This window comes from Bradyrhizobium sp. SZCCHNS1050, from assembly GCF_032484785.1.
In the GTDB taxonomy this organism is placed as follows: Bacteria; Pseudomonadota; Alphaproteobacteria; order Rhizobiales; family Xanthobacteraceae; genus Bradyrhizobium.
Genome location: NZ_JAUETR010000004.1, coordinates 56,209 through 112,436 on the forward strand (window position 1 = coordinate 56,209; position 56,228 = coordinate 112,436).

The 56,228-nt window shown below is 65.5% G+C and carries 53 protein-coding genes, 1 tRNA gene and 1 pseudogene (1 of these 55 running past the window's edge); 18 read left to right on the plus strand and 37 right to left on the minus strand.

The genetic code is table 11. The features are described from left to right. Window positions 1–1,578, minus strand: partial view of an acetolactate synthase large subunit gene (locus tag QX094_RS33800; protein WP_316175181.1) — the 5' portion only. The gene continues 84 nt to the left of window position 1, outside the view; only the first 1,578 of its 1,662 coding nucleotides appear in the window; its start codon is at window positions 1,576–1,578; its stop codon lies off the left edge, out of view. Window positions 1,579–1,733: 155 nt separating this feature from the next. On the opposite strand from QX094_RS33800, the gene QX094_RS33805 reads away from it, so the two are divergent. Beyond that, window positions 1,734–2,792: a LysR family transcriptional regulator gene (locus tag QX094_RS33805; RefSeq protein ID WP_315711411.1), complete on the plus strand. Its 1,059-nt coding sequence runs from the start codon at window positions 1,734–1,736 to the stop codon at window positions 2,790–2,792. Window positions 2,793–2,813: 21 nt separating this feature from the next. Here the strand turns inward: QX094_RS33805 and QX094_RS33810 are convergent, their stop codons facing one another. From QX094_RS33810 to rpoZ, 13 genes are all read right to left on the minus strand, one after another. Then, window positions 2,814–3,224, minus strand: coding sequence for an ACT domain-containing protein (locus tag QX094_RS33810; protein WP_316188495.1), 411 nt, complete (start codon window positions 3,222–3,224; stop codon window positions 2,814–2,816). A 9-nt stretch (window positions 3,225–3,233) separates the two neighbouring features. Further along, window positions 3,234–4,220, minus strand: coding sequence for a glutathione S-transferase family protein (locus tag QX094_RS33815; RefSeq protein WP_316188496.1), 987 nt, complete (start codon window positions 4,218–4,220; stop codon window positions 3,234–3,236). Between the two features lie 148 nt (window positions 4,221–4,368). Continuing rightward, the gene (locus QX094_RS33820; RefSeq protein WP_315711407.1) at window positions 4,369–5,415 is read right to left on the minus strand and encodes a DUF2278 family protein; all 1,047 of its coding nucleotides are present in this window, start codon (window positions 5,413–5,415) and stop codon (window positions 4,369–4,371) included. A 30-nt stretch (window positions 5,416–5,445) separates the two neighbouring features. Continuing rightward, window positions 5,446–7,194, minus strand: coding sequence for a phospholipase D-like domain-containing protein (locus QX094_RS33825; protein WP_316188497.1), 1,749 nt, complete (start codon window positions 7,192–7,194; stop codon window positions 5,446–5,448). Between the two features lie 293 nt (window positions 7,195–7,487). After that, entirely contained in the window at window positions 7,488–8,228 is a 741-nt protein-coding gene (recO, locus tag QX094_RS33830) for a DNA repair protein RecO (protein ID WP_316188498.1), read from the minus strand. 243 nt (window positions 8,229–8,471) lie between these two features. Beyond that, window positions 8,472–8,852 (minus strand): hypothetical protein, encoded by a 381-nt coding sequence (locus QX094_RS33835; RefSeq protein WP_315752942.1) that lies wholly within the window; start codon window positions 8,850–8,852, stop codon window positions 8,472–8,474. Window positions 8,853–8,854: 2 nt separating this feature from the next. Continuing rightward, window positions 8,855–9,781 (minus strand): GTPase Era, encoded by a 927-nt coding sequence (gene era / locus QX094_RS33840; protein WP_315711401.1) that lies wholly within the window; start codon window positions 9,779–9,781, stop codon window positions 8,855–8,857. Beyond that, complete coding sequence (gene rnc, locus QX094_RS33845; RefSeq protein ID WP_316188499.1) at window positions 9,771–10,856, minus strand: ribonuclease III; 1,086 nt, start codon at window positions 10,854–10,856, stop codon at window positions 9,771–9,773. The genes era and rnc overlap by 11 nt, the downstream gene beginning before the upstream one ends. Beyond that, window positions 10,853–11,614 (minus strand): signal peptidase I, encoded by a 762-nt coding sequence (gene lepB / locus QX094_RS33850; RefSeq protein ID WP_315711399.1) that lies wholly within the window; start codon window positions 11,612–11,614, stop codon window positions 10,853–10,855. The genes rnc and lepB overlap by 4 nt, the downstream gene beginning before the upstream one ends. 286 nt (window positions 11,615–11,900) lie before the next feature. Continuing rightward, window positions 11,901–12,320 carry a holo-ACP synthase gene (gene acpS / locus QX094_RS33855; RefSeq protein ID WP_315711397.1) on the minus strand — a complete coding sequence of 140 codons (420 nt, stop codon included), beginning with the start codon at window positions 12,318–12,320 and terminating at the stop codon, window positions 11,901–11,903. Continuing rightward, window positions 12,317–13,099: a pyridoxine 5'-phosphate synthase gene (locus QX094_RS33860; protein ID WP_315752944.1), complete on the minus strand. Its 783-nt coding sequence runs from the start codon at window positions 13,097–13,099 to the stop codon at window positions 12,317–12,319. Before QX094_RS33860 ends, acpS begins: the two co-directional genes overlap by 4 nt. An 81-nt stretch (window positions 13,100–13,180) precedes the next feature. Next, complete coding sequence (locus QX094_RS33865; protein WP_315711393.1) at window positions 13,181–15,481, minus strand: bifunctional (p)ppGpp synthetase/guanosine-3',5'-bis(diphosphate) 3'-pyrophosphohydrolase; 2,301 nt, start codon at window positions 15,479–15,481, stop codon at window positions 13,181–13,183. Window positions 15,482–15,650: 169 nt separating this feature from the next. After that, window positions 15,651–16,043 (minus strand): DNA-directed RNA polymerase subunit omega, encoded by a 393-nt coding sequence (rpoZ, locus tag QX094_RS33870; protein WP_006612728.1) that lies wholly within the window; start codon window positions 16,041–16,043, stop codon window positions 15,651–15,653. A 347-nt stretch (window positions 16,044–16,390) separates the two neighbouring features. On the opposite strand from rpoZ, the gene QX094_RS33875 reads away from it, so the two are divergent. Together QX094_RS33875 and QX094_RS33880 are read left to right on the plus strand one after the other, a co-directional pair. After that, window positions 16,391–17,044 carry an NYN domain-containing protein gene (locus QX094_RS33875; protein ID WP_315711390.1) on the plus strand — a complete coding sequence of 218 codons (654 nt, stop codon included), beginning with the start codon at window positions 16,391–16,393 and terminating at the stop codon, window positions 17,042–17,044. Then, the gene (locus QX094_RS33880; RefSeq protein WP_315711389.1) at window positions 17,025–17,708 is read left to right on the plus strand and encodes a uracil-DNA glycosylase; all 684 of its coding nucleotides are present in this window, start codon (window positions 17,025–17,027) and stop codon (window positions 17,706–17,708) included. The genes QX094_RS33875 and QX094_RS33880 overlap by 20 nt, the downstream gene beginning before the upstream one ends. A 17-nt stretch (window positions 17,709–17,725) precedes the next feature. Here QX094_RS33880 and QX094_RS33885 read toward each other — a convergent pair whose 3' ends face one another. Genes QX094_RS33885 through dapA form a run of 4 tightly spaced genes read right to left on the minus strand, consistent with a single transcriptional unit; the run spans window position 17,726 to window position 20,175 of the window. Next, window positions 17,726–18,310 carry a peroxiredoxin gene (locus tag QX094_RS33885; RefSeq protein ID WP_315711388.1) on the minus strand — a complete coding sequence of 195 codons (585 nt, stop codon included), beginning with the start codon at window positions 18,308–18,310 and terminating at the stop codon, window positions 17,726–17,728. A gap of 56 nt (window positions 18,311–18,366) precedes the next feature. Continuing rightward, a complete protein-coding gene (gene smpB, locus QX094_RS33890) occupies window positions 18,367–18,840 on the minus strand; it encodes an SsrA-binding protein SmpB (RefSeq protein ID WP_315711387.1) in 474 nt (157 codons plus the stop codon). Beyond that, window positions 18,840–19,256 (minus strand): large conductance mechanosensitive channel protein MscL, encoded by a 417-nt coding sequence (gene mscL / locus QX094_RS33895; protein ID WP_315711385.1) that lies wholly within the window; start codon window positions 19,254–19,256, stop codon window positions 18,840–18,842. The genes smpB and mscL overlap by 1 nt, the downstream gene beginning before the upstream one ends. 28 nt (window positions 19,257–19,284) lie before the next feature. After that, window positions 19,285–20,175: a 4-hydroxy-tetrahydrodipicolinate synthase gene (dapA, locus tag QX094_RS33900; protein ID WP_315752947.1), complete on the minus strand. Its 891-nt coding sequence runs from the start codon at window positions 20,173–20,175 to the stop codon at window positions 19,285–19,287. A gap of 353 nt (window positions 20,176–20,528) precedes the next feature. Here dapA and QX094_RS33905 point away from each other — a divergent pair, with 353 nt between their 5' ends. Beyond that, on the plus strand, window positions 20,529–22,880 hold the full coding sequence (locus tag QX094_RS33905) for a lytic transglycosylase domain-containing protein (protein ID WP_316185737.1): 2,352 nt from the start codon (window positions 20,529–20,531) through the stop codon (window positions 22,878–22,880). Between the two features lie 122 nt (window positions 22,881–23,002). On the opposite strand, the gene QX094_RS33910 is transcribed toward QX094_RS33905, so the two are convergent. Together QX094_RS33910 and QX094_RS33915 are read right to left on the minus strand one after the other, a co-directional pair. Continuing rightward, on the minus strand, window positions 23,003–24,532 hold the full coding sequence (locus QX094_RS33910) for a porin (protein ID WP_315711381.1): 1,530 nt from the start codon (window positions 24,530–24,532) through the stop codon (window positions 23,003–23,005). A 674-nt stretch (window positions 24,533–25,206) separates the two neighbouring features. Further along, a complete protein-coding gene (locus QX094_RS33915) occupies window positions 25,207–26,736 on the minus strand; it encodes a porin (RefSeq protein ID WP_316188500.1) in 1,530 nt (509 codons plus the stop codon). A 382-nt stretch (window positions 26,737–27,118) separates the two neighbouring features. Between QX094_RS33915 and QX094_RS33920 the strand changes: the two genes are divergently transcribed. Next, window positions 27,119–27,658: a MarR family transcriptional regulator gene (locus tag QX094_RS33920; protein ID WP_315729363.1), complete on the plus strand. Its 540-nt coding sequence runs from the start codon at window positions 27,119–27,121 to the stop codon at window positions 27,656–27,658. Between the two features lie 65 nt (window positions 27,659–27,723). On the opposite strand, the gene QX094_RS33925 is transcribed toward QX094_RS33920, so the two are convergent. Together QX094_RS33925 and QX094_RS33930 are read right to left on the minus strand one after the other, a co-directional pair. After that, window positions 27,724–28,818, minus strand: a complete 1,095-nt coding sequence (locus tag QX094_RS33925) for a hypothetical protein (RefSeq protein WP_316188501.1) — start codon at window positions 28,816–28,818, stop codon at window positions 27,724–27,726. 569 nt (window positions 28,819–29,387) lie between these two features. Continuing rightward, window positions 29,388–30,917: a porin gene (locus QX094_RS33930; RefSeq protein WP_315711375.1), complete on the minus strand. Its 1,530-nt coding sequence runs from the start codon at window positions 30,915–30,917 to the stop codon at window positions 29,388–29,390. Between the two features lie 742 nt (window positions 30,918–31,659). Between QX094_RS33930 and QX094_RS33935 the strand changes: the two genes are divergently transcribed. After that, window positions 31,660–31,753, plus strand: a tRNA-Ser gene (locus tag QX094_RS33935). Window positions 31,754–31,881: 128 nt separating this feature from the next. Here QX094_RS33935 and QX094_RS33940 read toward each other — a convergent pair. The 9 genes and pseudogenes from QX094_RS33940 to QX094_RS33980 form a co-directional block, all read right to left on the minus strand. Continuing rightward, the gene (locus tag QX094_RS33940) at window positions 31,882–32,235 is read right to left on the minus strand and encodes a hypothetical protein (protein ID WP_316171404.1); all 354 of its coding nucleotides are present in this window, start codon (window positions 32,233–32,235) and stop codon (window positions 31,882–31,884) included. Window positions 32,236–32,433: 198 nt separating this feature from the next. After that, entirely contained in the window at window positions 32,434–32,700 is a 267-nt protein-coding gene (locus tag QX094_RS33945) for a hypothetical protein (RefSeq protein ID WP_315711373.1), read from the minus strand. A gap of 1,398 nt (window positions 32,701–34,098) precedes the next feature. Continuing rightward, window positions 34,099–35,577 carry an Asp-tRNA(Asn)/Glu-tRNA(Gln) amidotransferase subunit GatB gene (gatB, locus tag QX094_RS33950; RefSeq protein WP_315752953.1) on the minus strand — a complete coding sequence of 493 codons (1,479 nt, stop codon included), beginning with the start codon at window positions 35,575–35,577 and terminating at the stop codon, window positions 34,099–34,101. Between the two features lie 5 nt (window positions 35,578–35,582). After that, window positions 35,583–35,879, minus strand: a complete 297-nt coding sequence (locus QX094_RS33955; protein ID WP_315752954.1) for a hypothetical protein — start codon at window positions 35,877–35,879, stop codon at window positions 35,583–35,585. Further along, window positions 35,870–37,345 (minus strand): Asp-tRNA(Asn)/Glu-tRNA(Gln) amidotransferase subunit GatA, encoded by a 1,476-nt coding sequence (gatA, locus tag QX094_RS33960; protein WP_315752955.1) that lies wholly within the window; start codon window positions 37,343–37,345, stop codon window positions 35,870–35,872. Before gatA ends, QX094_RS33955 begins: the two co-directional genes overlap by 10 nt. Beyond that, complete coding sequence (locus QX094_RS33965) at window positions 37,342–37,578, minus strand: hypothetical protein (protein WP_315752956.1); 237 nt, start codon at window positions 37,576–37,578, stop codon at window positions 37,342–37,344. The genes gatA and QX094_RS33965 overlap by 4 nt, the downstream gene beginning before the upstream one ends. A gap of 64 nt (window positions 37,579–37,642) precedes the next feature. Continuing rightward, window positions 37,643–37,930 carry an Asp-tRNA(Asn)/Glu-tRNA(Gln) amidotransferase subunit GatC gene (gene gatC / locus QX094_RS33970; RefSeq protein WP_315711367.1) on the minus strand — a complete coding sequence of 96 codons (288 nt, stop codon included), beginning with the start codon at window positions 37,928–37,930 and terminating at the stop codon, window positions 37,643–37,645. A 107-nt stretch (window positions 37,931–38,037) separates the two neighbouring features. Then, a complete protein-coding gene (locus QX094_RS33975) occupies window positions 38,038–39,114 on the minus strand; it encodes a nitronate monooxygenase family protein (protein WP_316171407.1) in 1,077 nt (358 codons plus the stop codon). A 9-nt stretch (window positions 39,115–39,123) separates the two neighbouring features. Beyond that, window positions 39,124–40,119: pseudogene (locus QX094_RS33980) on the minus strand (NAD(P)H-dependent flavin oxidoreductase); the annotation flags it as partial. A 94-nt stretch (window positions 40,120–40,213) separates the two neighbouring features. Here QX094_RS33980 and QX094_RS33985 point away from each other — a divergent pair. Both QX094_RS33985 and QX094_RS33990 read left to right on the plus strand, forming a co-directional pair. Continuing rightward, a complete protein-coding gene (locus QX094_RS33985; RefSeq protein ID WP_315827239.1) occupies window positions 40,214–41,104 on the plus strand; it encodes a LysR family transcriptional regulator in 891 nt (296 codons plus the stop codon). Between the two features lie 228 nt (window positions 41,105–41,332). Further along, complete coding sequence (locus tag QX094_RS33990) at window positions 41,333–42,280, plus strand: cyclase family protein (protein WP_315711362.1); 948 nt, start codon at window positions 41,333–41,335, stop codon at window positions 42,278–42,280. A 178-nt stretch (window positions 42,281–42,458) separates the two neighbouring features. On the opposite strand, the gene QX094_RS33995 is transcribed toward QX094_RS33990, so the two are convergent. Then, entirely contained in the window at window positions 42,459–43,058 is a 600-nt protein-coding gene (locus QX094_RS33995) for a TetR/AcrR family transcriptional regulator (protein WP_315752961.1), read from the minus strand. A 49-nt stretch (window positions 43,059–43,107) separates the two neighbouring features. Between QX094_RS33995 and QX094_RS34000 the strand changes: the two genes are divergently transcribed. The 3 genes from QX094_RS34000 (at window position 43,108) to QX094_RS34010 (ending at window position 45,510) form a co-directional block, all read left to right on the plus strand. Further along, window positions 43,108–43,950: an oxidoreductase gene (locus QX094_RS34000; protein ID WP_315711360.1), complete on the plus strand. Its 843-nt coding sequence runs from the start codon at window positions 43,108–43,110 to the stop codon at window positions 43,948–43,950. 147 nt (window positions 43,951–44,097) lie between these two features. Continuing rightward, window positions 44,098–44,583 (plus strand): Holliday junction resolvase RuvX, encoded by a 486-nt coding sequence (ruvX, locus tag QX094_RS34005; RefSeq protein ID WP_316165136.1) that lies wholly within the window; start codon window positions 44,098–44,100, stop codon window positions 44,581–44,583. 3 nt (window positions 44,584–44,586) lie between these two features. Beyond that, complete coding sequence (locus tag QX094_RS34010) at window positions 44,587–45,510, plus strand: AEC family transporter (protein WP_316188502.1); 924 nt, start codon at window positions 44,587–44,589, stop codon at window positions 45,508–45,510. A 10-nt stretch (window positions 45,511–45,520) separates the two neighbouring features. Here QX094_RS34010 and QX094_RS34015 read toward each other — a convergent pair whose 3' ends face one another. The 3 genes from QX094_RS34015 to QX094_RS34025 are packed head-to-tail and all read right to left on the minus strand — an operon-like array spanning window position 45,521 to window position 48,730. Beyond that, on the minus strand, window positions 45,521–46,345 hold the full coding sequence (locus QX094_RS34015; RefSeq protein ID WP_316188503.1) for a CPBP family intramembrane glutamic endopeptidase: 825 nt from the start codon (window positions 46,343–46,345) through the stop codon (window positions 45,521–45,523). Further along, window positions 46,342–47,985: an acyl-CoA dehydrogenase family protein gene (locus QX094_RS34020; protein ID WP_316175152.1), complete on the minus strand. Its 1,644-nt coding sequence runs from the start codon at window positions 47,983–47,985 to the stop codon at window positions 46,342–46,344. The genes QX094_RS34015 and QX094_RS34020 overlap by 4 nt, the downstream gene beginning before the upstream one ends. Window positions 47,986–48,007: 22 nt before the next feature. After that, window positions 48,008–48,730 (minus strand): M15 family metallopeptidase, encoded by a 723-nt coding sequence (locus QX094_RS34025; RefSeq protein WP_316175283.1) that lies wholly within the window; start codon window positions 48,728–48,730, stop codon window positions 48,008–48,010. Window positions 48,731–48,884: 154 nt separating this feature from the next. On the opposite strand from QX094_RS34025, the gene QX094_RS34030 reads away from it, so the two are divergent. From QX094_RS34030 to dprA, 5 genes are all read left to right on the plus strand, one after another. Next, window positions 48,885–49,838: an aspartate carbamoyltransferase catalytic subunit gene (locus QX094_RS34030; RefSeq protein WP_315740287.1), complete on the plus strand. Its 954-nt coding sequence runs from the start codon at window positions 48,885–48,887 to the stop codon at window positions 49,836–49,838. Window positions 49,839–49,861: 23 nt separating this feature from the next. Next, entirely contained in the window at window positions 49,862–51,163 is a 1,302-nt protein-coding gene (locus tag QX094_RS34035) for a dihydroorotase (protein WP_316188504.1), read from the plus strand. Between the two features lie 30 nt (window positions 51,164–51,193). Further along, complete coding sequence (plsY, locus tag QX094_RS34040) at window positions 51,194–51,790, plus strand: glycerol-3-phosphate 1-O-acyltransferase PlsY (RefSeq protein ID WP_315711352.1); 597 nt, start codon at window positions 51,194–51,196, stop codon at window positions 51,788–51,790. 147 nt (window positions 51,791–51,937) lie between these two features. Beyond that, on the plus strand, window positions 51,938–53,332 hold the full coding sequence (locus QX094_RS34045) for a patatin-like phospholipase family protein (RefSeq protein ID WP_315711351.1): 1,395 nt from the start codon (window positions 51,938–51,940) through the stop codon (window positions 53,330–53,332). Between the two features lie 62 nt (window positions 53,333–53,394). Then, window positions 53,395–54,513, plus strand: coding sequence for a DNA-processing protein DprA (gene dprA / locus QX094_RS34050; RefSeq protein WP_315711350.1), 1,119 nt, complete (start codon window positions 53,395–53,397; stop codon window positions 54,511–54,513). A gap of 3 nt (window positions 54,514–54,516) precedes the next feature. Here dprA and QX094_RS34055 read toward each other — a convergent pair whose 3' ends face one another. Then, window positions 54,517–54,915 carry a helix-turn-helix domain-containing protein gene (locus QX094_RS34055; RefSeq protein ID WP_315711348.1) on the minus strand — a complete coding sequence of 133 codons (399 nt, stop codon included), beginning with the start codon at window positions 54,913–54,915 and terminating at the stop codon, window positions 54,517–54,519. Window positions 54,916–55,012: 97 nt separating this feature from the next. Between QX094_RS34055 and QX094_RS34060 the strand changes: the two genes are divergently transcribed. Both QX094_RS34060 and QX094_RS34065 read left to right on the plus strand, forming a co-directional pair. Further along, the gene (locus tag QX094_RS34060) at window positions 55,013–55,624 is read left to right on the plus strand and encodes an FMN-dependent NADH-azoreductase (protein WP_315711347.1); all 612 of its coding nucleotides are present in this window, start codon (window positions 55,013–55,015) and stop codon (window positions 55,622–55,624) included. 114 nt (window positions 55,625–55,738) lie between these two features. Beyond that, complete coding sequence (locus QX094_RS34065) at window positions 55,739–55,888, plus strand: hypothetical protein (RefSeq protein WP_410052280.1); 150 nt, start codon at window positions 55,739–55,741, stop codon at window positions 55,886–55,888. A gap of 71 nt (window positions 55,889–55,959) precedes the next feature. Here the strand turns inward: QX094_RS34065 and QX094_RS34070 are convergent, their stop codons facing one another. Next, the gene (locus QX094_RS34070) at window positions 55,960–56,169 is read right to left on the minus strand and encodes a hypothetical protein (RefSeq protein WP_315712655.1); all 210 of its coding nucleotides are present in this window, start codon (window positions 56,167–56,169) and stop codon (window positions 55,960–55,962) included. Between the last annotated feature and the right edge of the window lie 59 nt (window positions 56,170–56,228).

Below are 56,228 nucleotides of genomic sequence, written 5' to 3' on the forward strand. Positions count from 1 at the left end.
CAGCTTGAGGCCGGTCAGCGCTGGCGGCACCATCGCCTCGATCAGATGGGGCCCCGGCCGCGCCAGCGCCCCCTGCAAGGCGCTGGTGAGTTCGTCCGGCGTGGTGACGCGGGTCGATCGCACGCCCATGCCGTCGGCGATCTGCGCGAGCTTGAGGACCGGCCCGTGCAGGTCGAGCTGCGCCCGCGCCTTCGGTCCGATCTCCTCGGCGCCGACCCGTTCCAGCTCGACGTTGAGCACCGAGTAGGAGGCGTTGTTGAAGATGATGGCGGTGACGTTGAGCCGCTCGCGCGCGATCGTCCACAGCGACTGGATCGTGTACATCGAGCTGCCGTCGCCGATCAGCGCGATCACCGGCCGGTCGGGACAGGCGATCGCCGCCCCGATCGCATTCGGCAGCCCCTGCCCGATGGCGCCGCCGGTCAAAGTGATCAGATCGTGGCGTGGCGCGCCCGCGGTGAATTTCGACAGCATCAGGCCGGAGCTGATCGCCTCGTCGATGATGATGGCGTTCTCGGGCAGGAGATGACCGACGGCCTTGCAGACCTTTTCCGCGGTCAGCTTCTTGCCGCGCGGACGCCCGGGCCGCGAGGCCGGCGACAATACCGGCGTGGCGCGCCCGGCCTCCAGGGCGGCGGCAAGCCTGGTCAGGCTGCACGCGGCGTGCTGCGCCGGCGTCGACAAGGTCAGCACCTTGCAGCCGTCATGTGGCAGATAGCTCTTCTTGCCGGGATAGGCGAAGAACGACACCGGCGCCTTGGCGTCGACCAGGATCAGGGTGTCGATCTCCTTGAGCTGGATCTGCGCCATCTCGGCGAGATAGGCGATCCGCTCGACGGCCGGCAGGCCCGCTCCACGCTGCATGCGTGTCGGAAACGTTTCGGCGTAGACTTTCACACCGCAGGTCGCGGCGATGCGCGCGGCCGCCAGCAGCGACTCCTCGTGCAGCGCCGTGCCTCCGAGTAGAAAAGCGCTGCGGCCGCCCGCCCTGATCGCCTCGGCGACGGCCTGCACGGTCGCATCGTCCGCAGGCGCCGGCGGCTCGATCACCGGCGCCGGCTCGGCGACGCCGCCCTCACCCCAGGACACGTCGGCCGGCAGGATCAGCGTCGCGACCTGTCCGGGCCAGGAGCACGCCGCCTTCACGGCCGCCACCGCGTCGCGGCACAGCTCCGACGTCACCTGCGAGGTCCAGACGAATTCCGGCGAGACGTTGCGCGCGACGGTCTCGATATCGGACTGGAGCTGCGCGTCATAAGGGACATGATAGGTGGCGTGGTCGCCGACGATGTTGACGACGGGCACCTTGCCCTTGCGCGCATTGTGCAGATTGGCGAGGCCGTTGCCGAGGCCGCAACCGAGATGCAGCAGCGTTGCCGCGGGCGTGCCGGTCATCCGGGCGTAGCCGTCCGCCGCACCGGTCGCCACCCCTTCGAACAGGCACAGTACGGCGCGCATCTCCGGCGCGGAGTCCAGCGCCGCGACGAAATGCATCTCGGAGGTGCCAGGATTGGTGAAGCAGACCCGAATGCCGGAATTGACCAGGGTCCGTATCAGAGCTTGTGCGCCGTTGGGCATGAGAAAAGCCTGTTGCGGGGAAACTGCCGCAGCTCGGGGCGACTTGGCCGGCCCCGCCATGGCATTTCCCCTGTTTGTATTTGTGCCATTTTGGAATTGACGGTCTCAGAAATCCAATGAATTGTTATGCTTTGATCAATGAGCTGGGGTCATCGATGCACACACCAACGTTGCGTCAGTTGCAGCAGCTGGTCTACCTCGCGGAAGAGCGGCATTTCGCCCGGGCCGCCAAGCGCGCCCATGTCACCCAGTCGGCGCTGAGCCGCAGCCTGCAGACCCTGGAGGACGAAGCGGGGATGCGGCTGTTCGACCGCAGCTCGCGCTCGGTGGAGATCACGGCGGTCGGCGAACGGCTGGTGGCGCGGGCGCGCTCGCTGTTGTCGGGCGCCGACGATCTCGGCCGCGAGATGCGGCTGTTGCGCTCGGGCGATGCCGGCCAGGTGACGGTGGGCGTCGGCGCGTTCACGGGCCTAGTGCTGCTGCCGGATGCGATGGCGCAGCTGTATGCCGAGCATCCATCCGTGCGCATCAAGCTGGTGCAGGACAATTGGCGCGCCCTGATGGACGTGCTGCAACAAGGCAAGCTCGATTTCTTCCTGGCGCACATCACCGACATCAGGACCGACGACAGCCTGGACCTCGAACCGCTCGGAAGCCTTCCCGGCTACTTCTACTGCCGGCCGACCCATCCGTTGGCGGGGCGACGGGAGCTGTCGGCGCGCGATCTGGCCGGCCAGCACTTCGCCTCCGTCGCGCTGCCGCCGGACTTCAGCCGGCGGCTGGACGACCTGATCGCCGCGCCACGGGGACGCGGTTTCAATGTCGCCCTCGAATCCGAGAACGCCGGCCTGCTGGTGCAAATGGCGGTCCGCTCGGACGTCGTGCTCGTCGCGGGGGATGCGGTCGTCACCCACGAGCTGGCCTCCGGTCAGCTGGTCCGGCTCAATGTGGCCGAGCTGAAAGAGCCGCGCGCATCCGACCTGCTGCTGGCGCAGTTCGGCATCCTGCGCCTGAAGGGCCGCACGCTGTCGCCGGCGGCGATGATGCTGATGGACATGGTGCGCGCGCAAGCCGCGCAAATGCTGACCGGACCGCGCCGGCCGCCGGCTCCGCGCGCCGCACGCAACGCGCATCGATCTCGGCCGAGATCACGCAAGAAGCCGGGTGCACCCCGGCGCAACCGGTCGCGAAGTCATACCAGGAGCAAAGCCTGACCGGGGCGTGGCCCTGCGCCATCATCCGACGGCCGCGCGGCGCGACATCTCCTCCAGAACCCGCATTGCCTGCTCTGCCTGCGCTTCGGGTACGAACAGGTGATCATGATGAAAGGCCGAGACCGCGTTGACACTGATGCCGGCCCCTGCGAGGCAGGTCGTGACTGCGGCGAGGAAGCCGACCGCATCGAGCGCTGATCGCACCGACAGCGTGATCAGGCGCGCGACGAACTGATACGGCAGCCCGGCCTGCTCGGCGTCCTCGCGCCGGACGATCAGCGTGATCCCTTCGCGCTCGCGAAACAGCATCAACGGCGTCAGCTCGGCCGGGATGTCGTGATGCGTATCGACGGTGCAGAACACGAATACGCCGTCCTGCAGCTCGGGAGCCATCGTGCGCAGCAGCGTATCGAGGTTGCGTCCGCCCGCCATGGATCCCCGTCAGTTCGCCGCCAGGCGCTCGCGCCCATGCGGCGAGGTGAAATCCTGCCGCGGCCCGACCGGGACGATGCCGGTCGGATTGATGGTGCGATGGCTCTCGTAGTAGTGCCGCTTGATGTGCTCAAAATTCACCGTCGCGGCAATCCCCGGCCATTGGTAGAGATCGCGCGTGTAGGCTGAAAGATTCGGATAGTCGGCGATGCGGCGGATGTTGCACTTGAAGTGGCCGACATAGACGGCATCGAAGCGGATCAGCGTCGTGAACAGCCGGATGTCGGCCTCGGTCATGGTGTCGCCGAGCAGGAAGCGGCGCGCCGACAGCCGCTCCTCCAGCCAGTCGAGCGTGGCGAACAGCGGGCCGATCGCCTCCTCATAGGCGGATTGCGTGGTCGCGAAGCCGCATTTGTAGACGCCGTTGTTCAGCGTGTCGTAGACGCGCGCATTGATGGCGTCGATCTCATCGCGCTGGGCTTGCGGATAATAGTCGCCTTGCCTGGCGCCGACGCCGTCGAACGCCGAGTTCAGCATGCGGATGATCTCTGACGACTCGTTGTTGACGATGGTGCGGTTTTGCTTGTCCCAGAGCACGGGCACGGTGACGCGGCCGGAATAATGCGGCTCCGCGGCGGTGTAGACCTGATGCAGAAGGCCGGCGTGATTGACGCTGTCGGCCACGACGCCCGGACCCTCGGCAAACGTCCAGCCCTGCTCGCGCATCAGCCAGTGCACGACCGATACCGAAATCATGTCATCGAGCCCCTTCAGCGCGCGCATGATCAGGGTGCGGTGAGCCCACGGGCAGGCCAGGCTGACATAGAGATGATAGCGGCCCGCTTCGGCCTCGAAGCCGCCGGTGCCGGATGGGCCCGGACGGCCGTCAGCCGTGACGAAGCTACGGAACGCCGAATCCTTGCGGATGAAACGGCCGCCGGACGCCGCCGTGTCGTACCAGACGTCGTGCCATTGGCCGTCGACCAGGACTCCCATGACGCTCTCCTCTCACACCGTGGCCTGTGCGCAGGACTGCAACCTGCAGCCCCTTCGCCTGGGCCCTTACGTGACAGGAGTACACGTCACCCCGCCGCTGCGCCAGCAGAGAGCACGCTCCGAGAAGACGGCTCCGCCGAACACGCGGTCACGACTGGAACGGGATGGTGCGCCCCGGCTGCGCCGCCTGTTCCCGCGTATAGGAGACGCCGTGCACCTTCACGCCCGCGGCATTCAACAGCGTGATGATGCCGCCCCGGTTCGACAGCGCGACCGGCGCGACGATGGGCACCACCAGGGTGGCGCCGCGCCCGATCATGCCGCTCAGTTGCATGGCGTTCTTCTGCTTGTCCTTGATCTGCCAGCCGGTGAGATCGACGTCGACATCGGCGGTGTTCAGCAGCGTGACCGTCTCGTGCTCGGGCGTGCGCACGTCGTTGACATAGGCCGCGATGATCCGCACCAGCCCGTCGGGCACGTCGAGCGGCGGAATGTGGTCGCGGTCGGGAGGCGTATGCGGCGCGTTCGGGTAATCGGGATCGGGCGGAAGGATGACCCCTCCGCTGGCATCGTCCGAATGCCAGGCCTGGGTCTGGAATTTCAGGAAGATGGCGACCCATTGCTGCTGGTCGGGAAACTCGAAGAGCAGTCCGCCATCCTGCCAGGGACCGTTGTCCTTGGCATATTGGCCGGGCGGATTGCCCTGGTTGAAATGGATGTCGTGGATACCGCGGCCGGGCTTGAAGCCGAAATAGCGGTCCGCCTTCTCCTCCGGTCCCCATGCGACGCCGAAGGCATAGATGAGAGCCATCTCGTCGGACATGGCGCGCTGAACGTAGGCGTCGATCTTCTCGTTGAGATCGTTGTCGGGGCCCGCGGCCGACAGTGGCAGCGGCTTCAGCTCCCATGGCTGCATCAGATTGCCCCGGATGAAATCGAGCGCCACGCCGCCGGGCTTGCTCTCCAGCGGATGCAGCCCTTCCGAAAACGCCTTCAGGTCGTCGACGATTGGATGTTCGAAGCGCGAGCGAACCAGGAATTCGACCTCGCTGCCATCCTGGGAGCGGACATTGATGGCTATCCGATAGAGCTCACCGCCGGCCGAGACCTGCACCTGATAGTGCGGACTGCTTCCCGTCGCCAGACGATTGTTGATGGGCCGACCCTTGAGAAGCGAATAGTCATTCAATGGCATGGTCGTCTCCAACTCTGTCCGTAGCGATATCTAGGACGAGAACAGCAATCGATCGCGTTCAGCCTGCGACCCCTCGACATAGAAGCGCTCGAACCAGGCCGGCTTGCCGGACAATGCGGTCGGCTTGCGCAGCGTGATCGCGGCAGGCGCGGATGCAGCGCGCTGCCGCTCGGACTTGCCGTGGAACGCGTCGCGCATCCGATTGCGAAACTGCAGGTGATCGAACACGCGGGTGGCCTCGATCGCATAGGAGGTCGCGATCTTTCGGTCCTCGATCATGATGAGATGGTCGCCGTTGCCCTTCTCGCCGCTCGGCGAGAAGTTGCTCGATCCGGTGAACACTTTCGCTGTCGGCAGGCTGAAATCGGTCACCAGGAATTTGTGATGGATGTTGCGGCCCTTGCCGCCGGACCATTCGCTGCGGAACGGCTCCGGCGCCTTGCTGGCGAGATAGGCGAAATCGACGAGACCGATCGAGCCGTCGGGCTTGCGCAGCTCCAGGGCGCCGCGCTTGTCGACCGTGCCGTAGCTGAAGATCGGCCGCTCCATCACGCGGTCGAACGCCTCCTTGGTCGGACCGTCGCCGAGCTGGCTCAGAAACGCGACCGAGTAGAACACCGACGAGGAGGCCTGATCGATCGCGGCCCGGATCGGATTGAGCGAGAGATCGGTGGCCTGGTGCGGCGAGAAGCAGAGCTGCACGGTCGGCTTTCCCTCGGAATGGACGGCGTGCCATTTCTTGGAGAAATCATTCTTCCGGAAGAGCGAGGGGTCCTCGAAGGCGATGTCGAACATCTCGCCGAACAGCCCGGCGACATCAGGCGAATGAAAGACCAGCATGTTGTTGGCCTGAATATAGAGGCCGCGGAACGTGAAATTGGTCGAGCCGCACAGCACCTTCTCGGGCTTGCCGTTGCGGCGCGTGATCAGGACCTTGTTGTGCTGGAGATTGCTGAAATGCGTGCGCAGCACGGCAGCACCCGCCTGCTTGAAGCGCTTGGCGCTGCGCGATTCCGCGCTGCCGGGCAGCTTGTGGCTGTTATCCTTGGCGTTGGAGTCGTCGATGATCGCGCGCAGCCGCGGACCGAACTGCTCCAGCAGGCCGATCACGTCGGGCTCATTGAGGTCATAGGCCATCACGTCGAGCGTGAGCCCGGGATCCGCCAGGGCGTCTTTCAAAAAGCCGAACAGGAGGTCGTAGGCCTCGAACCCCAGCCACTCATAGACGCTGTCGCCAGCCTCGTTGGTGAGGTCGAGCTTGTCGAAGCCCGGCCCGTCGCGGCTCTCGACGGGGATGATCTCGGCATTGTTGCCGAACTGATCGCGATAGGCCTGAGACGAGGCGAAGTTGCGGGTGAAACCGATGTCGATGAGGCCATCATAGGTGACCGCGCTCTGCGCAATGTCGAGCGTGAGGCTGGTCCCTGCCACGAGCGTGCCGTCGTTGCGCATGTGCTGCTTGGCGACGCGATACGTATAGACGCCATCCTTGGGCCGGTAGGGAAAGTGGATCCAGCGGAATTTCTGGAACGGTGCCTCGGTCGACGGGAAATTCCGGTTGCCGTCGACCTCCGCGCCGGCCCCGGCCGGATAGGAAAACGCGATCCTGTTGCGCAACTGGGAAAAATCCCGCGCGCCCGGCGACTTCACCTCGATCGAGTATCCGACAAGATCGGGTTCGGGCTCGGCGACGTCGAAGCCGATCATCGTCATGCGCTCTCCACGCCACAGCTTGGACGTGAACCCGTTGCTGGATTTGCTGTTCTCGAAATCGCTCATGATCGAAATGCCCCACGGTGATGAAAAAAGGCGCGCACGAAACGCATCTCGCCGAAGGGCTGCAATCTTCGCCATGAGCCGCGGACGACGCAACTTCAAAATGATGTGAAAATGTTCATCAACCAGGATTGTTGCATGATCCTACGTCGGTCATGTGAAGGCGGATGTGAATGACGTCACAGTCGGAGACGGTATCCGGATCAGCTTTGCCGTGATGCCGGCGCGTGTGTCGTCAGTCTCGACGTTGGCGAACGAGCGCGCGGGCGCATGACGACGAACGTCGAAAACGAGCCCTATCGCGAGGCGGGCCTTGCCCGCGTCACGGCGTTGATGAAGCCCTCGCGGGCGTCGGAATGGCCCTGCCCGCGCGGCTCCAACACGTAACGGAGAAGGAACATGCCGGTCAGCCGGAAACCGTCGAGCAGATCCTGCTGCGACCAGCCATGGCCCTGCTCGCTCTCGCGCAGGAAGGGCGGCAGCGGCAGCAGCCGGTCGGCCCATGGCGCCCCGGCCGTGCGCGACACCGCGCCGCCCGACTTCGGCGATACGTAGATCAGGTCCGAGGTCTCGCCGGTCGCAGCGCAAGAGTCGAGATCGAGCCCGAAGCCGAGTTCGGCGAGGATCGCCAGTTCGAAGCGCACGATGTGGGCGGCGGCGCCGCCCGCATCCTCGAAATCATCGAGCGCATGTTCGAGCCGCAGGTACATGTCTTCGTGCGGATCGCGCTCCGGCAACAGCCGGGCCAGCGAGGCAAGATGCGTCACGCCGTAGGCGCCGTGTTGCGCGGAGATCAGCCCCGCCGCCCGCAAGGTCAGCGCGTCGATGGCGTACATGCCGAGATGCTCGTCGAGCCGCGCGCGCCAGATCGCGCGCACCGTGTTGCCCGGCTGCAGCACCGGCCGCATGCGCTTGCCGCTCGCCCCGCGCACGAGACCGAGATGCCGGCCATGCTCGCGGGTCAGCAGCTCGACGACCGCCGAGGATTCGCCGTGCCGCCGCACGCCCAGCACGATGCCGTCATCGGTCCATTCCATCGGTGTGGGATCTCCACCACTCGCAGACGCCAAGCCGTGAGCGCCAGTCGACGATCAAGCTCCAACGTTGCTCGCGCGTGCTGCCGCCACAAACACCGTCGTTGCGAGCGCAGCGAAGCAATCCAGAGTTTCACGCGCAGCCCTGGATTGCTTCGCTGCGCTCGCAATGACGGAATGATCGTTAAGCGCCAAACGCAGGGGGGCGCGCTGCGCTTGCCCACCCCGCAATCTGCATTCCATCCATCACGCGTTGAACCAGCCGCGCGCATCGCCCGTGAACGAATAGTACAAGCCCATCGTCGTCAGCGCGCAGGAAATGACCTCGATGCCGGCATCGAGCGTCATGCCCTTCTGCCCGATCACCTGCACCAGGGAGATGTCGGACAGCACCAGCGCCCCCAGCAGCACCCAGCGCGGCCAGTTCCTGCGGCGCTGCGCCGCCAGATAGACGAAATAGAACAGCAGCAGGATGACCACCCCGTTGAGCACGGTCTGCGCGGTGATCATGTCCTCGGTTACGTCGAAGGTCGGCGTCCGGTCGGAGACGGCAACCGACAGCGCGTCCAGCATCAGCGAGATGTAGAGCAGCACTTCGAACCACAACACGTTGCGCGGCACGCTCATTGTCATTCCCTGGGGAACTCGAGCCCCATCTCCCGGTAGCGGTCGGGATCATCGCCCCAGTTCTCACGCACCTTCACGAACAGGAACAGGTGCACCGGCACGCCGGTGATCTCTGCGATTTCCTTGCGCGCCTGCGCGCCGATCGACTTGATCGTCGCACCGCCCTTGCCGAGCACGATCTTGCGCTGGCTGTCCCGCTCCACGAAGATCGTCTGCTCGATGCGGATCGAGCCGTCCTTGCGCTCGGTCCAGCTGTCGGTCTCGACCGTGGACTGGTAGGGCAGCTCCTGATGCAGATGCGAATAGATCTTCTCACGGGTGATCTCGGCCGCGAGGTGCCGCATCGGCGCGTCCGACATCTGGTCCTCGGGATAGTGGAACGGACCGGGCGGCACCATCTCCGCCAAGGCCCGCCTGAGATCGTCGACCCCGTCGCCGGAGATCGCCGAGATCATGAAGGTGCGCGCGAACGACAGCTTCTCGTTGGCAGCCGCGACCAGCGCCAGCAGCTTCTCGCGCGGCACCAGGTCGACCTTGTTGACCACCAGGATCTTCTCGTGCGCGACCGCAGCCGCCTTGTCGATGATGGCCTGCGCCTCATCGTCGATGCCCTTCTTGGCATCGAGCAGCACGCAGACGAGATCGGCATCATGCGCCCCGCTCCAGGCCGTCGTGACCATGGCGCGGTCCAGCCTGCGCTTCGGCGCGAAAATGCCGGGGGTGTCGACCAGGATGATCTGAGACGCGCCTTCGATGACGATGCCGCGGATCAGTGCCCGCGTCGTCTGTACCTTGCGCGAGACGATCGTGACCTTGGAGCCGACCAGCGCGTTGACGAGCGTCGATTTGCCGACATTGGGCGCGCCGATCAGCGCGACGAAACCGCAGCGGGTCCCGGCAGCCGGCACCGATTGTTGTTCAGCCGTCATTGCTGCCGCCGCTGACGCCTTCGCGCTCGATCATGACCGATGCCGCCACCTTTTCTGCCGCCCGCTTGGAGCCGCCGATGCCTTCGGCCGGCTCCAGCCCCGGCAGGTCGACGGCGACACGGAACTGCGGATCGTGATGCGGGCCGGTGCGCTCCACCTCCCGGTACACCGGGGTGGGCAGGCCCTTGCCCTGCGCCCATTCCTGCAGCACCGTTTTCGGATCGCGGAGCGGGCGCCGCGGCTTGTGCATGCGCTCGGTCCAGTTGCGCTCGACGAATCCAGCGGCGGCCGTGTAGCCGCCGTCGAGGAAGATCGCGCCGATCACCGCCTCGCAGACGTCGCCCAGCACCGACTTGCGCAACCGCGCCCCGGCGCCGGCGCCGACTGCGCCGAGCTTGATGTCGTCGAGCAGGCCGAGCGACTTGGCGACGTCGGCACAGCTCTCCTTGCGCACGAGATCGGCGAGCCGCTTCGACAGCTCGCCCTCGTCCGCGCTCGGAAACGAGCGGTACAGCATGTCGGACACAATCAGGCCGAGCACGTGATCGCCGAGGAATTCGAGCCGCTGATAGCTGTCGCCGCGCTTCTTGGACGATTTCAGCGCCGAGACGTGGGTAAAAGCGGTGCTGAGCAGCGAGGGATCGGCAAAGTGATGGCCGATGCGCGCCTCGATCGCGGCATTGGCGGCCTTGTCCGCAGCCTTGGCGCCCTTGGCGGCGCTGGTCCCCGCGCTCTTGGTACGGCGACCGCCCTTCGCCTTGCTGCGCGGCTTGCCGTCGGAATCGGCCTCGGCAACGAGCGCGGTCGGGTCCGCCCCATCCTCGGTCGGGCGAGCGGGCACCGATTCAGACTCGACGGTCTTCATGTCTGGCTTGGAGACCGGCTTCGCGTCGGTCTTGGAATCGGCCTTTGGCTCGGTCTTGGGCTCGGCCTTGGGCTCGCTCTTCTGCTCAGGCTTGATCTCGGACTTCGGCCGCGACGCGGCCTTGGGCGTTGCCTCGAGCGCACCCGTGCCGGGTTGCGGGCTCGATGCGGCAGCCTGCGTGGTCTGGATTTCGGGTGAGTCGTCGATCATCGCACGAATTTGAAGATTCGATTCCAGCGCACCGATACCGGCCAGCGCCAGAACGCCCAGGCATGCTCGCCTTCGGCAATGGAAAAGAAGATCAGCTGCGCACGGCCGACGATGTTCTCGAACGGCACGTAGCCGACCTGGCTGAGGAAGCGGCTGTCGGTCGAGTTGTCGCGGTTGTCGCCCATCATGAAGAAGTTGCCGGCCGGCACGGTATACACCGCGGTGTTGTCGACATAGCCATTGTCGACGCAGTCCAGCGTCTCATAGCTGACGCCGTTCGGCAGGGTCTCCTTCCAGCGCTTGACGCGCGCGGTCGAGTCCGGCTGCCCGCAGGGATCCTCGCCGATGAAATCGGAGAGCCGCTCGCGCTGCACCGGCTTGTCGTTGATGTAGAGCAGCCCTTCGCGCACCTGGATGCGGTCGCCAGGCAGGCCGATCACCCGCTTGATGTAGTCGGTGGTGTCGTCCTTGGGCAGACGAAACACGACGATGTCGCCGCGGTTCGGCTCCGAGCCGAAGATGCGGCCCGAGAAAATCGGGGGCGACAGCGGAATCGAGTAGTGGCTATAGCCGTACGAATATTTCGATACGAACAGATAGTCGCCGACCAGCAGGGTCGCCTTCATCGATCCCGAGGGGATGTTGAACGGCTGGAATAGGAAGGTGCGGATCACCAACGCGATCAGCAGCGCATGAACGACGACACGAACGGTTTCACCGAGGCCGCTCTCAGTCTTGGTTCCGGAGGTCACGCTCATCGCTCTTTCAATGTCCCTTGGCGAATGGTCCGACGATTCGCCAGCCGTTGCCGAACACCCCTCCGTCCGCGAACACCATACCGTTCCGCGGCTTAAGGGAGTCTGTCCTGATTCTGGTGGTTAAGGCCAACTCCGGTTTGACCCAGAATCCGCCCGTGATGCAGCCGGTTCGATCCCGGCGGGTTTTAGACGACTGCGCGGGGCCGCGCAATCAATCGCCGTATCAAAACTACATAACTCGCTGGAATCGATCGCATTTTTGTTTTTCCTGCGGGGCGGCCGCCCTTCAGGATGTCTCGCGGCGCACCGCCGAAATTATGACGAAGGCTTGCGCCAGCGGCCAGTCGTCGGTGATCGACAGGTCGATGCGCGGCTCGTGGCCCTCGGGAGTCAGCGCCTTCAGCCGTTCGGCTGCGCCGCCCGTGAGCTGCATGGTCGGCCGGCCGCCGGGCAGATTGACGACGCCCATGTCGCGCCACCACACCCCGTGACGGATGCCGGTGCCGAGCGCCTTGGCGCAGGCCTCCTTGGCGGCGAACCGCTTGGCGTAGGTGGCGACCACCATCTTCTCGTTCTTGGCCCGCCGCTCGGCCTTGGCGCGCTCGGCCGCGGTGAAGATCCGGTTCAGGAAGCGCTCGCCGTGCCGGTCCATCACCTCGGCCACGCGGCGGATGTCGATCAGGTCGGAGCCGATGCCGATGATCATGCCGATGTCCCCAGCCGCGCCCGGCCACGATCCATGGCCGCGCGCATGGTCCGGACGGTCTCGGCGAGGCCCACGAACAGCGCCTCCCCCATCATGAAGTAGCCGATGTTGAGCTCGACGATCTCCGGCAACGCCGCGATCCGCTCGGCGGTGGCATAGTCGAGCCCGTGGCCGGCATGGACCTCGAGCCCGGCCGCATAGGCCTGTCGGGCGCCGGTCACGATCCGCTCCCACTCCACCTCCGCCTTGTCGTGGTGGCCGTCGGTGATGGCATCGCACCAGCCGCCGGTGTGGATCTCGATCACGGGCGCGCGCAGCCGCGCCGCCATCTCGATCTGCGCCGGGTCGGCGGCGATGAACAGCGACACCCGGATGCCGGCATCGCTCAGCCGGGCGATCGCCGGCGCCAGCGCCTTGTGCTGGCCGACCACGTCGAGGCCGCCCTCGGTGGTCAGCTCCTCGCGCCGCTCCGGCACCAGGCAGCAGGCATGCGGGCGCGTCGCCAGCGCGATCCGCACCATCTCCTCGGTGGCCGCCATCTCGAAGTTCAGCGGCTTGGAGATCTCGGCCTTCAGCCGCGCCATGTCGTCGTCGCGGATGTGCCGGCGGTCCTCGCGCAGATGCGCCGTGATGCCGTCGGCCCCGGCCTCGATCGCGAGCAGCGCGGCGCGCACCGGATCGGGGCTGCGGCCGCCGCGGGCATTTCGCAAGGTGGCGATGTGGTCGACGTTGACGCCGAGGCGCAGCTTCGGAGGATGTGACTTCGACGGATCGGACATGGGCCGGCTCGCAGGACTTTCGAATAGACTAAGGCTTGTTTAGCGCATCCCGAAGCAGAACGCCGCAGCCATCCCCGCAGATTAGCCATTCACCCGGTCGACCCGCGCCACGATGGTCTTGGCGCGCAACTGGTTGATGATCGCCGAGAGATGCTTGAGGTCGTAGACCTCGAGATCGATCGTGAGCTCGGTGAAATCAGGCGAGCGGCGGCTCATGCTGATGTTGTCGATGTTGCCGTCATGCTCGGCGATCACGGTGGCGACCTGGGCGAGGCTGCCGGGCTCGTTGACGTTCTCGACGCGAATGCGCGCCGGAAAGCGCTGCGGCGAGGTCTCGTCGACATCCCAGCGCACGTCGAGCCAGCGCTCCGGCTCCTCCTCGAAATCCTTCAGCGCCGGCGACTGGATCGGATAGATCGTGATCCCCTCGCCCGGCGTCACGATGCCGACGATACGGTCGCCCGGCACGGCGCCACCGTTCGGCGCGAACTTCACCGGCAGGCCGGAATTGAGCCCGCTGATCGGGATGGCGAACGGGCCGCGGTGGGGCTCGGCCGCGGGCGCGGCAGCCTTGGCCGCCGGCGCGGCGGCCGTCTTCTTGGCGCCATAGCGCACGACGCGCTCTTCCTTGTAGTCCGGATACATCGCGCGCGCGACGTCGGAGGCCTTGATCTCGCCGCGGCCGACCGCCGCCATCACGTCCTCGATCGAGGCGCGCGCCAGACGCGGCAGCGCGCCCTTGAGCTTGTCGTCGGCATATTCGAGCTTGGTCCGTTCGAACAGGCGTTCGACGATGCGCCGGCCCAGCCCGGCATATTGATCGCGCACGGCGGTTCGGGTGGCGCGCCGGATGGCGGCGCGTGCCTTGCCGGTGATGGCGAGCGTCTCCCAGGCCGAGGGCGGCGCCGACTGCGCATCCGACGTCAGCACTTCGACCTCGTCGCCGTTCTGCAGCTCCGACGACAGCGCCGCGAACTTGCCGTTGATCTTGCAGCCGACGGCGCTGTTGCCGACGTCGGTATGCACGGCATAGGCGAAGTCGATCACGTTTGCGTGGCGTGGCAGCGCGATCAGCTTGCCCTTCGGCGTGAAGCAGAACACCTGATCGTGAAACAGCTCGAGCTTGGTGTGCTCGAGGAACTCTTCGGGGTTGGCGCTCTCCGAAAGGATGCCGATGGTGTGGCGGAGCCAGGCGAAGGCGTTCGATTCGCGCTTCAGCCGTTCCGTCGGCGAGGCGAGGTCGTCCTTGTAGAAGGCGTGGGCGGCGATGCCGAGTTCGGCGATCTGATCCATCTCCTCGGTGCGGATCTGCAGCTCGACGCGCTGCTTGCCCGGGCCGATCACGGTCGTGTGGATCGAGCGATAGTCGTTCTGCTTCGGCGTCGAGATGTAGTCCTTGAAGCGGCCGGGCACGACAGGCCAGGTCGTATGCACGATACCGAGCGCACGATAGCAGGATTCCAGATCCGGCATGATGACGCGAAAGCCGAAGATGTCGGACAGCTGCTCGAAGCCGATGGATTTGCGTTCCATCTTGGTCCAGATCGAGAATGGCCGCTTGCGGCGGCCGAACACCCGCGCGGTGAGGCCGTGTTCGCGAAACTTGCGGGCCAGCTGGCTCTCGATTTCGCCGATCAGGTTGCGGTTGCGCTCCGCCAGCGCATCGAGCCGCTGCATCACCACGCTGTAGGCCTGCGGGTCGAGCGTCCGGAACGAGAGATCCTCGAGTTCCTCGCGCATCTCCTGCATGCCCATCCGGCCCGCCAGCGGCGCGTAGATGTCGAGCGTCTCCTCGGCAATCCGCCGCCGCGATGCCTCCGGCACGAACTCCAGCGTGCGCATGTTATGCAAGCGATCCGCGAGCTTGACCAGCAGCACACGCACGTCGTCGGCGATCGCCAGCAGGAGCTTGCGCAGATTCTCGGCCTGCTTGGCCTCGCGCGAGACCAGCTCGAGCCGCTTCAGCTTGGTCAAGCCTTCGACGAGCGCACCGATCTCGGGGCCGAAGAAGCGGTCGATCTCGGCGCGGGTCGCCTCGGTGTCCTCGATCGTGTCGTGCAGCAGCGCAGCGACGATGGTGGCGTCGTCCAGCTTCAGGTCGGTCAAAATGGCCGCGACCTCGAGTGGATGCGTGAAATACGGGTCGCCCGACGCGCGGGTCTGCGACCCATGCGCCTTCATGGCGTACACGTAGGCGCGGTTGAGCAGATCCTCGTTCGTATCCGGATTGTAGGAGCGGACTCGTTCCACGAGGTCGTACTGCCGCATCATGCGGGAGCGCGGCTTCGGCGGCCGCGGCCGCTCAGCCGGCGGCGGAGGCGCCAACGCGGCCGATTCGGCCGCCGCCTGCATCTGCTGAGGAGTGTGGCCCGAAACCACCATGGAAAATGACTAAACCTTTATCTTCGTGACCAAATCTGCCGGATGGCAGGCGCTTGGCGCAGCCCTATGGTAATCACGGAATCACGTTCAAATGCAAAGGCCCGGACGTGGTCCGGGCCTTCACATTCTCACAAGTTGGCTGGAGCTCGCGCTGACGGTGACGAGACCGTCACTCGTCCTCTTCCGGCTGTTCTTCCGGCGGAGCGAGGCCCTCGAGGCCCTTCAGCAGCTCTTCCTCGGTCATGCGCTCGACGGCGACCTCGGTGTCGTCGGCATCGACGCTGGCACCGGCCGAGCCGATCAGCGGCACCGTGTCCGGCTCCGGCTCGTCGACCTCGACGAACTTCTGCAGCGAATGCACCAGTTCTTCCTTCAGATCCTCGGGAGAAATGGTCGAATCCGCAATTTCCCGGAGTGCGACGACGGGATTCTTGTCATTATCTCTATCAATTGTAAGTTGCGATCCTGATGAGATCATGCGCGCGCGATGCGCGGCCAGGAGAACCAGGTCGAACCGGTTGTCGACTTTATCGATACAATCTTCCACAGTGACGCGCGCCATTGTCGCTCCGGTCCTTTGTGTGCTTAATATGCTGATTATGCTGGGCTAGTTATAGAGGCTGGCCGGCTTTCGCAAGGCAAAACTGGCGTCAGGGTTCGGTAAGGGGCAAGGAGTACCGAATTCGGCAACCTTGACTGGCGCTCCGTCCAGACCCGTGGAATTCGGGCCTTGGACAAGAAAACGCTTCATTACGTCGTCACAAGTGCGCCTTTGTTGCCCCGACCACTCCTGTTTGCGGTAACCTCACACCAGATGGACCGCCGACGCCTTGGCAGTATCTTGAAATGGAATGCGCGACCGACTGGAGTCGCGCCAAAAATAGAATCTAACTGAACGCGAGACACTGAATGTCATCTTCGACCAACAAGATTGCGCTCTTCATTGACGGCGCCAACCTATACGCCACGGCCAAGACGCTCGGCTTCGACATTGACTACAAGCGCCTGCTCAAGGAATTTCAGAGCCGCGGCACGCTGCTCCGCGCGTTCTATTACACCGCGATCATTGAGGATCAGGAGTACTCGTCGATTCGGCCCTTGATCGACTGGCTCGACTACAACGGCTATACGGTCGTCACCAAGGCGACGAAGGAATTCATCGACGCCAGCGGCCGGCGCAAGGTCAAGGGCAACATGGACATCGAGCTCGCCGTCGATGCCATGGAACTCGCCGAGCATATCGACCAGATGGTGCTGTTCTCGGGCGACGGCGACTTCCGTTCGCTGGTCGAAGCGATGCAGCGCCGCGGCGTTCGCGTCACCGTGATCTCGACCATCTCCAGCCAGCCGCCGATGATCGCCGACGAGTTACGCCGCCAGGCCGACGTCTTCACCGACCTCATGGAGTTGCAGTCCAAGCTCGGCCGCGACCCATCGGAGCGCCCCGCCCCGCGCGAGCCGCGCCACCATTCTCCGCAATTCCTGCAGCGCTCGACCACGGCGCCCGCCCGCGCCACGACCACCACCACCACCACGCCCAACGATGACGATTTCGAGGACTAGGCGGACGGGCACTCAGCCTGCGCCGCCTGCCCCGTCTTCGACCAATCCCGATCGAGACTGTCCGCTGTGCCCTCGCCTCGTTGAGTTCCGCGAGGCGCAGCGCGCGCGTGAGCCGTCATGGTTCAACGCCCCGGTGCCGTCGTTCGGCGATCCCGACGCGCGCCTCCTGATCGTCGGCCTCGCGCCAGGGCTGCAGGGTGCGAATCGCACCGGGCGCCCGTTCACCGGCGACTATGCCGGGGAGCTGCTCTACGGGACGCTGCTGCACTACGGATTTGCAAAAGGCCGCTTCGAAGCCCGCCCCGACGACGGGCTGACGCTGGTGGACTGCCGAATCAGCAACGCGGTGCGCTGCGTGCCGCCGCAGAACAAGCCGCTGCCGGCCGAGATCAACCAATGCCGGAGCTTCCTCGGCGCCACCATCGCCGCGATGCCTCGGCTGCGCAGCATCGTCGCGCTCGGCCGCATCTCCCACGACACGCTCCTGAAGCTGCTGGGCTTGCGCGCGGTCGCGGCGCCCTTCGCCCATGGCGCCGTGCACCAGGCCGGCGGGATCCGGCTATACGACAGCTATCACTGCTCACGCTACAATACGAACACCGGCGTGCTCACGACCGAGATGTTCCACGCCGTGTTCGCGCGCGTGAAGGCGGATCTGGATTAGTTCGGCCTGCCCCACCCTCACGCGGCAGATGCGCGGTTGTCCTTCAGCCACGCCAGCACGTCGCCCGCGTTCCTGTCCGGTGGAAACACCGGATAGAACACGTGGGTGATGCGGGCGTCGTCCACGATCATGGCAAGCCGCTTGATCATGGTCAGCCCGGCGATCTCCATCGTCGGCAACCGCAGGGCATTGGTCAGCTCGAGCTTTTCGTCCGACAGCACCGGAAACGGCAGGTGCAGGCGCGAGGCCATCTCGGTCTGATAGGCATTGCTCTGCGTCGACAGGCCGAACACATGCGCGGCGCCGGCCGATTTCAACTCGCCGAACAGGTCGCGGAAGCTGCAGGTCTGCGGCGTGCAGCCGCGCGCACCCGGGATCATGTCCCAGTCCTCGACCAGCGACACCTTGCCGGGCTCGCCGGTCCGCGGATAGGCGAACACGACGGTCCGTCCTGGCAGATCGGACAACGTGACCAGCGTGTCGTCGGTCGCACGCAGTCCGATCGCGGGAATGATCGTCCCGACCAGATGATCGGCTGCGCCGTCGTCGGTCGGAGCCGGAATCCGGCTCCAGTCGACGTCCAAGAGGTTCTTCTGATTCATCGGATGCTTTCCCAAGGCTCAGGCGTGCCGCCGAGGAGCGTGCGGCAATGGTCTCGTTAGCCGCGCGCCCGCAGCAGCCGGCCCTTCTCGCGGCCCCAATCGCGCTTCTTCTCGCTCTCGCGCTTGTCGTGCAGCTTCTTGCCCTTGGCGACGGCGAGCAGCAGCTTGGCGCGGCCCCGCTCGTTGAAATAGAGCTTCAGCGGGATCAGCGTCATGCCTTCGCGCTCGACCGCGCCCATCAGCTTGTTGATCTGCTTGCGATGCAGCAGCAGCTTGCGCGGCCGCTTCGGCTCGTGATTGAAGCGATTGGCCTGCAGATATTCGGGAATGTTGGCGTTGATCAGCCAGATCTCGCCGTTGCGCGAATCCGCATAGGATTCCGCGATCGTCGACTTGCCGCCGCGGACCGACTTCACCTCGGTGCCGGTCAGCGCGATGCCGGCCTCGATGGTGTCCTCGATCGCGTAGTTGAACCGCGCCTTGCGATTCTCGGCGGCGACCGTGATCTTGGGTTCGTTCTTTTCAGCCATCAGGACTTTTTCAGGAGATCACGGATCTCGGTCAACAGCTCGACCTCGGCCGAGGGCTTCGCCGGCGCCGCGGGGGCTGCCGCTTCGTTCCGCTTCAACCTGTTTATCACACGGATGATCATGAACAGCACGAAAGCGATGATGAAGAAGTTCAGGGTCAAGGTCAGGAACTGTCCATAGGCCAGCACGGCACCCTGCTTCTTCGCGTCCGCAAGGTTGCTCGCATTGACCGTCTTGGACAGCGGGATGAAGTAGTTCGAGAAATCGAGGCCGCCGGTGATGGCGCCGATGATCGGCATGATGACATCGGCGACGAGCGAGGTGACGATGGCGCCGAAGGCCGCGCCGATGATGACGCCGACGGCGAGGTCGACGACGTTGCCCTTCATCGCGAATTCACGGAATTCCTTCAACATGCTCGCGTCCCCCCTCAGATACGTCGGCTCAGTTGATCAGTCCGGCATGAACCATCGCCTCGCGCACCGCGACCCGGGTCGGCTCCGACACCGGCACCATCGGCAGCCGCAGCTTCTCCTCGATCTTGCCGAGCAGCGACAGCGCGTATTTCACCGGGGCCGGGTTGGACTCGATGAACAGATTGGTGTGCAGCGGCATCAGCTTGTCGTGAATCTTCAGCGCCGTTGCGACATCGCCCTTCTGCCAGGCCTGGTGGAATTCCGAGCACAGCCGCGGCGCGACATTCGACGTCACCGAGATGCAGCCATGGCCGCCATGCGCCATGTAGCCGATGATCGTCGCATCCTCGCCCGAGAGCTGGTTGAACTCCTCGCCCATCGCGGCGCGCTGCTGCGACACCCGCACCATGCTCGCGGTGGCATCCTTCACGCCGGCGATGTTCTTCAGCTCGAACAGGCGCTTCATGGTGTCGACGGACATGTCGATCACCGAGCGCGGCGGAATATTGTAGATGATGATCGGAATGCCGATCGCATCGTTGATCGCCTTGAAGTGCTGATACAGGCCTTCCTGCGTCGGCTTGTTGTAATAGGGCGTCACCACCAGCACCGCGTCCGCCCCCGCCTTCTCGGCGTGCTGGGCGAGCTCGACCGCCTCCTTGGTCGAATTGGAGCCGGCGCCGGCGACGACGGGCACGCGTCCCCGGGCCTCAGCGATGCACCACTCGACCACCCGCTTGTGCTCGTCATGACTGAGCGTCGGGCTCTCGCCCGTCGTGCCGACCGGCACGAGGCCGTTGGTGCCCTCGTCGATCTGCCAGTTCACAAGGCTGCGAAAAGCGGCCTCGTCCACGGACCCGTTCTTGAAAGGAGTGACCAAGGCGGTGAAAGAACCCCGGAAATTCGTCTTGGCTGCCATGAAACTCCCTCCCAAACGCCGTTTGGCCCCTGTGCGAGCCACTTCATACCGGGTCTACCGACGGGGCGGAAGGCCCGCCCGCGGCTGGGCTGCCTTCTCAACAGGCACACGAATCGCGCGAATCGCTTTGCCGAGGCCCGCGATACCCCGCCCCCGGCCCCGCACGCTCCGCACCGACAAAGGCTGATCACCCTTCTCTGACCCGGCGCGGCCGCACGCCGCCCTTCGGTCGTGATTTCGCCGCGGTGTTGGCGCAGGTTGCAGTCCTTCCCAGTATATTTAGGATTTGTTCACCTTTTCGATAGACCCATGTTGGTCAGGGGATCGAAGTCATCCGCCGCAAAAGGAACGCCGTGCCCTTTTCTGCCCGCGCCACTGCATTGCGATCGACCGCCCTGTCGGTGTCACTCTCGGTGTCCTTGGCCGCCGGCCTGACACTCGGATGGGCTCTCGCCGGCCATAGCGCTCTCGCCAAGGACCAGGCCGCTGGGTCCAAGGTTTCGGGATCCAAGGCTCCCGCGACCAAGGTTCCGGTGCCGAAGGCGCGTCCGATCGCGCGCAGCGCGGTTCCGAAGACGAACACCCACGAGGCCGCCGGGACCAGGAGCGAGGTCGACGCGCGGGCCGAAGCGAAGGCCGAGGTCAAGAGCAGCCCCAAAGGCGCCGGCGAGACGCCGCGCGCGGCCCCGAGGGACATCACCCCCAGCGCGGCGGCTGCAAGCCTGCCGGCCCGCCAGCATGCCGCCCTGCCCGCCTCCCGCAAGCTCGTGGTGCCGGCTGCGATCGCCGTGACGTCCTCGACCTCGCAGTCCGACAAGGACGCGCTCGAAAACGTGATCGAGCTCGTCCGCAAGCGCAAGCCCAGCGATGCCACCGAGGTCGTGCAGGCGATCTCGGATCCCGTGGCGCGCAAGCTCGCGGAGTGGGTGATCCTGCGCAGCGACAACAACAATGCCAGCGTGGAGCGCTACCGCGCGTTCATCGCCGCCAACCCGTCCTGGCCGTCACAGACCTTCCTGCGGCGCCGGCTCGAGGCCGCGTTGTGGGACGACAAGCGCGACGATGCCGTGGTGTGGTCCTGGTTCGAGAACGAATCGCCGCTGTCGGCCAAGGGCAAGTTCGCGCTGGCCCGGGTGATGCTCAATCGCGGCGACCGCGCCAATGCCGAGCGCCTGGTGCGCGATGCCTGGCGCAACGACGCGATGTCCGAGGAGACCGAGAACAACATTCTGGATCAGTACGGCGCCCTGCTGTCCGGCGGCGATCACAAGGCGCGGATGGACACGCTGCTGTATGGCAGCGAGCACGAGGCCGCCATGCGCGCTGCCCGGCGGCTTGGCTCGGGCCACGTGGCGCTGGCAAAAGCGCGAATCGCGGCCTACCGCAAAGCCTCCAACAGCCAGAGCCTGCTCGATGCCGTGCCGCGCGAACTCCACGGCGATGCAGGCTACATTTTCAGCCGCATCCAACTGCTGCGGCGCGATGAAAAATTCGCCGAGGCGGCGCAGCTGATGCTGAACGCGCCCAAGGATCCCGGCCGCCTGCACAATCTGGACGAATGGTGGATCGAGCGCCGACTGCTGGCGCGCAAGATGATCGACACCGGCGAATATCGCAGCGCCTACCTGATCGCGCGCGACGCGGCGCTGCCGAACCGCGACATCTACAAGACCGAGCAGGAATTCACCGCGGGCTGGATCGCGCTGCGTTTCCTCAACGATCCGGCCACCGCGGCCCAGCACTTTGCACGGATCGGCGTCGGCAGCGTCAATCCGACCACCCTGGCGCGGGCCGGCTATTGGCAGGGCCGCGCGGCAGAAGCGATGGGGCGCATGCAGGAGGCGCGCGCGGCCTATACGTCGGCCGCCGAGCAGTCCACGAGCTACTACGGACAGTTGGCGCGCGCGAAGCTCGGCCTGCCGCAGCTCGGCCTCAATGCCGCGCCGAGCGGCCGCGGACGCGGCGTCGAACGGCTCGAGGTGGTGCGCGCGGTGCAACTGCTCTACGAGCTCGACGAGGGCGAGGTCGCGATCCCGATCTTCGCCGACATGGGCGACAACGGCGACCCCGACGTGCTGGTCGGAATCGCGGAAATCGCCGCGCGAAACAGCGATGCGCGAGCGATGCTGCTGGTCGGCAAGGCCGCGCTCAATCGCGGACTGCCGTTCGATCATTACGCCTATCCGGTCACGGGCATCCCCGCGTTCCGGGCGCTCGGGCCGGAGGTCGAACAGAGCGTGATCTTCTCGATCGCGCGCCAGGAGAGCGCCTTCAACCAGGCCGTGGTCTCGCCGGCTCAGGCCTACGGGCTCATGCAGGTCACGCCGGATGCGGGTCGCTACGTCTGCAAGCGCGCCGGCGTCAGCTTCGATCTGAACCGGATGAAGACCGACCCGGTCTACAACGCGCAGCTCGGCGCGGCCGAGCTTGGCGGCCTGCTCGAGGACTATCGCGGCTCGTACATCATGACGTTCGCGGCCTACAATGCCGGCCGCGGCAGCGTGCGGAAATGGGTCGAGCGGTATGGCGACCCACGCGATCCGAAGGTGGACGCGGTGGATTGGGTCGAGCTGATCCCGTTCTCGGAGACCCGCAACTATGTGCAGCGGGTGATGGAGAACCTGCAGGTCTATCGCGCCCGTTTCGGCGGCGGCTCGCGGCTACAGATCGAGGCCGATCTGCGCCGCGGCGCTGTGGTGGAGTAGCGAGTAGCGAGTAGCGAGTAGCGAGTAGCGAGTAGCGAGTAGCGAGTAGCGAGTAGCGAAGCCTGGGCTCCGCTCCGTCGTCAACTGCTATTCGCTACTCCCTATTCGCCATTCGCCCGCACTTACCAGTTGCGCTGGGCACGCACCAGCAGCGAGACCGAGTCCTGGTCCTTCAACTGGTAGGTCGTGGCCGGCTTGGCGACCGCCGCGACCGCCGGTGCGTTCGCCACGCCGGTGAACTTCTGGTCCAGCCGGGTCCAAGCGACGTCCGCAGAGAAGGTCAGATTCTTGACCGGCGTCCAGCGCGTGATCACACCCACCGTCGAGATGTTGAAGTCGGGGTTGCAATTCGCAGGCGTGATTCCGAGAGCGACCATGCCCGCACCGTTGCAGATCAGTCCCTTCGCGGTGTTGTTGTATCTGACGCCGCTCCAGGAGCCGTAGACCGCCGTGTTCCAGAACGGATCCCAGTTGTGGGTAAAGGCACCCCGGAAGCCGTAGGTGGTGGTCAGCTGCTGCTGGGTATTCGCCCCAAACACCGAATCCGACACGCCGGCGAAGCCCAGGCTCTGGAAAGCGCCGGCCATGTTGCTGCCGCCGTACATCGCGTAGTTGATCGGCGCGAGGCTCTGGAAGTTGTAGCGGCTGGCACCGTTGGTGTAGACGCCCTGCAGATTGATGGTGTCGCCGGCGCCGGTCGGGATGTTCTTGATCGACAGGGCGAGCTGACCGGCATAGCCCCATTTGTCGGCGGGATGCCCGGTCGTCTCGTTGGCACCGAAGAAGGCGGCGTGATTGTCGTGCGCCGCGAAGGACGCCTGGAACAGGCCCCAGGCCTGATCGACGCGCACCATGCCGACGATGTCGGGCGCGACGTTGCCGCCGAAATTCGACGTGCCATAGCTGCCGGTGAGCACGCCGGCGGCCGTCTGTCCCGCCGTATTCCAGATCTGCGACTGCGAATACTGCGTCGCATCCTGGGCCGAGATCGCGGCCGTGATGCCCGAGCCGAAATCCGCGGTGTAGGTGAACTGGTTGACGCCGGTGATGGTGCCGCCGCCTCCGGTCAGACCGTCGAAATTGTTGCCGGGGTAGTTGGCCCAAGGCGCGTCGAACTGCGACACGGCCTTACCCATGGTGAAGCCGGCGAACTGGATGAAGGCATAGAAGACGCCGATCCCGCCTTGCGCGATGTTGCCGTCAGCCTGCGCTCCAGGCGCGCCCGCCGTCGAATAGGCAGTTGCGCCCGTGGCGGAGCCGGTCCCGGCATAGCTGCCCCCGGTCCACTGGAAGACACCGTCGAAGAAGGTGCGCACGACGCCATATTCGGTCGCGGTGCGGGTGTCGATGTTGAGGTCGGCGCGCGAACGCGTCGTGTAGTAGTTGCTGAGACGATTTCGCCCGCCGGCGACGCCGTTCACGGCATTCTGGAAGATCGTATTCGTGCCGAAGCCGGCCTCGACCCGCAGATAGCCGCCGAGCTTGATGCAGGTGTCGGTGCCCGGAATGTAGAAAAATCCGGCGCCGTACATCGAGCAGACCCTGACATACTCGACCGCTTTGGCCTTGATCGGAAGGTCGGCGGCCTGAGCCCCACCCATGGCGAGCAACGCCGCCCCTGAGCCCAAAACAAGGCTCCTCACAGTCTTCATACTAACCTCCAAATTGCTCAGTTCAGACCGGCCCGGCTCGACATCGAACGACCGCCCCAACGGTCAGCCCGTCTCCAGCTGCACCACAGTGCCCGCGCATAGCGTTGCAGTGGGAACGATCGCGAGGCAGAGTTGGTGCTTTATCGGACCATTCTCGTGACCGGCCGGATCACGCATGTGGCACGGCCGCGGCACGGCACGCGGTCGCCGGATCTCCGAGGGTAATGTGTCGGGGAAGACTTTCGCCGCCGAATGCGTGTCGCGGTCGTGGCGGGAATGCAGCAGGACGGACGTCGAGAACCGCGGCGAGCGCGAGGCTCAAACTCTCTGGCCCCGTCATCCCGGCGATCGTGGCACGGGCCCTCGCCCGCCCGAGATCAGGCAGGCCAAGCTTGGCTCAAACGCGCGGTCGAACCGAGCGAATCCGCCGACCACCTCTCACGGATGTTTGAGCCGCATGGCCACGAGGCGGTCGCGAAATTCCATCCAGATCGTATTGCGTCGCGTGGCCGCGCGGTGTGGTTCTCGGGCGGGTCGGCAGCATGTTTGTCAGCGACAAAGCGGCACGGTGAGGAATGCGGGTCTCGGTGCTGGAGCACGCGCTGGCGAGGCAAAGAAAAACCCCCGGCAGTTGCCTGCCGGGGGTTGGTCAAACCGTCGTGAGACGGTCTGGATCAGAAGTTGCGCTGAGCGCGGAGCAGCAGGACAGCCGACTGCTGATCCTTCAGCTCATACACCGCAGCCGGCTTGGCGACAGCGGCGGCAGCCGGGGCCGTGACCGAACCCGAGTGCTTCTGGTCGAGCCACGAGTAGGCGAAGTCGGCCGAGAAGGTCAGGTTCTTGACCGGGGTCCAGCGCGTGATCAGGCCGATGGTGGCCAGATCGAAGTCCGGATTACAGGTCGAACCCGCGTTGAAGGCCGCAACCACGCCGGGGCTGGTGCAGATCAGGCCCTTGGCCGTGCCGTTGTAGCGGACAGCAGCCCAAGACCCGTAGATCGCAGTGTTCCAGGCCGGGTTCCAGTTGTGGGTGTACGCACCGCGCACACCGTAGGTCGTGGTCAGCTGCTGCTCGCCACCGGTCGTGAAGACCGAGTCGCCCACGCCGGCAAAGCCGACGCTCTGATAGGCGCCAGCCAGACCCGTGCTGCCGTACATCGAATAGCTGTTCGGCATCAGGCTCTGGATGTTGTAGCGGCTCGCACCGTTGGTGTAGACGCCCTGCACGTTGATCGTGTCGCCAGGTCCGGTCGGGATGTTCTTGATCGACAGGGCCAGCTGAGCCGCCCAGCCCCACTTGTCGGCCGGGTGGCCGGAGGTCTCGGACGCGCCGTAGTAAGCGACATGGTTGTCATGCGCCGCGAACGACGCCTGGAACAGACCCCAGGCCTGGTCGACACGGACCATACCGACGAAGTCCGGAGAGACGTTGCCGCCGTAGTTGCTGGTGCCGTAAGCACCACCGATCACGCCAGCCGCCGTCGAACCCGCCACGTTCCAGAGGTTGTTCTGGTAGTAGGCGGTCGCATCCTGAGCCGAAACGGTGGCCGTGATGCCGGAGCCGAAGTCAGCAGTGTAGCTGAACTGGTTGACGCCGGTGACCGTGCCGCCGCCGCCGGCGAGACCGTCGAAGTTGTTGCCCGGATAGTTCACCCAGGGCGTGTCGAACTGCGACACGGCCTTACCCATGGTGAAGCCGGCGAACTGGATGAAGGCATAGTACACGCCGACCGAACCCTGCGCGATATTGCCGTCGGCCTGTGCGCCCGGCGCACCAGCCGTCGAGTAAGCGGTCGCACCGGTGGCCGAACCCGTGCCGGCATAGCCGCCGGAGGTCCAGCTGAAGGTCAGGTCAGCGAAGGTACGGACCACGCCGTACTCGGTCGCCGTGCGCGTGTCGATGTTGATGTCCTGACGAGCGCGGGCCGTGTAGTAGTTGCTCAGGCGGTTATGCGCACCACCCTGGCCGCTGAACGTGCCGTTGAAGTCGCTGTTGGTGGCGATCGCCGTTTCAGCGCGGAGATAGCCGCCCAGCTTGATGCAGGTGTCGGTGCCGGGGATGTAGTAGAAGCCCGCACCATACAGGGAGCAAACCTTCACATACTCGACCGCTTTGGCCTTGATCGGAAGGTCGGCCGCCTGAGCCGCGGACATGGCGAGCAGAACTGCCGCCGAGCCGAGGACAAGGCTCTTAACCGTCTTCATTTAAACCTCCAAGTTGCTCTTTTGAGAAAGAACCGGACCAAGATCCCCCAGGACGATCCGCTTCCTCTGCTCCCGAAAAACCGCTTCAGCCGCTTCGCGCCATCGGACACACCCGCATCACGCGAGGGACTTAAGCGAACCACCTGTCACGGGACGATCGAGTAACCCCCCACCGTCATCAGGAACTATGCCTTCGCTCATTCGGTAAGCAAAATAGTTTATGCAGTCAGGTAATTGAATGAAGCCGAAATGTGTCTTGGGGGCAACACAATGGCAGCTTGTTGTGCAGCGCACGGGGGACGGCCGATGTCCTCCTAGATAAGTGATTTTGTTGCGGATTTTTTTTCTTTAGGGTCGAGCTTCGTACTGGAACTCCTGAGCAATGGCGCCCTTGAAGAACATGTCTGCCGCACCTGTGGAAGCGGACGCGCAACCGAAGACTGCCGAACATCTGCCGAAGAATCGCGACGCCATTCTTCGCTTCGCCCGGGAGATCTCCACGATCAACGTCCATCTGGAGGAGCTGAGGTACTTCTGGGCCAAGAGAATCGGCATCAGTGGCCCGCAATGGATGATCCTGATGGCGATCTCCGAGCTGGATCAAGGCGAGGGAGTCGCCGTGAATGCGGCGGCCAAGCGGCTGCACGTCGACCCTTCGTTCGTCACGACTCAGTCGAAGCTGCTCGAGAAGAAGGGCTTCATGGAACGCAAGCCCGCCCCCAACGATGCGCGCGTGGTCCGGATGTCGCTCACCACCAAGACATCGGAGCAGTTCGCCGAGCTGGAAGCTCAGCAGGCGCAGATCTTCAGCTTCATCTTCGAGGAATTCGACGCTCGCGAGCTGGCGACCTTCACGGACAAGCTGGCTGGCCTCAAGGACCGTTTCGAGAAGGCCAGCGCGCGACTCACGATGGGACTCTGAGGCCCCCGAGGCGGTCACGGCCCGACCGCCTCTTACGGGGGAGCGAGCGCAGACATGCGGTCGCGTCAGCCTGGAGGCCGCTGAGACCCCGCCAGACGCTTGGCGATCCAGTCGAAGACGAAGGCATCGGCCTCGAGCCAATCGGCGCCCGCGCTGGAGACGATCTTCAGAGTGATGTCCGGGTGCTCGCGCTTGATCTGCGCGATCAGCCGGGTTGCGATGTCGGCCCGCAGCCAGCCACGCTCCGGCACCGTCACCAGCAGCGGACACATGATCTGCCGCGCCGCCAGCCCATCGCTGGCGATCGACAGCCTGCCCCGCTCGCCCGCACCGGGTCGGCGTGACAGGAAGACGCGCTCGTGAATATCCCACAAGCCGGCGTCGCAGACCGCCGCAGCATAACGCGGATCGAGTGCGATGCCGCGCGCGACGAAGGACGAGCTCCAGTCATCCGCCAGGATCGCGATCCGGCCTTCGTCCACGTCGTCACGGGACGTCGCGTAGTCCATCACGCTTGCGATGGCTGATTCGAGATCGCGACGGCCGACGATCTCCTCGAAGCGGCAGTCCGGTCCGCTGCCCAGCAGATCGACCACCAGCAGCGCCAGGCCGCGCTGCTCCGCATGGGCTGCAAGCTTGAACAGGGAGGTTTCCTTGCGACGGCCGGGCTCACCGATGCAGATGACGGTGGGCGCCCTGCCTCCCTCGCAACGCGCCGGCAGGAAATAGGCTTCGAGCGGATAGTCGGCGCGCCAGTGAATTGTGACGACCTCTCCTTGCGGATCGGCACCGCGCAGGAATTCGCGCGCACATTCGCGCATGCGGGACAGCACGACGGCCTGGCGAGAGCGCGAGCTGCTGAACGGACAGGCCGCAGCCTCATAACAATCGATCGCGCGCGACCATTTGCGAAACGCCAGCTCGGGACGGCCGCTGCTCACGGCGTCGGCGGCGGCAGCCTTCATCGCATCCGCGCATTGCATCCACTCGCGATACCAGGACTCGTCGTCGCTGGCCTCGATCCGCTGCGCAACCGCCAGACATTCCGCAAGCTCGGCCCGGCCCTCGGGCCGCGCTTCCAGCAGCCGCGTGATGGCGCCCGCCAGATCGTCTTGGTCGGACCACGGACGCAGCACTCCCACAGAGCCTTCCGAACTCATCTTTGGACTCATTCCTCACTGGCGTGACGGTGTGGCCCCGTCATCTGGCGGTCATGGTGACCATCCGGCATTTCCCGGTCAAGCCGATGAGCAACGATTTTTGGAGAGACGATCGATGTTTGCGCTGACGGCACGGCCTGCGGAGATCACGCCGAGGCTCTGCAATCGAGACGCAACGTCAGATGCTGGGCGGCGAGGAGATCCCGACATGAAGAAGCCTCCGGCGGGGCATCGCCAGAGGCTTCCTGGGGTCTAACATCGTATGATCGTCGTCTTGCGTCGGTGGTGAATGATTACTCAGGCATGACAAAATTAGCTTATCAACTCATCTGTTTTCAACACCATTTTTAAAAAAATACCAGCACGCAGCCAAACTACTGAAACGAATGCGATTTTCGAGCCACAGGCAATTGGATCCCTTGCTCGATTGCCTCGATCCGCCGATTTGGCATCGATCGCTGCTTGAGCGAACCAGACCCGGTGCCGCGCCGGAATGAGCGCCCGCACACAAGCAAAAACCCCCGGCAGTTTCCTGCCGGGGGCTCTTGAACCCGATCAGACGATCAGGATCAGAAGTTGCGCTGAGCGCGGAGCAGCAAGGACACCGAGTTCTGGTCCTTGAGCTGATAGACCGCAGCCGGCTTGGAGGTCGTGGTCGTGGCCGGAGAAACGATGTTGCCCGAGTACTTCTGGTCCAGGTTGGTCCAGGCCACGTCGGCCGAGAAGGTCAGGTTCTTGACCGGGGTCCAACGGGTGATCAAGCCGAGCGAGGAGATGTTGAAGTCGGGGTTGCAGGTGAAGCCTGCGCCCGCGATCGCACCCATCGCCGCGCTGCCGCAGATCAGGCCCTTGGCAGTGTTGTTGTAGCTCACGGCAGCCCACGAACCGTAGATCGCCGAGTTCCAGGTCGGGCTCCAGTTGTGGGTGTAGGCGCCACGGAAGCCGTAGGTCGTGGTCAGCTGCTGCTCACCGCCGGTCACGAAGACCGAATCGCTGACGCCAGCGAAGCCGAGCGTGCCGTAGACACCAGCCGTGCTGCTGCCGCCGTACATCGCGTAGGTGGTCGGCACCAGGCTCTGAGCGTTGTAGCGGCTCGCACCGTTGGTGTAGACGCCCTGGATGTTGATGGTGTCGCCGGGGCCGGTCGGGATGTTCTTGATCGACAAGGCCAGCTGAGCAGCCCAGCCCCACTTGTCAGCCGGGTGACCGGTGAGTTCGGTGGCGCCGTAGTAGCCGGTGTGGTTGTCATGCGCCGCGAACGACGCCTGGAACAGACCCCAAGCCTGGTCGACACGAACCATGCCGACGATGTCCGGAGAAACGTTGCCACCGAAGTTGTTGGTGCCATACGAGCCGCCGATGATGCCGGCCGCGGTGATGCCCGACACGTTCCACATGTTGGTGGTGTAGTACTGGGTCGCGTCCTGCGCCGAGATCGCCGCAGTGATGCCCGAGCCGAAGTCGGCGGTGTAGGTGAACTGGTTGACACCGGTCACGGTGCCGCCGCCGCCCCACAGGCCGTCGAAGTTGTTGCCCGGGTAGTTGGTCCAGGGCGCGTCGAACTGCGACACGGCCTTACCCATCGTGAAGCCAGCGAACTGGATGAAGGCGTAGTACACGCCGATGCCGCCCTGGGCGATGTTGCCGTCGGCCTGAGCGCCAGGAGCGCCAGCCGTCGAGTAGGCGGTCGCGCCGGTCGCGGAGCCCGAGCCAGCGTAGGTGCCGCTGGTCCAGGTGAACGTCAGGTCAGCAAAGGTGCGGACCACGCCGTACTCGGTCGCGGTGCGCGTGTCGATGTTGAGGTCCTGACGAGCGCGGCTGTAGTAGTAGTTGCTGTTACGGTTCATGCCGCCGGCAACGCCGTTGACGGCGTTGTTGTACTGGCCGTTGCTGGCGAACGACGTTTCAGCACGCAGGTAGCCGCCCAGCTTGATGCAGGTGTCGGTGCCGGGGATGTAGTAGAAGCCAGCGCCGTAAAGCGAGCAGACCTTCACATATTCGACCGCCTTGGCCTTGATCGGAAGGTCAGCTGCCTGAGCCCCAGACATGGCGACGAGAGCGGCCGCCGAGCCCAGGACAAGGCTCTTGATCGTGTTCATAATGTTAAACCTCCAAGTTGCTCAGTCAGGGAAGGTTCCGCCTCCGCTGGGTGAGAGACACCCTTGGGGTTGGACCCGTTATCCCTCTTCGACCCGTCGCTCAGCCGCTTCGCGCTATCGGACACACCCGCATGAACGCGAGGGACTTGAGCGAACGACCTAAACGGGACGACGTTGGGATGCCCCCCTTCGTCGTGCGAGCAGAATTACCGAAGGCCTTTGCACACGCAACAAAGGAACCATCATTGCGGCGCTCGAGCGGCGCCTTTTCGGACCGGTGTTGCACAAAAGGCACGGAACCGTGGTTCTGCGGGAACACCTAAGTGGTTGTTTATGTTGTCGTTTTGTGACAACGCAATTTGGGGTGCTCAAGGCCGCGAGCACTCGCCCGCCAGGAACCCGCCCCAAGTCAGGCGTCTGGGCCACGAATCCAGCCACGCGCTGAACGAGAATCGGGTTGGAGGACGATGCCGTCTGCGCCCCTGCCACCGGCCGCCTTTGCAGACGACCCTCTATATTAGGGGTCCTCCGTGTCAGGGACCACCGAGAGGGCCGGCGCCGCCCGTCGACTTCCACGCCGTGCCGCGGCCGATCAACGGCAGGCTCAGCTCGCATCGATGGCCGAAGGTGAAGAGCACCGTCCACACCAGTCCAGCGAAGCCGCGGCCCTGTGAGGATTTCGAAACCGCATGCAATCTGCCGCTTGCGGCTCAGCGCGGCGTCGGGCATACCGACCCTCGCCGGAGACGTGGCCGAGTGGCTGAAGGCGGCGGTTTGCTAAACCGTTATAGGGTTGTAAAGCCCTATCGAGGGTTCGAATCCCTCCGTCTCCGCCAGCCGCCCCTGCGCGGTCAACAGCCCCTCCCCCTGATCATCCGCCTCAACGCCGAGCCGTTCACGCACCTGCCGGATCGCAACGGACCGTGGCCGTCGTGATCACGGTTGCCGCTCAATCACGCGCGGTTCAATCGAACAAGCCACGGCTGATGTTGATCACGAAGGCGGCGGGCACGCCGATGATGGTGCCGACGAACCCATAGCCGAGCGCAGCCCACCATGACGCTGCGCCTCCTGCTCCCATCACGGCACCATAGATGGCGCCGAGACCCGCACAGAGGGCGGTCACCACGACGAGGCGGCGGTCATTATGAGCCTCGACCCGCAGACGCTTCAACTCGCGCCGGCTCTGCACCGCAGGCCCGGCCGGCTCGGTCGATCCACAATGCGGGCACGCCACTGCGCTGAAGGAGACACCGCTGCCGCAGTCATGGCAGTCGTACAGCTCTTGCCGCCGCGCCTGTCGCCGTGCCTGGCCCATGCCGTCAATCCCGCTTGTCTGCGTCACACCGAACGACAGATAGGAGATTTATCGGCGCGCGACGAGGCCCGCTTCCGACGAGAATGAACGATCGGGCGCGGGTGGCCACCCCAGCACCCCGGTTCGCGGCCGGCAACACTGGCGCGTGCGGCATGCTCACGCCGAAAGCGAGATCCGCCAAGCCGCGGCTTAGCTCGCTCAGTGCGCGGTCATCCAGGCGCGCGCCTCGCGCTGCGCGGTCGCGATCTCGGCATCCGACATCTGCTCGGCGACCTCGCGGCGCATTGCCACGGCGTCGACGCGCCCCCTGAGGGCGGCGAGATTGAACCATTTGTGCGCGGCGATCAGATCGACCATGCCGTCGCGACCGCTCGCATAGAGCATGCCGAGCTCGAACAGCACATCGCCGCTGGCGCCCTGCTCCGCGGTGGTCACGTCATCAAAATTGAGTTGTCCCTGAAACATCGTCGCTCTCCTTCGCTCGAGGAGGCGGCCGGTCACCCGAGCACGCCCCCGTCCAACTGTTCAACGCCTGGTTATCCCCATGCCGTCTCGCGGCTTATGCGCGAAGGATGACTGATCAAGTTTGAAAGGCAGTTTAAACATCGTGCTGAACGAGCCCTGAACGCGGAGCCCCGCATTTTCCCGGGCCGGCTTCAATGCATTGATTCGAAATGGATTCTTCAACTCGGCAAAGAGCGGTTTACCGTTCTGTTTGGCAAACTCATAACCATCCGCGAAAGCGCCTCACCGCGCTGGCGCGGAGCGCACCACGCCGTTGGTCAACAGCCGCACCGGGACTGGACACGTCTCGACAGCACGTGCGGGGGATTGCGCAGCGCGGTACGAGCACGGCTGCGCCGAGCTGCTGATGATGATGCCGTTCGTCTATGGGAAGGTTGGAGGCACACAGTCGCCAAAGGCGCAGTGCTCAAGGATCGAGGGCGTCGGCGAACACGTCAGGATCAGATCCCACTCTGGCTGATAGCCGCTCGTGAGATTGCAGACCGGAAACGCGATCTGCACCGAACGAAGAAATCCTGTTTCTTCTGCCGGACCGTACCGCGAGCGAAGCCGCTCTCGAGTTCGATCCGACCGTTGACCTGATGTCTCGCCGACACCCTCTATCGTCTGTTGGAGCTTCAGGAGATCCGCCCGGCTCTCGAGGAGCTATGCCGACCTGCGTTCCAACGACGTGCCGGCATCAGTTGCCGGACTCATCTCGCAGAGGACTGCGAGAGTTACTTCTTCTTGGCGACCTTCTTGGTCTTCTTGGCAGTCTTCTTCGCCGCGGTCTTCGCGACCTTCTTCACTGCCTTCTTCGCCTTCTTCGCTTTCTTGGCCATGTTGCCCTCCGATGTGAGATGGCTTAGTCGATGCGTGCACTCGGGAATCGAGCTGCACTCCTCATCGATACACCAACGAGTGAAAAAAAACAGCTTCCGGCTTAAGGAAGTGTTGACAGGCGCGCGCGTGTGCGGCTGACGAAACGCGCGAAGCAGCGCGTCGATCGATCAAGAAAATACAAACGTCTCCCTGCGCAAGGCCGCGATCGCAACTAATCGAGATTGCGCAAAAAGCCTGTGCTGCAAGTATTTTTCTGAACGGCTGAACAGCACGGCGCACGCGACGACGCCGGCGTGTCGGCGTGCAGACTCGCATGGTGAGAGCAACGCGCGGACTCTGAGTCGTAAATTTTGGCAATGAAAAAATTTTCATTGCACACGCCCTCGTGTGCGTTCGAACGCTCGGCAATGGTGGCTTTTTTGCGAATCGCGTGCGGCGATTCGCCGGACCGCGACGCCAAGACAAACGGCGCGCACCATGTGCGCGCCGCTGGAAACGAAGACGGGCGATCGTCGTTCAGATGCCGAGCTTGCTCTTCAGGAGATCGTTCACCGCCTGCGGGTTGGCCTTGCCGCCCGACGACTTCATCACCTGACCGACGAACCAGCCGGCGAGCTGCGGCTTGGCCTTCGCCTGCGCGACCTTGTCCGGATTGGCGGCGATGATCTCGTCGACCACCTTCTCGATCGCGCCGAGGTCGGTGACCTGCTTCATGCCGCGGCTCTCGACCAGCTCGCGGGGGTCGCCGCCCTCGCTCCAGACGATCTCGAACAGGTCCTTGGCGATCTTGCCGGAGATGGTGCCTTCGCCGATCAGCGCGACGATCGCCGCGAGCTGGGAAGCCGACACCGGCGAGGACGCGATGTCGCGGCCCTCCTTGTTGAGCCGGCCGAACAGCTCGTTGATCACCCAGTTGGCGGCGAGCTTGCCGTCGCGCGCCCGCTCGGACAGCGCCTCCAGGACGGCCTCGTAGAACGCAGCGCTCTCGCGCTCGGCCACCAGCACGGAGGCGTCATAGGGCGACAGGCCGAAATCCGCGATGAAGCGCGCCTTCTTCTGGTCCGGCAGCTCCGGCAGCGCAGCCTTCAGCTCGTCGACGAAGGCCTGGCTGAATTCGAGCGGCAGCAGGTCCGGATCCGGGAAGTAACGGTAATCGTGCGCCTCCTCCTTGGAGCGCATCGAGCGCGTCTCGCCCTTGTCGGGATCGAAGCGGCGGGTTTCCTGCTCGATCACGCCGCCGTCCTCGATGATCTCGATCTGGCGCCGCGCCTCGGCCTCGACCGCCTGGCCGATGAAATTGATCGAGTTGATGTTCTTGATCTCGCAGCGGGTGCCGAGCGGGCCGCCGGGCTTGCGCACGGAGACGTTGACGTCGGCGCGCAGGGATCCCTTTTCCATGTCGCCGTCGCAGGTGCCGAGATAGCGCATGATCGACCGCAGCTTGGTGACGTAGGCCTTGGCCTGCTCGGCATCGCGGATATCCGGCTTGGAGACGATCTCCATCAGCGCCACGCCGCAGCGGTTGAAGTCGATATAGGACAGCGACGGCGACTGGTCGTGCAGCATCTTCCCGGGATCCTGCTCGATGTGCAGGCGCTCGATGCCAACAGTGGCGGTCTTGCCGCCGTCGAGCTCGACCGTGACCTCGCCCTCGCCCACGATCGGGTCCTTGTACTGGCTGATCTGGTAGCCCTGCGGCAGGTCGGGATAGAAATAGTTCTTGCGGTCGAACACCGAGCGCAGGTTGATCTTGGCGTTCAGACCAAGCCCGGTGCGCACGGCCTGGCGCACGCACTCCTCGTTGATGACCGGCAGCATGCCCGGCATCGCCACGTCGACCAGCGAGACATGGCTGTTGGGATCGCCGCCGAACGCGGTCGAGGCGCCCGAGAACAGCTTCGACTTCGAGGTGACCTGGGCGTGGATCTCCATGCCGATCACGACCTCCCAGTCGCCGGTGGCGCCCTTCATCAGCTTGCCGCTGGTTGCCGTCATGGCCCTCAACTCCCCATCAGCGCGGAGACGATCCGCTCAAATTCGATATCCAATGCATCCTTGGCGACGGGCTGCCCGGCCTGCCGATACCAATAGGCGGCATTGCCGAGATCGCCTTCGACGCGATGCAGATGCGCGTGCGCCCACGCCGCGTCGCGGCCGGTCTCGTCCTGAATGATCTTGTGCGCCCGGTCCCAGTCGCCCTTCGCCAGCCACCACAGGCCGGTGAGCACCGGCGTCAGGCCGGCCGCGGGCGCGTCGCCCGCGAGGCTCGTCTTGAACCCGGCGACGCTTACCACCACCGGACCGGCGTGAAGCGTCCCGCCGCCTGCTCGATGACCTCGCCGAGCGAGAACAGCGTCTCCTCGTCGAACGGACGGCCGATCAGTTGCAGCCCGAGCGGCAGCCCCTGTCCGTCCTTGCCGGCCGGCACCGCGATGCCCGGCAGGCCCGCCATGTTCACCGTCACCGTGAAGATGTCGTTGAGATACATCTCGACCGGATCGGCGCCGCCCTTCTCGCCGATGCCGAACGCGGCCGACGGCGTCGCCGGCGTCAGGATCGCGTTCACGCCCCTCGCAAAGCAGTCCTCGAAATCCTTCTTGATGAGGGTGCGGACCTTCTGCGCCCGGATGTAATAGGCGTCGTAATAGCCGGCCGACAGCACATAGGTCCCGATCATGACGCGGCGCCGCACCTCGGGCCCGAAACCTTCGGCGCGGGTGTTCTCGTACAGCTCGCCGATCGACTTGCCGGGCACGCGCAGGCCGTAGCGGACGCCGTCGTAGCGGGCGAGGTTGGAGGACGCCTCCGCCGGCGCCACGATGTAATAGGCCGGCAGAGCGTATTTGGTGTGCGGCAGCGACACCTCGACGGTTTCTGCGCCGGCGGCTTCCAGCCACTTGCGACCCTCACTCCAGAGCTTCTCGATTTCGGCCGGCATGCCGTCGAGCCGATACTCCTTGGGAATGCCGATCTTCATGCCCTTCACGGACTTCCCGATCGCAGCCTCGTAGTCCGGCACGGGGATGTCGACCGAGGTCGTGTCCTTCGGGTCGTGGCCGGCCATCGAGCGCAGCAGGATGGCCGCATCGCGGGTCGAGCGCGCGATCGGCCCGGCCTGGTCGAGCGAGGAAGCGAAGGCGACGACGCCCCAGCGCGAGCAGCGGCCATAGGTCGGCTTGATGCCGACGGTGGCGGTGAACGCGGCCGGCTGGCGGATCGAGCCGCCGGTATCGGTTGCGGTCGCGCCCATGCAGAGCAGCGCCGCCACCGCCGACGCCGAGCCGCCGGACGAGCCGCCCGGCACCAGCGTGGTGTTGGAGCCCTCGCGGCGCCAGGGGTTGCCGACCGGGCCGAAGTACGAGGTCTCGTTCGACGAGCCCATCGCGAACTCGTCATTGTTGAGCTTGCCGAGCATCACCGCGCCATCGCGCCAGAGCTGCGAGGTCACTGTCGACTCGTAGGTCGGCACGAAATTACCGAGGATCTTCGAGCAGGCCGTGGTGCGGACGTCCTTGGTCGCGAACAGGTCCTTGATCCCGAGCGGAATGCCGGCCAGCGGCCCACCCTCGCCTCTATTGATCTTGGCGTCGGCGTCGCGCGCCATCGCGCGCGCCTGGTCCGGCGTCTCCATCACGAAGGCATTGAGCGCCCGCGCCTCCTCGATCGCCTTGAGATGGGCGTCGGTGAGTTCCAGCGACGTGAAGGTCTTGCTCGCGAGACCCTTGCGGGCCTCGGCGAGCGTCAGGGACGTCAAATCGGTCATTTGTTGATCGGGCTGCAGAAGAAAGGGGAAAGCGTCTTGTCGTCGGCCGCGTCGTCCGCGAAGAACTTGTTCTTCGCAGGGGGGGCTTTCTTGGTATTGGCGGCCGCTTCGAGCTGGTCGAGGATCTCGTTGACGGTCTTGTCCGGATCGGCGGCCTTGCCCTGCCGCTCCATGGCGTCGAGATAGTCCATATAGGCCTTGTAGGCCGCTTCATCGTCGCAGAGCAGGCACATGGCGTTGGCTCGCTTGTCGGTTTGAAGGAGCGGATCACGCGCGATAAGCGCGGACCTGCCCTGGCTATTCCACGACCTTCGGCACGAGAAAGAAGTTGTTCTCGGTCATGGGCGCGTTCTTGACGATGTCGTCGGCGATCTCGCCGTCAGTGACGACGTCCTGGCGCTTCTTCATCGCCATCGGTGTCACCGAGGTCATCGGCTCGACGCCCTCGACATTGACCTCCGACAGTTGCTCGACGAAGTTAAGCATCGCATTGAGCTCGCCCTGCAGATGCGGGACCTCGGCGTCAGTGACAGCGATCCGCGCCAATTGCGCGATCCGGCGGACGGTGGCGGCATCGACCGACATTATATAGGGCCTCACGGGACAAGGTGAACCCGCCCTATAGCAGAGCCCGCTTTCGCGCCGCAACCGGCAGCCTCCGGACTTTCTGGGGCAGCGCCCTGCCCGCAGCGTCAGCCCGCCATCCGCCGCAAGCGCGCCTGGGCCTGTTCGGCCAGTGTCCGCGTCAATTCGGCGGCCGGTAGCGCGCGCCCGAGCGGCAGCGCCTGCCCGGCCCAGAGATTGGTGAAATCGACCCTTCCCTGCTTCTCCGCGGCGGCCTTGAGCGGACCGAGCGCGGTGGCGGCATGCGGAAACGCCGGCGCATCCGGCGAGATCGGCCCGACCTCGCGCATCACCCGGTTGGCGACGCCGCGGGCGAGCCGGCCGGTCATCACGTTGGTGATGACGGTGGATTCGTCGTCGGCGGCGGCAAGCGCGGCGCGGGCCATCGCGCTGACCTTGGACTCGGGGCAGCGCAGAAACGCGCTGCCGATCTGCACGCCGCTCGCGCCGAGCGCGAACGCCGCGGCGATGCCGCGCGCATCGGCGATGCCGCCGGCGGCGATGACAGGCAGCTTCACCGCATCCACGATCTGCGGCACCAGCGCGAACGTACCGACCTGCTCGGCAAGCTTGTCGGTCAGGAACATGCCGCGATGACCGCCCGCCTCCGCACCTTGCGCGATGATGACGTCGACGCCGTTCCGCTCCAGCCACACCGCCTCCCGCACCACGGTCGCGGACGCCATCACGACCGCGCCTGTCGCCTTCACGCGCGCCAACAGCGACGGCTCAGGCAGGCCGAAATGGAAGCTGATGACCTCCGGCCCCAGTTCCTCGACGACGGCGCACATCGCGGCATCGAACGGAGCGCGGTTCGCGGCCGTCACCGGAGCCGCCGGATCCACGCCATACTCCTGGTAATAGGCGCCGAGCCTCTGCTTCCATGCGGCCTCACGTGCCGCATCGGCCTCGACCGGCGTGTGGCAGAAGAAGTTCACGTTGATCGGCGCCGACACGCGCTGGCGGATGATGTTGACCTGCTCACGCGCCTTGTCCGCGGAGAGCATGGCGCAGGGCAGCGAGCCGAGCCCCCCGCCTTGCGCCACCGCGATGACGAGATCGGCATCCATCACGCCGGCCATCGGCGCGAGCACGATCGGGTGCTCGGTCTTGACGAGATCCAGGAAGCGGCGGTCGGGCCACATGGGCTGCTCCTATTGCTTGGCGAAGACGGCGGACGAGTTGCGCCGCCCTTGCAGGATCTGCGCGGCCTCATCGACGATGCGCGCGACGATCTCGGCGGCCGGCGGGATATCATGGATCAGGCCGACGGCCTCGCCGGCAATGACGGCGGCGATGTCGAAATTGCCTTCGGTCCGTGCCTTCACATAGTCCGCCGACACGTTCTCGACCTGCTGCAGCAGCTCGACCTCGCGCCGCTTCCAGCGGCGCGCATGGTCGTTGACCAGGCAGCGTCCGGTAAACGGCGCCGGCCAGACATTGTTGCGGGACAGGTCGAAGATGATGCCGCGCACGGTATCGCCGGCTTTCGCCGCGCAGATGCGCCGCTTGGCCTCGTCGGCACCGGCAGCCTCACGGCTGGCATAGAAGCGCGTGCCGAGCAGCACGCCATCCGCCCCCAGCATCAGCATCGCAGCAAGGCCGCGGCCATCGGCAAGGCCGCCGGCCGCCGCCACCGGCACTCGCCCCGCGGCGAGGTCGACGATCGCCGGCACGATGTCGAGCGTGGTCCGCGACGCGCCATGGCCGCCCGCCTCGGTTCCTTGTGCAACCAGGATGTCGGCACCCGCCGCGATCGCCTGCTCTGCCATCGCCTCGTCCTGTACCTGGCAGATCAGCAACGCACCGGCCCGCTTGATTGCCGGCGCGAACCGCGCGGGATCGCCGAATGACAGCATGATCGCCGCGGGCCTCGCGGCGAGCGCCACGTCGAGCAGATCGGGCTGCTTCGCCAGCGACCAGGTGATGAAGCCGATGCCGAACGGCGCATGCAGGCCTTCAAGCCTTGCGGTCTCTTGCGCGAGCCAGGTTCGGTTGCCATAGCCGCCACCGAGAATACCGAATCCCCCGGCGTCGCTGACCGCGCGCACGAGGCGCGCATCGGCAATCAGATCCATCGGCGCCAGCAGGATCGGCTGGCTGATGCCGAGCTTCTCCGTCAACGCCGTCCGCAGTGCCATGAAAGTCTCCTCAACTCTGGACGGCGACTTTAGGCGCGGCTAGCATTCTCTCAAAATGAATACTTGAGAACTCTGCCATCGCAGATTCAAAACGGAGATCGGCGTGGAACTGAGCGACCTCGAAACCTTTGCAGCCGTGGCGCGCAGCGGCGGCATCACCCGCGCTGCTGAGGCCCTCAACACGGTGCAGTCCAACGTGACCCAGCGGATCAAGGCGCTGGAAGGCGAGATCGGCACCGCACTGTTCGAGCGGCACAGCCGCGGCATGACCCTGACCCATGCCGGGCTGCGACTTCTGCCTTACGCCGACCGGATGGCGGCGCTGTCGCGCGAAGCGCTGCTCGCCGCGCGCGATGATGGCGAGCCGAGAGGACCGCTGACGATCGGCTCGATGGAGACGACCGCCGCCGTGCGCCTGCCGACGCTGCTCGCGGATTTTCATCGGCGCTTCCCGGCTGTCGCCCTCGGTCTGCGCACGGCGCCAACCGCCGAGCTCGTGGCCGCCGTACTCGACGGGACGCTCGAGGGCGCTTTCGTGGCCGGCCCGATCGAACATCCCGAGCTCTCGGGTATCATCGCCTTCGAGGAAGAGCTGGTGCTGGTGACGGCCCGGCGCTTTGAAAGCCTGTCAGCCTTGCGTGCGGCCACGGCTGCCTCCGGCCCGACGGCGCTGGTGTTCAGGGCCGGCTGCACCTACCGGCAGCGGCTGGAGCAGGTCTTCAACGATTTCGGCTGGCCCGCGGCCGCGCGCATCGAGCTCGGTACGCTCGACGGCATGATCGGCTGCGTCGCCGCTGGCATGGGCGTCGCGCTGCTGCCACGCGCTGTGGTGACGCGAAACGAGATGATCGGCAGCGTCAGCCTGCACACGCTCGATCCAAGTCATGGACGCGTCGAAACCCTGTTCATCCACCGCCGCGCGGCGCATCGCAGCAGCGGCCTCTCGGCCTTCATGGCCGGACTCGCCGGCCGGGACCACGACATCGCAGCCTGACGCGATTCATTCAAAGATTGTGCTGAGCATCGCCAGCGAACGGCGCATTCCATTGCGCGAAATGACGTTTTCGCGCAGGGAAAAACAGCCATTTCGACCGATGCGACTTTCGGGCGCTGTGCAGCGCACGCGCGCGAAATAGCTTTGTCTGGCCATCCTCTACTACGTTAGGATGCAGCGCTGGCCAGCGCGAAACAGAACAAACGTCAACATGTCGGAGGAAATGCGATGCGCAACGCGTTCGTGTTGTGCTGCTCGATTGCCATGATGGGTGCGATCGGGACGGCGAATGCCCAGGACAAGACCCCGGATTGGACGAAATCGAAATGGGGCCCACAGGACGAGATCGGCGCGGCCAACTACATCACGCCGGAGCTCGTGGTCAAAGCCGCCTCGCTGGTGAAGACCGGCAAGACCTACCCGCTCGGCATGATCGTCGATTCCAAGACGCCGGCCTATCCGCCGCGTTCGTTCAAGATCACCGTGGTGCAGCCGGGCCAGGCCGGAATTCCCGGCCTCGGCCCGAACAAGGCGACCTACAATGACGACATCGTCGAAGGCTGGGTCGGCGTCGGCAGCCAGATCGACGGGCTCGGCCATCTCGGCATCGAGCACGTCTATTACAACGGCAACAAGCTGCTCGACTTCGCCGATCCGACCGGCCTGAAGAAGCTCGGCATCGAGAAGGTGCCGCCATTGGTGGCGCGCGGCGTGCTGCTCGACATGGCGGCTTATTACAACACCGACGTGGTCAAGGAAGGCACCGCGTTCAACGTCAAGGAGATCGAGGAAGCTGCCAAGAAGCAGGGCGTCGAGATCCGCCAGGGCGACATCGTGATCTTCCACACCGGCTGGCTTGGTTTGATCGGCAAGGACGATAAGCGTTACGGCGCCGGCGAGCCCGGTCTCGGCGTCGAGGGCGCCAAATACCTGACCTCGAAGGGCGTGGTCGCGGTCGGGGCCGACAACTGGGCGGTGGAGGCGATCCCGTTCGAGTCGCCGAACCTGTTCGAGGTGCACCAGATCCTGCTCGCCATGAACGGGACCTACATCCTGGAGAACATGAACACGGCCGACCTCGCCAAGGACAAGGGCTACGAGTTCCTGTTCGTGCTGGGTCAGCCGCGCTGGCGCGGCGGCGTCCAGGGCATGATCAACCCGATCGCGATCCGTTAAGCTCCGCCGATCTCCTCGTGAGGGCATCCCGGGAGCGCCGCGTCCTCACGAGGAGTCTGGAATCGTCCTACGAAAGCAAGCCTTGGACAAGGAGTCCGCCGCAGGCGCGCCTGGAGCGAGCCGGCCGACACAGACCTGGGATCGGTCGGTCAGTCGACCAAGCCGCCCCTATCGGACGTTAATGGAGGTAGGCGAGCAACAAGGCACTCGCCATATCTCGCGCACGCGGGGCGAGCGCCGCGTCCGACAATTCGCCCGCAGTCCAGAAGGACAACACGCCGCGGAAACTGAAGGCGAGTTGCTCTGGAAGGCAGCACAGCGCTTGTTCTCGCCGGCTGGCCGTCAGTCCCTCTCCCTTTCCCAAGGCCAGTGCCCAGAAGGCAGTGGATCGGGAAAGCGTCTGACCGGGCGAAGCCTGGGCGGCACCCAGCCATCCCATCACGGTCCGGTTCACGTCTGGATTCTCCAACATCACCGCCACCGCCGTATCAATAGCCAATAGCACGCGTGTCTTCGTATCTCTCGATGGTGGCGCGGCGGTGTACCGCGTCTCCATGGTGTCGATCCGACGTATGGAGAGAGCCTGCATGATCGCCGCCTTGTTGCCAAACTGATTGAACGGCGTCGCGAAGCTGACCCCCGCCTCAGCGGCAAGGTCTCGCATCGAGAAATCGGCCCTGCCCTGACGGAGAAGCCGCTCTGCCGCATCGAGGACGTGCCGACGAAGCGGCTCGCCTCTCATGCCAATGGATGAATGTTCGGTCTTGCGAGGTACCATGCAATATCTATATCATGATATAGATAACCTTGTCATGCGGAGTTGTACGATGGCGGCTGCCGAATCGAAGATTTTCCTCGTCACTGGCGTCAGTTCGGGCTTGGGCCGAGCGTTCGCAAAGGGCGCGCTGGCCGCCGGCCATCGGGTGATCGGGACCGTGCGAAGGGTCGGGGATGCCGAGGCTTTTGCCGCGCTTGCAGCGGGCAAGGCTCATCCTCTCGTGATCGATGTTACCGATTTCGATGCAATCCCGGCTGCTGTGGCAGAGGCCGAAAAGCAGATTGGCGCGATCGACGTCCTGGTGAACAATGCCGGCTACGGTCACGAGGGCACGCTGGAGGAGTCCTCGCTCGACGATCTGCAGCGGCAGTTCGCCGCCAACGTGTTCGGCCCTGTCGCGATGATGAAGGCCGTGTTGCCGGGGATGCGCGCGAGGCGGCGCGGCCATATCGTCAATGTGACATCCATGGGCGGCTTCATTACCATGCCCGGGATCAGCTTCTATTGCGGCAGCAAGTTCGCGCTGGAGGGCATCTCGGAGTCGCTCGGCAAGGAAGTGGCCCCCTTCGGCATCCGCGTCATTGCGCTTGCGCCCGGTCAGTTTCGTACCGATTGGGCGGGACGGTCCATGGATCGCACGCCGCGCAGCATTTCCGACTACGACGCCGTCATGGATCCGATTCGCGCCGCCCGATTGGCCAAGAGCGGAAACCAACCCGGCGATCCCGCGAAGGCCGCACAGGCATTGCTCGCCCTCGTGGAAGCCGAAAAACCGCCTGTGCGGCTGTTCCTCGGTGAGGACGCGCTGGCCCTGGTCGAGCAGAAGATCGAGGGCATGAAAGCCGAAGTGAGTGCCTGGAACAAGCTCTCGCGCTCCACCAGCTTCGCTTGATGATCCAAAGCCGGCGCATCCGGGAAAGACTGCAACGCTCGACATCTGGGCCGGTCGACTCGCGTGCGCGAGCTTCATCGGGGCGGCGAAGCGATGCACGTCCTCACCTGCTGGCCCGCCACGCACCTGCGTGTTAAGCGCATTGCCATGCCCGCCCCCATCCTCCCCCTCATCGAAGCCGCCGGCCGCTGGCCCGAGCGCGGCGCGCTCGTCGGCCTCGATCTCGGCACCAAGACCATCGGCGTCGCCGTGTCCGATCCGGACCGGCGGCTCGCCACCGGCGTCGAGACGATCCAGCGCAAGGCCTTCAAGGCCGACGCGGCGCGACTGCTGGCGATTTGCACCGAGCGCAAGGTGATCGGCTTGGTGCTGGGCCTGCCCATCAACATGGATGGCAGCGAGGGGCCGCGGGCGCAGTCGACCAGGGCGTTCGCGCGCAATCTCGCCGGCCTCACCGACCTGCCGATCGGCCTGTGGGACGAGCGGCTGTCGACGGCGGCGGTCGAGCGCGAGCTGATCGGCATGGATGTCAGCCGCGCCAGGCGCGCCGAGGTGATCGACACGCATGCGGCGATCTTCATCCTGCAGGGAGCGCTCGATCGGCTTGCGACCTTGCGCCAGTCCGGTCGCTAGCCCATGAGCCCCGTCGCCGCGGCGCTCGCGCCGGTATTCCTGCTGATCGTGGTCGGCTTCGGCCTGCGGCGCAGCCTGATCCGGCTGGATACGCAATGGCACGGGCTCGAGCGGCTGACTTATTATGTGCTGTTTCCGGCGCTGCTGATGCAGAGCCTGGTGAAGGCCGATCTCGGCAAGGTGCCGGTCGCCGGCATCGGCGGCGCCTTGTTCCTGGCGATGCTGGCGATGTCGGCGCTGTGCCTCGTGCTGCGGCCGCTGCTCACCCGCTCCGGCATCGATGGTCCGGCCTTCACCTCGATCTTCCAAGGGGCAACCCGCTGGCAGACCTACGTCGCGCTCAGCGTCGCCGGCAGCCTGTTCGGCGCGTCCGGGCTTGCGGCGGCGTCGGTGGCGATGATCGCGATCATCCCAATGGTCAACGTGTTCAGCGTCGCCGTGCTCGCCCACTACGCCTCGCCGACCCGCCGCTCGATCCGTGAGATCCTTGCCACCATCGTGCGCAATCCGCTGATCTGGGCCTGCATCGCCGGGCTCGCACTGAACGTGGCGCATATGCCGCTGCCAAAGCTCTGGCACGATGCCGCCGATGCGCTCGGACAGGCCTCGCTGCCGATCGGCCTGCTGGTGACCGGCGCCGGCCTGCACTTCGAAGGCTTGCGCCGCGCTGGCCCGGCCGCTGCGCTCGGCGTCGTGCTCAAGCTGGTCTTGATGCCCCTCCTCGCGATCGGGCTCGCCGGATGGTTCGGCGTCACCGGCCCGAGCCTCGTCGTCGTCGCGATCTGCGCGGCGGTGCCGACCTCGCCGAGCGCCTATGTGCTGGCCAAGCAGATGGGCGGCGACGCGCCGCTGCTGGCGCAGATCATCTCGCTGCAAACGGTGCTGGCGGCGCTGACCATGCCGCTCGCGATCGCCTGGGCGAGCTGAACGCGTCCGTTCAGGAAGAACCGCTGGCCAGCCACATGGTCTGCACCGTGGCGGCGAGGTTGTTGAGGCCGTGCAGCACCATGGTCAGATAGGTGGAGTGGGTACGAGAGCGCAGATAGCCGAACCACACGCCGAGGGAAAACACGTTGAGCAGGGCGAACCAGTCGTACTGGAGATGCAGGACGGTCCACAACAAGGACGACAGCACGATGGCGCCGGGCACGCGCAGGAAGGAGTCCGACCAGCCGCGGTAGAGAAAGCCACGCGCCATCAGCTCTTCCGACACCGGTGCGGCGACGCAGAAGGCGATGACCAGCAGCCAGACCACGCCGTCGCCTCTGGCGGTCTTCATGATGTCCACCATGAAGCTCGCCGACTTCTCTTCGCGTCCCGTCAGCTGCGCCGCCAGCTCCCAGCATCCCAGGATCACGACCATCCCGACAACGCCAAAGACGAAATTCTTCCAGCCGGTCCAGCGCAGGCCGAGATAGTCGACGAACGACATGCGGGTGTGGCGGACGGCAAAATAGATCGGGATCAAAATGGCCGGGACGCCCATGATCGCCGACAGCGAGACCGTGAGCGACCGGCTCGCGATCTGGATCATGGCCAACTGAAACGCGGCCATGCTGTCGATTGGACCCTCATGGCGCAGCAGGAAATAGACGATCGGAGTCAGCTGGCCGATGAAGAACACGACGATGATGAGGAGGCCCCACAGCAAGGTGCGCCAGAAGCCGAGCGTGCGCGGCTGATGATGCGCCGGAACGACCTGCTGCGGCGGGTTGCCCGGATCGAGCGAATCCATCACGGCGGCTTCGGGAGAGTCGGTCAAGGCAGCGCGCGCTCCAGCAAGCTACGGATGTCTGAGCGATCGAGATCGACCGCGCCATACATGCTCGGGTGAACATTGGCGAGCCGCGTGGCGGCGAAAAGCTCCGCATGAGCGGGCATAACGAGGTTGAGCGCGGCGGCGGCTGCGAGCAGCGCCAACTTCTCGACTGCGAGGCGCGCGACGCGCTCGGAATCCGGCCGGCGGAAGCTGGTCTCGATGAAGGCGAGCGACTCCGCCGCGCCGGGCAACCCGCTGGTCTCTGCTTTGAGATGCATCAGGACGTGCGCGGCCGCCTCCGCCTCGCGCGCCAGCGCCCGCAGCACGTCCAGGCACATGACGTTGCCCGAGCCTTCCCAGATCGCATTGACCGGCGACTCCCGGAAATGGCGGGCGAGGATGCCGTCCTCGACATAGCCGTTGCCGCCCAGGCATTCCATCGCCTCATACAGGAACGGCGGCGCGCTCTTGCAGACCCAGTATTTGATCGCCGGTGTCAGCAGCCGCACGTAGTTCGCCTCCCGCGGCGACAGAGGCGCGCGATCGAACGCCTGACACAGCCGCATCACCAGCGCCACCGTCGCCTCGACATGGAGAGCCATGTCGGCGAGCACCGCCTGCATCAGCGGCTGGTCGGCGAGATGCTTCTGGAACACGCTGCGATGGCGCGCATGATGCAGCGCGTGCGCGAGCCCCGAGCGCATCAGGCCGGCAGACGAGATCGCGCAATCCTGCCGCGTCAGTTGCACCATCTGGATGATGGTGCTGATGCCCCTGCCCTCGTCGCCGACCCGCTCGGCATAGGCGCCGACGAACTCCACCTCCGACGAGGCATTGGAGCGGTTGCCGAGCTTGTCCTTCAAGCGCTGGAACTGGATCGCGTTCACCGAGCCATCCGGCTTGAAGCGCGGCATGAAGAAGCAGGTCAGGCCGGCATCGGCCTGCGCCAGCACCAGGAAGGCGTCGCACATCGGCGCCGACATGAACCATTTATGCCCCGTGATGCGATAGCCATCGGTCGTACGCTCAGCGCGCGTCAGGTTGGCGCGCACGTCGGTCCCGCCCTGCTTCTCGGTCATGCCCATGCCGAGTGTCATGCCGCGTTTTTGCCACCACGGCGCAAACGCCGGATCGTAGTCATCGGTCGCGATGACCGGCATCGCTCTTGCCAGCAGATCAGGCTGGGCGGCCAGCGCCGCCACCGAGGCCCGCGTCATGGTGATCGGGCAGAGATGGCCGCTCTCGACCTGCGAGGCGATATAGAACTTCGCGGCGCGCACCACCTCCGAGCAGCCGCCGACGGGCCGACCTTCTGCCGTCCATGTCGAATTGTGCAGGCCGGCTGCGGCCGAGCGCGTCATCATCGCATGGTAGGCCGGATGAAATTCGACGACGTCTCGCCGAAAGCCCTTGGCGTCGAAGCTGCGCAGCTTCGGCGTGTTCTCATTGGCGAGCCGGCCCTGCTCGGCCATCGCAGCTGAGCCCCAGAGCGCACCGAATGCAGACAGCTCCTGCTCGGCTCCGGCACCATCATTGGCCTTCAAGGCATCCATCAAGGGCCGGTCGGCCGTGAACAGGTTGACGTCCTCGAATGGCGGCGACTGGTTGAAGACCTCATGGGTCGCGAAGGAAGACTGCGTCATGGCCGTGCCCTACAGAGATCGATCATCGGCGCGGCCGAATGGGAAAAACATAAGTCGTCGCGCCAGCGCCCGGCAGCGAAAAGTGCCACCACTCCTTGGCATAGTTCACAAAACCTTGCCGCGCCATCACCGCGACCAGTTCGTTGCGCCAGCGGCGCTGCTCCGGTGTCAGGTTCTGCGCGGCGGTATGAGCCTTCACGTCGGAACAATCGTAGCCGGTTCCCATGTCGACGCTGCCCTCGGGCGCGCGTAGCGCTGCGGGCGCGGTGCAGTCCGCGTAGTCCTTGGCCGGGTCGAACGCCGCGGAATTGTCGGCCGCGAGCTCGACCAGCGTGAGATCGAGCGCCGCACCGGTCGAATGGCTCGAACGCACGGCGATATAGCCGAGACGGAACAGGTCCTGCTTGGCGATGCGCGGAGCGTAGCGGCGGCCGGCCGTGGTCTCGACGCCGTCCTGCGACCAGGCCAGCATCTCTGCGACCGCACGCACCGGCCGGTAGCAGTCGAGCATCTTCAGCGACAGGCCGCGCGGCCGCAGCTCGGCCTGAGCCGCCTGCAGCCGCCGCGCCACGTCACGCGTCACGACGCATTCGGCCGCCTCGTAGCCCGGCAAGGGTCGGCCGACGAAATTGTTGCTGCCGGCATAACGGATGTCCTGGAGGATCGTCGGGTCGATGTCGCGGAGATAGACGAAATCGAACGGCAACGCGGCCGCGCCGGCCGGCACGATCGCCGCCAGCAAGATCAGGGCGTATCGGAGCGGACCTCTTCCGGCGATGGCCCGCGAGTCCCCGGTTTGGAGCCCCCCGAGAGGCTCGGAAGACGGAACGGGGGAAAACTCGGAACCCCGGCTTTCGGCCTTGCCCCCCATGGAAACCGCGCCTATAGCTCTGGCTTTAATGGCAACCTCTCCGAAATCGACTTTCGTCCTCGGGCACCGGCATTTGCTGGGAATCGAGGGCCTTTCCGCCCACGACATCACCGGCCTCCTCGATCTGTCCGAGGAGTATGTCGAACTGAATCGTCAGGTCGACAAGAAGCGCACCGTGCTGCGCGGCCGCACCCAGGTCAACCTGTTCTTCGAGGCCTCGACGCGGACCCAGTCGTCGTTCGAGATCGCTGGCAAGCGGCTCGGCGCCGACGTCATGAACATGTCGGTGTCGTCCTCGTCCATGCGCAAGGGCGAGACCCTGATGGACACCGCGGTCACCCTGAACGCGATGCATCCGGACATCCTGGTCGTCCGTCACCACGCCTCCGGCGCGGTGGAGCTCTTGGCTCGCAAGGTCGACGGCTCCGTGATCAATGCCGGTGACGGCGCGCATGAGCATCCGACCCAGGCGCTGCTCGATGCGCTCACCATCCGCCGCAACAAGGGCCGCATCGAGGGGCTGGTGATCGCGATCTGCGGCGACGTGCTGCATTCGCGCGTCGCGCGCTCCAACATCCTGCTGCTGAATACGATGGGCGCCCGCGTCCGCATCGTCGCGCCCTCCACTTTGCTGCCGCCGGGCATCGAGCGCATGGGCGTCGAGGTCGCGCGCGACATGCGCGAAGGGCTCAACGGCGCCGACATCGTCATGATGCTGCGGCTGCAGCGCGAGCGCATGAACGGCTCGTTCGTGCCGTCCTCGTCGGAATATTTCCAGTATTTCGGGCTCGACCAGAAGAAGCTCGCCTACGCCAAGCCGGACGCGCTGGTCATGCATCCGGGACCGATGAACCGCGGCGTCGAGATCGAATCCATCGTCGCCGACGGCGCGCAATCGCTGATCCGGGAGCAGGTCGAAATGGGCGTGGCCGTGCGCATGGCCGTGCTCGAGGCTCTGGCCCGCAACCTGCCCAACGCGTGATACAGAAGTCGGGACCAAACGCCATGCTGACCGACCGCCGCCCGATCCTGCTTGCCAATGCGCGCGTGATCGATCCCTCCCGCGACTTCGACGGCCCCGGCGACGTGCTGATCGCCGACGGCGTGATCCGCGACCTCAAGCGCGGCATCGGCGCCGCGGGCGTGCCCGAGGGCACCGATGTCGTCAACTGCGCAGGCAAGATCGTGGCCCCCGGCCTGATCGACATGTGCGCCTTCGTCGGCGAGCCGGGTCTGGGCCATCGCGAGACCTTCGCCAGCGCCAGCCAGGCCGCCGCCACCGGCGGCATCACCACCATCATCTGCCAGCCCGGCACCGAGCCGGTGATCGACAATTCGGCGACCGTCGACTTCGTGCTGCGCCGCGCCCGCGACACCGCGATCGTCAACATCCAGCCGATGGCGGCGCTGACCAAGGGCCTGCGCGGCGAGGAGATGACCGAGATCGGGCTGTTGCGCGCCGCCGGCGCCGTCGCCTTCTCCAACGGCCACACCAGCGTGATGAACGCGCAGGTGATGCGCCGCGCACTGACCTATGCGCGGGATTTCGACGCCCTGATCGTGCATCACACCGAAGATCCCAATCTCGTCGGCGAAGGCGTCATGAACGAAGGCGAGTTTGCCTCGCGGCTCGGCCTCTACGGCATCCCGCCCGCAGCGGAAGCCGTCGTGCTCGAACGCGACATGCGCCTGGTGGCGCTCAGCAAGGGCCGCTACCACGCGGCCGCGCTGAGCTCGATCGACTCGCTCGACATTCTCAGGCGCGCGCGCGAAGCCGGCCTCACCGTGAGCGCGTCGGTCTCGATCAACCACGTGACGCTGAACGAGAACGACATCGGCCCCTACCGCACCTTCCTGAAGCTGACGCCGCCGCTGCGCACCGAGGCCGACCGCTGCGCATTGGTCGAAGCGCTGGCCTCGGGCCTCATCGACGTCATCATGTCGGACCACACGCCGCAGGACGTCGAGGTCAAGCGGCTGCCGTTCGCGGAGGCTGCGAGCGGCGCGGTCGGGCTCGAGACCATGCTGCCGGCGGCGTTGCGGCTCGTGCACAATGGCGAGCTGAGCTGGACGACCCTGATCCGCGCCATGTCGACGCGGCCCGCCGAGCTGCTCGGCCTGCCCGGCGGCAGCTTGCGGGCAGGCGCGCCGGCCGACATCATCGTGATCGATCCGGACGTGCCCTGGATCCTCGATCCGGCCGACCTCAAATCGCTGTGCAAGAACACGCCGTTCGACGAAGCCCGCTTCACCGGCCGCGTGGTCCGCACCATCGTCGGGGGCCGCACCGTGTTCGAACATGTCTGACGCAAGGCGAAGCTTGGAAGGAGTGGTGTGATGGGTTCCGAAGCCTTCCTGCCGGTCGCTCTCATCATCGGCTATCTCCTGGGGTCGATCCCGTTCGGCCTGATCCTGACCAAGCTGGCCGGCACGCAGGATCTGCGCAGCATCGGCTCCGGCAATATCGGCGCCACCAACGTGCTGCGCACCGGACGCAAGGGGCTCGCGGCAGCAACCCTGCTCGGCGACGCGCTGAAGGGTACGGCGGCGGTCATCATCTCGGGCTATCTCGGCGGCCCGAATGCCGCGATGATCGCGGGCCTCGGCGCCTTCCTCGGTCACTTGTTCCCGGTGTGGCTGAAGTTCCGCGGCGGCAAAGGTGTCGCCGTTTACATCGGTATTTTGATCGGTCTGTTCTGGCCGGGCGCGATCTTCTTCTGCCTGGTCTGGCTCGCCACCGCATTCGCGCTCCGCTACTCATCACTCGCGGCACTCGTCGCCAGCGTGCTGACACCCATCGTGTTGTGGGCATTCGGCCACACCGCGCTGGCGGCCCTGTTCGCCCTGCTCACACTGTTGCTCATTTACATGCATCGCGAAAACATCAAGCGATTGCAGTTGGGCACCGAGAGCAAGATCGGGGCGAAGAAGTAGTCGCTCCGGACAAATACGGAGCAAATACGGAAAACCTGTGTTGCGCCCTGATTTCACAGCGGCTGCGCAGCAACACCGGCGATTCATCAGCTCATAAGTTAACGCGGGACTCTGGCGTGAATCATGATTGCCTGTCATGATTCCTGCATGTGGTTACGCAAGACCAACTCCAGCGGTTCGTCGGCCACGCACGATGACCGTACTGATCAGGCTCCGGCGCAGCAGAAGGCGGCCCCGGCCCGGTCGAACGCCAGCCTGCTGCTATCGGCCGCTGAGATCTGGTCGACCGGCATCACGGCCGCTGCAGAACCGGCGCAGACGCCCGAGACGCCTGCCGGGCCGGTCATGTCGGACGTCGCGCTCCCCGCCGAAATATCTGAGCCCAGCCCTGCGCCGGAACGAGCCGATGGCGCGCCGGCCGTCGCCGAGATGATCATGGCGGCCACGAGCACGCCCGTGATCAGCGAGACCAAGACCGCAGAGGCGCCCGAGCGAACGCTCGCGGAGACGATCGCAACGGTTACGCTGCCGCCGCCGCCCCGGACATGGCCGCCGCGCAAGCTGTCGCTGGCCCTGCAGGGCGGCGGAACGTTCTCGGCCTTCACCTGGGGCGTGCTCGATCGCCTGCTCGAGGAACCCGGTTGCGACTTCGACACCATCAGCGGCGCCAGCGCCGGTGCGGTCAACGCCGCGCTGCTCGCGAGCGGGCTCGCCAAGGGCGGCCGCGACGAGGCGCGCAACCGGCTCGCTTTGTTCTGGACCCGGCTGATGGAGGAGGCGTCGTTCCGATCGCTGCTGGTGATCGGCGCGTACTCGCCGGCGAGCAGCTCGGTGTCGTTCGGTGCGGGGCTGCGCGGCGGACGCGCCGACCCGCTCGATCTCGATCCGCTCCGCGACATCCTCCGCGAAACGATCGATTTCGACGCCGTGCAGGGCCCGGCCGCGCCCCGCCTGCTGGTTGCGGCGACCCGGGCTCGTGACGGCCTGCCGCAGATCTTCCGCAATGCCGGCATCACACCGGATGCACTGCTCGCCTCCACCTGTCCCGCGCAACTGCACGCCGCTGTCGACATCGAGGGCGAAGCGTATTGGGACGGCGGCTACGTCACCAATCCGCCGCTGATCCAGATCGCGCATGAGTCCAGCGCCGCCGACCTGCTGGTCGTTCAGGTCACGCCCGCGCGCGACGGCCATGTCCCGACGACCTCGGCCGCGATCGATCGCCGCCTCGACCAGATCGCCGGCAATGCGGTCCTGAACGCCGAACTCGCGGCGCTCGAATGGGCGCGCAGCGACGGCCTGCATCCGCCGCGCGTCCATCGGCTTGCGGCCGAGGACGAGATCGAAGCCCTGGCACAGCGCGATGCGACCGATCTCGGCAGCGACTTCGTCGAGCTGCTGTACCAGCGCGGACGCGACGCAGCCGAGCGCTGGCTGCGCGAAGCTCCGGTCGGCACCACGCCAGCCATCCAGGGCGATCAGCCGGTGCTATCGTCTCCGGTGTCCGAGTCCGAGGATGTGCGCGACGTCGCGCCGGCGTAGCGCGCCCTCTTCCCTGCGTCCTCGGGTTGCTCCATTCTAGTCCCCGGTAAAGGGGGCTTTGCGTGGATGCCATCAACACGACGATCGAGCTGAGCGACACCGAGCGGCGCGACCGGCTGCGCCTGATCCGGTCCGACAATGTCGGCCCGCGCACCTTCCGCTCGCTGCTCGACCATTTCGGCACCGCGCGCGTAGCGCTCGACCGGCTGCCCGATCTGGCACGCCGCGGCGGCGCGGCCGGAGCCGGCCGGATCTGCACGGTCGGCGAAGCCGAGGCCGAACTCGAAGCCTGCAAACGGCAAGGCGTCGAACTGCGGGCGCCAGACGAGGACGGCTATCCGCCCCGCCTCGCCACCTGCGAGGATGCGCCTCCGTTGCTCGCGGTGCGTGGCGCCCGCGAGACGTTGATGCGCCCGATGATCGCCATCGTCGGCTCGCGCAACGCCTCCGCCGCCGGGCTGAAATTTGCCGGCCAGATCGCCCATGAGCTCGGCCAGGCCGGCTTCGTCGTCATCTCCGGCCTCGCCCGCGGCATCGATCAGGCTGCGCATCGCGCGAGCCTCGGCAGCGGCACGGTCGCGGTGCTCGCCGGCGGCCATGACCGGATCTATCCTCCGGAGCACGTCGACCTGCTCGGCGCCATCATCAGTGGCAGCGGCGCCGCAATCTCCGAGATGCCGCTCGGACACGAGCCGCGCGCCCGCGACTTTCCCCGCCGCAACCGGCTGATATCAGGCGCCTCGCTCGGCGTCGTCGTCGTCGAGGCCGCGCATCGATCGGGCTCGCTGATCACGGCGCGCATGGCCGGCGAACAGGGCCGCGAGGTCTTCGCCGTCCCGGGCTCGCCGCTCGATCCCCGCTGCGCGGGCACCAACGATCTCATCAAGCAGGGCGCCGCGCTCGTCACCGAAGCCGCAGACATCATCCAGGCCGTCGGCCCGATCATGGAGCGGCCGCTGCCCTTTTCGCTGCGCGAGCCGGAGGAGGAGTTGTTCGCCCCCGATCCCGAAAGCCACGACCGCGCGCAGATCACAGCCCTGCTCGGCCCGACCCCGGTGTCGGTCGACGACCTGATCCGGATCAGCGGCCTGTCACCCGCCGTGCTGCGCATGGTGCTGCTCGAGCTCGAGCTGGCCGGCCGCCTGGAGCGCCACGGCGGCGGGATGGTGTCGCTGACCTGACTCTCAGTCAGCATCCCTGCGCGCGTCGAAGCGCGAGCGCGCCTGCTCGATCAGCTCCTGGTGCTGCATGGCCCACTGTCCGAGCGCCTGCACCGGCTGCGACAGCCCGCGGCCGAGATCGGTCAGCTCATAATCCACCCGCGGCGGGATGGTCGGAAACACCGTCCGCGTCACCAGCCCGTCGCGCTCGAGGCCGCGCAGGGTCAAGGTCAGCATTCGCTGGGAGATGCCGCCGACGAGCCGCTTCAGCTCATTGAAGCGCTTCGGCCCGTCCTGAAGCATCATGATGACGAACACGCTCCATTTGTCGCCGACACGCGCCAGGATCGAGGCCACACCCCGGCAATCATTATGATTTGGCTGCGTCGGGAGGTCGGGATCATCGCTGTCAGCAGGGGTCATGGCTGTGCCCGGGTTTCAAAAATGTGCGTTCTTGTGGGGTTACAGCATAGTCACTCATAGTGCGCCAGTTACAAACCAATACCGAGGTAACTGACCAATGACCCTCCTCCTCCACATCGACTCCAGCGTGCTCGGCCCCAACTCCGTCAGCCGTCAGGTGTCCGCCGCGATCGTCGCACGGCTCCGTCAGATCACGCCGGGGCTGGAGGTGACTTACCGAGATGTCGCAGCCGAGCCGCTGTCGCATCTGTCCGGAACGCATGTCGCCGTCGCATACGGTGCGCCCGTTGAGGATCCCGCAGTGAAAGCTGATGTCGCGGCCGGACAGGCCGTGCTGGAGGAGTTCCTGGCCGCCGATATCGTCGTGATCGGCGCCCCTATGTACAACTTCTCCATCCCGAGCCAGCTCAAGGCCTGGGTCGACCGCATCGCTGTCAAGGGCAAGACTTTCACCTATGGCCCGAACGGCCCGCAAGGCCTGGCCGGTGGCAAGCGTATTATCGTGGCGGTCTCGCGCGGCGGCCATTACGGCGCGGACACGCCGATGGCGGCATTCGAACACCTGGAGACCTATTTGCGCAGTGTCTTCAGCTTCATCGGCGTCACGGATCTCGAATTCGTTGCGGCCGACGGTGTCCAGATCGGCCCGGAGCATCGCGAGCAGGCGCTGGCGAAGGCGATTCAGACGGCCGGCGGTCTCGCCGCTTGAGTCCCTCGGTGGCTGCCGCCGGCAGCCACCGCTTTCAATCCCGGGGGCAGGTCTCAAACCGCCACCGACCCGGCCGGTTAGCCCCGAAAGATCGGCCCTCCGGCCGGCGAGCTCGTGGCACCGCCATCGCCGAAGGGCCGCGGCCTGTTTCCGATCCTGGTCGCACTGCGGCAGTGGAGCGAGGAATTCGACGAGCACCCCGACGAGATCGCCGCCGCGCTCGTCGACCGCGCGAACCGCAGGCCGGTTCGCAAGCGCTGCTGACTGCGGAGGACGGCCGGGTGCTGGCGCCGGAGAAACCACCCTCGCCCCGCGGCGGTGAGCGCGGGCGGCCGTCAGCAGAGCCTGCGGCGGCTGCGCAGCCTCAGATGCTCCTCGGCCTCAAGGTTCGCCATGCGCAGGAGGTAATCGAGCATGTCGAGACGATGGCGCTGCGCCAGATGCGACAGGCTGGCCGTCACCTCGGCGATCAGCGCCGCCGCGGCGTCGGGATCCTCCACCATCGCCTCGACGTCCGGGTCGCTTTTGTCCGCTGCCTTGGCCAACAACCGTCACCCAGCATAAGGGAATTTGACGAAAAACAACCTCAAGAGAGCGCGGTTCT

Excerpts from the sequence above, each read along its gene's own strand:
- QX094_RS33805 (WP_315711411.1), top strand. The coding sequence starts at position 1,734 with ATGCACACACCAACGTTGCGTCAGTTGCAGCAGCTGGTCTACCTCGCG.
- QX094_RS33810 (WP_316188495.1), bottom strand. The coding sequence starts at position 3,224 with ATGGCGGGCGGACGCAACCTCGATACGCTGCTGCGCACGATGGCTCCC.
- QX094_RS33815 (WP_316188496.1), bottom strand. The coding sequence starts at position 4,220 with ATGGGAGTCCTGGTCGACGGCCAATGGCACGACGTCTGGTACGACACG.
- QX094_RS33820 (WP_315711407.1), bottom strand. The coding sequence starts at position 5,415 with ATGCCATTGAATGACTATTCGCTTCTCAAGGGTCGGCCCATCAACAAT.
- QX094_RS33825 (WP_316188497.1), bottom strand. The coding sequence starts at position 7,194 with ATGAGCGATTTCGAGAACAGCAAATCCAGCAACGGGTTCACGTCCAAG.
- recO (WP_316188498.1), bottom strand. The coding sequence starts at position 8,228 with ATGGAATGGACCGATGACGGCATCGTGCTGGGCGTGCGGCGGCACGGC.
- QX094_RS33835 (WP_315752942.1), bottom strand. The coding sequence starts at position 8,852 with ATGAGCGTGCCGCGCAACGTGTTGTGGTTCGAAGTGCTGCTCTACATC.
- era (WP_315711401.1), bottom strand. The coding sequence starts at position 9,781 with ATGACGGCTGAACAACAATCGGTGCCGGCTGCCGGGACCCGCTGCGGT.
- rnc (WP_316188499.1), bottom strand. The coding sequence starts at position 10,856 with ATGATCGACGACTCACCCGAAATCCAGACCACGCAGGCTGCCGCATCG.
- lepB (WP_315711399.1), bottom strand. The coding sequence starts at position 11,614 with ATGAGCGTGACCTCCGGAACCAAGACTGAGAGCGGCCTCGGTGAAACC.
- acpS (WP_315711397.1), bottom strand. The coding sequence starts at position 12,320 with ATGATCATCGGCATCGGCTCCGACCTGATCGACATCCGCCGCGTGGCC.
- QX094_RS33860 (WP_315752944.1), bottom strand. The coding sequence starts at position 13,099 with ATGTCCGATCCGTCGAAGTCACATCCTCCGAAGCTGCGCCTCGGCGTC.
- QX094_RS33865 (WP_315711393.1), bottom strand. The coding sequence starts at position 15,481 with ATGGTGGTTTCGGGCCACACTCCTCAGCAGATGCAGGCGGCGGCCGAA.
- rpoZ (WP_006612728.1), bottom strand. The coding sequence starts at position 16,043 with ATGGCGCGCGTCACTGTGGAAGATTGTATCGATAAAGTCGACAACCGG.
- QX094_RS33875 (WP_315711390.1), top strand. The coding sequence starts at position 16,391 with ATGTCATCTTCGACCAACAAGATTGCGCTCTTCATTGACGGCGCCAAC.
- QX094_RS33880 (WP_315711389.1), top strand. The coding sequence starts at position 17,025 with ATGACGATTTCGAGGACTAGGCGGACGGGCACTCAGCCTGCGCCGCCT.
- QX094_RS33885 (WP_315711388.1), bottom strand. The coding sequence starts at position 18,310 with ATGAATCAGAAGAACCTCTTGGACGTCGACTGGAGCCGGATTCCGGCT.
- smpB (WP_315711387.1), bottom strand. The coding sequence starts at position 18,840 with ATGGCTGAAAAGAACGAACCCAAGATCACGGTCGCCGCCGAGAATCGC.
- mscL (WP_315711385.1), bottom strand. The coding sequence starts at position 19,256 with ATGTTGAAGGAATTCCGTGAATTCGCGATGAAGGGCAACGTCGTCGAC.
- dapA (WP_315752947.1), bottom strand. The coding sequence starts at position 20,175 with ATGGCAGCCAAGACGAATTTCCGGGGTTCTTTCACCGCCTTGGTCACT.
- QX094_RS33910 (WP_315711381.1), bottom strand. The coding sequence starts at position 24,532 with ATGAAGACTGTGAGGAGCCTTGTTTTGGGCTCAGGGGCGGCGTTGCTC.
- QX094_RS33915 (WP_316188500.1), bottom strand. The coding sequence starts at position 26,736 with ATGAAGACGGTTAAGAGCCTTGTCCTCGGCTCGGCGGCAGTTCTGCTC.
- QX094_RS33920 (WP_315729363.1), top strand. The coding sequence starts at position 27,119 with ATGGCGCCCTTGAAGAACATGTCTGCCGCACCTGTGGAAGCGGACGCG.
- QX094_RS33925 (WP_316188501.1), bottom strand. The coding sequence starts at position 28,818 with ATGAGTTCGGAAGGCTCTGTGGGAGTGCTGCGTCCGTGGTCCGACCAA.
- QX094_RS33930 (WP_315711375.1), bottom strand. The coding sequence starts at position 30,917 with ATGAACACGATCAAGAGCCTTGTCCTGGGCTCGGCGGCCGCTCTCGTC.
- QX094_RS33940 (WP_316171404.1), bottom strand. The coding sequence starts at position 32,235 with ATGGGCCAGGCACGGCGACAGGCGCGGCGGCAAGAGCTGTACGACTGC.
- QX094_RS33945 (WP_315711373.1), bottom strand. The coding sequence starts at position 32,700 with ATGTTTCAGGGACAACTCAATTTTGATGACGTGACCACCGCGGAGCAG.
- gatB (WP_315752953.1), bottom strand. The coding sequence starts at position 35,577 with ATGACGGCAACCAGCGGCAAGCTGATGAAGGGCGCCACCGGCGACTGG.
- gatA (WP_315752955.1), bottom strand. The coding sequence starts at position 37,345 with ATGACCGATTTGACGTCCCTGACGCTCGCCGAGGCCCGCAAGGGTCTC.
- QX094_RS33965 (WP_315752956.1), bottom strand. The coding sequence starts at position 37,578 with ATGTGCCTGCTCTGCGACGATGAAGCGGCCTACAAGGCCTATATGGAC.
- gatC (WP_315711367.1), bottom strand. The coding sequence starts at position 37,930 with ATGTCGGTCGATGCCGCCACCGTCCGCCGGATCGCGCAATTGGCGCGG.
- QX094_RS33975 (WP_316171407.1), bottom strand. The coding sequence starts at position 39,114 with ATGTGGCCCGACCGCCGCTTCCTGGATCTCGTCAAGACCGAGCACCCG.
- QX094_RS33990 (WP_315711362.1), top strand. The coding sequence starts at position 41,333 with ATGCGCAACGCGTTCGTGTTGTGCTGCTCGATTGCCATGATGGGTGCG.
- QX094_RS33995 (WP_315752961.1), bottom strand. The coding sequence starts at position 43,058 with ATGGTACCTCGCAAGACCGAACATTCATCCATTGGCATGAGAGGCGAG.
- QX094_RS34000 (WP_315711360.1), top strand. The coding sequence starts at position 43,108 with ATGGCGGCTGCCGAATCGAAGATTTTCCTCGTCACTGGCGTCAGTTCG.
- ruvX (WP_316165136.1), top strand. The coding sequence starts at position 44,098 with ATGCCCGCCCCCATCCTCCCCCTCATCGAAGCCGCCGGCCGCTGGCCC.
- QX094_RS34010 (WP_316188502.1), top strand. The coding sequence starts at position 44,587 with ATGAGCCCCGTCGCCGCGGCGCTCGCGCCGGTATTCCTGCTGATCGTG.
- QX094_RS34020 (WP_316175152.1), bottom strand. The coding sequence starts at position 47,985 with ATGACGCAGTCTTCCTTCGCGACCCATGAGGTCTTCAACCAGTCGCCG.
- QX094_RS34030 (WP_315740287.1), top strand. The coding sequence starts at position 48,885 with ATGGCAACCTCTCCGAAATCGACTTTCGTCCTCGGGCACCGGCATTTG.
- QX094_RS34035 (WP_316188504.1), top strand. The coding sequence starts at position 49,862 with ATGCTGACCGACCGCCGCCCGATCCTGCTTGCCAATGCGCGCGTGATC.
- plsY (WP_315711352.1), top strand. The coding sequence starts at position 51,194 with ATGGGTTCCGAAGCCTTCCTGCCGGTCGCTCTCATCATCGGCTATCTC.
- QX094_RS34045 (WP_315711351.1), top strand. The coding sequence starts at position 51,938 with ATGTGGTTACGCAAGACCAACTCCAGCGGTTCGTCGGCCACGCACGAT.
- QX094_RS34055 (WP_315711348.1), bottom strand. The coding sequence starts at position 54,915 with ATGACCCCTGCTGACAGCGATGATCCCGACCTCCCGACGCAGCCAAAT.
- QX094_RS34060 (WP_315711347.1), top strand. The coding sequence starts at position 55,013 with ATGACCCTCCTCCTCCACATCGACTCCAGCGTGCTCGGCCCCAACTCC.